The 57,671-nt window shown below is 45.8% G+C and carries 51 protein-coding genes (1 of these 51 running past the window's edge); 7 read left to right on the forward strand and 44 right to left on the reverse strand.

The annotated features are described in order from the left end of the window. Positions 1–546: 546 nt before the first annotated feature. The 8 genes from C0033_RS27235 to C0033_RS23705 all read right to left on the reverse strand — a co-directional run bounded on the left by C0033_RS27235 (position 547) and on the right by C0033_RS23705 (position 10,534). Positions 547–687 (reverse strand): hypothetical protein, encoded by a 141-nt coding sequence (locus C0033_RS27235; RefSeq protein ID WP_180994873.1) that lies wholly within the window; start codon positions 685–687, stop codon positions 547–549. Positions 688–692: 5 nt separating this feature from the next. Next, positions 693–1,862 carry a LysR family transcriptional regulator gene (locus tag C0033_RS23675; protein ID WP_180994874.1) on the reverse strand — a complete coding sequence of 390 codons (1,170 nt, stop codon included), beginning with the start codon at positions 1,860–1,862 and terminating at the stop codon, positions 693–695. Between the two features lie 26 nt (positions 1,863–1,888). Continuing rightward, the gene (uidA, locus tag C0033_RS23680; protein WP_103230316.1) at positions 1,889–3,679 is read right to left on the reverse strand and encodes a beta-glucuronidase; all 1,791 of its coding nucleotides are present in this window, start codon (positions 3,677–3,679) and stop codon (positions 1,889–1,891) included. A gap of 21 nt (positions 3,680–3,700) precedes the next feature. Further along, on the reverse strand, positions 3,701–5,737 hold the full coding sequence (locus C0033_RS23685) for a heparinase II/III family protein (protein ID WP_103230317.1): 2,037 nt from the start codon (positions 5,735–5,737) through the stop codon (positions 3,701–3,703). Positions 5,738–5,754: 17 nt separating this feature from the next. Next, complete coding sequence (locus C0033_RS23690) at positions 5,755–6,936, reverse strand: glycoside hydrolase family 88 protein (protein WP_103230318.1); 1,182 nt, start codon at positions 6,934–6,936, stop codon at positions 5,755–5,757. Between the two features lie 188 nt (positions 6,937–7,124). Beyond that, on the reverse strand, positions 7,125–7,961 hold the full coding sequence (locus C0033_RS23695; protein WP_103230319.1) for a carbohydrate ABC transporter permease: 837 nt from the start codon (positions 7,959–7,961) through the stop codon (positions 7,125–7,127). A 14-nt stretch (positions 7,962–7,975) separates the two neighbouring features. Beyond that, on the reverse strand, positions 7,976–9,049 hold the full coding sequence (locus C0033_RS23700) for a sugar ABC transporter permease (RefSeq protein WP_207656890.1): 1,074 nt from the start codon (positions 9,047–9,049) through the stop codon (positions 7,976–7,978). A gap of 117 nt (positions 9,050–9,166) precedes the next feature. Continuing rightward, entirely contained in the window at positions 9,167–10,534 is a 1,368-nt protein-coding gene (locus C0033_RS23705; RefSeq protein ID WP_103230320.1) for a sugar ABC transporter substrate-binding protein, read from the reverse strand. Between the two features lie 288 nt (positions 10,535–10,822). Here C0033_RS23705 and C0033_RS23710 point away from each other — a divergent pair, with 288 nt between their 5' ends. The 3 genes from C0033_RS23710 (at position 10,823) to C0033_RS23720 (ending at position 16,309) form a co-directional block, all read left to right on the forward strand. Next, positions 10,823–12,670 carry a histidine kinase gene (locus tag C0033_RS23710; RefSeq protein ID WP_180994875.1) on the forward strand — a complete coding sequence of 616 codons (1,848 nt, stop codon included), beginning with the start codon at positions 10,823–10,825 and terminating at the stop codon, positions 12,668–12,670. A 17-nt stretch (positions 12,671–12,687) separates the two neighbouring features. Then, positions 12,688–14,307: a response regulator gene (locus C0033_RS23715; RefSeq protein ID WP_103230321.1), complete on the forward strand. Its 1,620-nt coding sequence runs from the start codon at positions 12,688–12,690 to the stop codon at positions 14,305–14,307. Positions 14,308–14,440: 133 nt separating this feature from the next. Beyond that, positions 14,441–16,309 carry a heparinase II/III family protein gene (locus C0033_RS23720; RefSeq protein WP_103230322.1) on the forward strand — a complete coding sequence of 623 codons (1,869 nt, stop codon included), beginning with the start codon at positions 14,441–14,443 and terminating at the stop codon, positions 16,307–16,309. A 73-nt stretch (positions 16,310–16,382) separates the two neighbouring features. On the opposite strand, the gene C0033_RS23725 is transcribed toward C0033_RS23720, so the two are convergent. The 4 genes from C0033_RS23725 to C0033_RS23740 all read right to left on the reverse strand — a co-directional run bounded on the left by C0033_RS23725 (position 16,383) and on the right by C0033_RS23740 (position 20,685). Continuing rightward, a complete protein-coding gene (locus C0033_RS23725) occupies positions 16,383–17,477 on the reverse strand; it encodes a hypothetical protein (protein WP_146043809.1) in 1,095 nt (364 codons plus the stop codon). A 59-nt stretch (positions 17,478–17,536) separates the two neighbouring features. Beyond that, positions 17,537–19,033, reverse strand: a complete 1,497-nt coding sequence (locus C0033_RS23730; RefSeq protein ID WP_103230324.1) for a methyltransferase — start codon at positions 19,031–19,033, stop codon at positions 17,537–17,539. A gap of 167 nt (positions 19,034–19,200) precedes the next feature. Then, positions 19,201–20,352, reverse strand: a complete 1,152-nt coding sequence (locus C0033_RS23735; RefSeq protein WP_347501215.1) for a UxaA family hydrolase — start codon at positions 20,350–20,352, stop codon at positions 19,201–19,203. A 36-nt stretch (positions 20,353–20,388) separates the two neighbouring features. Then, on the reverse strand, positions 20,389–20,685 hold the full coding sequence (locus tag C0033_RS23740) for a UxaA family hydrolase (RefSeq protein WP_103230326.1): 297 nt from the start codon (positions 20,683–20,685) through the stop codon (positions 20,389–20,391). Between the two features lie 189 nt (positions 20,686–20,874). Here C0033_RS23740 and C0033_RS23745 point away from each other — a divergent pair, with 189 nt between their 5' ends. Further along, on the forward strand, positions 20,875–21,804 hold the full coding sequence (locus C0033_RS23745) for a LysR family transcriptional regulator (RefSeq protein ID WP_103230327.1): 930 nt from the start codon (positions 20,875–20,877) through the stop codon (positions 21,802–21,804). Between the two features lie 5 nt (positions 21,805–21,809). Here C0033_RS23745 and C0033_RS23750 read toward each other — a convergent pair whose 3' ends face one another. From C0033_RS23750 to C0033_RS23860, 24 genes are all read right to left on the reverse strand, one after another. After that, positions 21,810–23,168 (reverse strand): nucleobase:cation symporter-2 family protein, encoded by a 1,359-nt coding sequence (locus tag C0033_RS23750; RefSeq protein WP_347501216.1) that lies wholly within the window; start codon positions 23,166–23,168, stop codon positions 21,810–21,812. 4 nt (positions 23,169–23,172) lie between these two features. Next, positions 23,173–24,537 (reverse strand): 8-oxoguanine deaminase, encoded by a 1,365-nt coding sequence (locus tag C0033_RS23755; protein ID WP_103230329.1) that lies wholly within the window; start codon positions 24,535–24,537, stop codon positions 23,173–23,175. 369 nt (positions 24,538–24,906) lie between these two features. Further along, positions 24,907–26,466, reverse strand: a complete 1,560-nt coding sequence (locus C0033_RS23760; protein WP_103230330.1) for a serine hydrolase — start codon at positions 26,464–26,466, stop codon at positions 24,907–24,909. 20 nt (positions 26,467–26,486) lie between these two features. Next, a complete protein-coding gene (gene gtfA / locus C0033_RS23765) occupies positions 26,487–27,932 on the reverse strand; it encodes a sucrose phosphorylase (protein WP_103230331.1) in 1,446 nt (481 codons plus the stop codon). Beyond that, complete coding sequence (locus C0033_RS23770; RefSeq protein WP_103230332.1) at positions 27,932–28,906, reverse strand: LacI family DNA-binding transcriptional regulator; 975 nt, start codon at positions 28,904–28,906, stop codon at positions 27,932–27,934. Before C0033_RS23770 ends, gtfA begins: the two co-directional genes overlap by 1 nt. Before the next feature lie 96 nt (positions 28,907–29,002). After that, entirely contained in the window at positions 29,003–29,875 is an 873-nt protein-coding gene (locus C0033_RS23775; protein ID WP_103230333.1) for a carbohydrate ABC transporter permease, read from the reverse strand. Further along, positions 29,875–30,759, reverse strand: a complete 885-nt coding sequence (locus tag C0033_RS23780) for a sugar ABC transporter permease (protein ID WP_103230334.1) — start codon at positions 30,757–30,759, stop codon at positions 29,875–29,877. The genes C0033_RS23775 and C0033_RS23780 overlap by 1 nt, the downstream gene beginning before the upstream one ends. 201 nt (positions 30,760–30,960) lie before the next feature. Then, positions 30,961–32,322, reverse strand: a complete 1,362-nt coding sequence (locus tag C0033_RS23785; RefSeq protein ID WP_103230335.1) for an ABC transporter substrate-binding protein — start codon at positions 32,320–32,322, stop codon at positions 30,961–30,963. A gap of 434 nt (positions 32,323–32,756) precedes the next feature. Next, positions 32,757–34,040, reverse strand: a complete 1,284-nt coding sequence (gene purD / locus C0033_RS23790; protein ID WP_103230336.1) for a phosphoribosylamine--glycine ligase — start codon at positions 34,038–34,040, stop codon at positions 32,757–32,759. A 113-nt stretch (positions 34,041–34,153) separates the two neighbouring features. Next, positions 34,154–34,741, reverse strand: coding sequence for a phosphoribosylglycinamide formyltransferase (gene purN, locus C0033_RS23795; protein WP_103230337.1), 588 nt, complete (start codon positions 34,739–34,741; stop codon positions 34,154–34,156). Continuing rightward, positions 34,735–35,766 (reverse strand): phosphoribosylformylglycinamidine cyclo-ligase, encoded by a 1,032-nt coding sequence (gene purM, locus C0033_RS23800; protein ID WP_103230370.1) that lies wholly within the window; start codon positions 35,764–35,766, stop codon positions 34,735–34,737. Before purM ends, purN begins: the two co-directional genes overlap by 7 nt. 46 nt (positions 35,767–35,812) lie before the next feature. Beyond that, the gene (gene purE / locus C0033_RS23805) at positions 35,813–36,325 is read right to left on the reverse strand and encodes a 5-(carboxyamino)imidazole ribonucleotide mutase (protein WP_103230338.1); all 513 of its coding nucleotides are present in this window, start codon (positions 36,323–36,325) and stop codon (positions 35,813–35,815) included. Between the two features lie 180 nt (positions 36,326–36,505). Then, a complete protein-coding gene (locus tag C0033_RS23810; RefSeq protein ID WP_103230339.1) occupies positions 36,506–38,572 on the reverse strand; it encodes an aminopeptidase in 2,067 nt (688 codons plus the stop codon). 4 nt (positions 38,573–38,576) lie between these two features. Continuing rightward, entirely contained in the window at positions 38,577–38,900 is a 324-nt protein-coding gene (locus tag C0033_RS23815) for a DUF6142 family protein (protein WP_103230340.1), read from the reverse strand. Beyond that, positions 38,881–39,360 (reverse strand): VanZ family protein, encoded by a 480-nt coding sequence (locus C0033_RS23820; protein ID WP_103230341.1) that lies wholly within the window; start codon positions 39,358–39,360, stop codon positions 38,881–38,883. The genes C0033_RS23815 and C0033_RS23820 overlap by 20 nt, the downstream gene beginning before the upstream one ends. A 62-nt stretch (positions 39,361–39,422) precedes the next feature. Next, the gene (locus tag C0033_RS27240) at positions 39,423–39,572 is read right to left on the reverse strand and encodes a hypothetical protein (protein WP_180994876.1); all 150 of its coding nucleotides are present in this window, start codon (positions 39,570–39,572) and stop codon (positions 39,423–39,425) included. Positions 39,573–39,584: 12 nt separating this feature from the next. Beyond that, a complete protein-coding gene (gene pyrE, locus C0033_RS23825; RefSeq protein ID WP_103230342.1) occupies positions 39,585–40,259 on the reverse strand; it encodes an orotate phosphoribosyltransferase in 675 nt (224 codons plus the stop codon). A gap of 54 nt (positions 40,260–40,313) precedes the next feature. Continuing rightward, positions 40,314–41,216: a dihydroorotate dehydrogenase gene (locus C0033_RS23830; RefSeq protein WP_103230343.1), complete on the reverse strand. Its 903-nt coding sequence runs from the start codon at positions 41,214–41,216 to the stop codon at positions 40,314–40,316. Beyond that, complete coding sequence (locus C0033_RS23835; protein ID WP_103230344.1) at positions 41,216–41,989, reverse strand: dihydroorotate dehydrogenase electron transfer subunit; 774 nt, start codon at positions 41,987–41,989, stop codon at positions 41,216–41,218. Before C0033_RS23835 ends, C0033_RS23830 begins: the two co-directional genes overlap by 1 nt. 10 nt (positions 41,990–41,999) lie before the next feature. Next, a complete protein-coding gene (pyrF, locus tag C0033_RS23840) occupies positions 42,000–42,917 on the reverse strand; it encodes an orotidine-5'-phosphate decarboxylase (protein WP_103230345.1) in 918 nt (305 codons plus the stop codon). Between the two features lie 64 nt (positions 42,918–42,981). After that, positions 42,982–43,743: a nitroreductase family protein gene (locus C0033_RS23845; RefSeq protein ID WP_103230346.1), complete on the reverse strand. Its 762-nt coding sequence runs from the start codon at positions 43,741–43,743 to the stop codon at positions 42,982–42,984. Further along, complete coding sequence (gene pepF / locus C0033_RS23850; protein WP_103230347.1) at positions 43,730–45,529, reverse strand: oligoendopeptidase F; 1,800 nt, start codon at positions 45,527–45,529, stop codon at positions 43,730–43,732. The genes C0033_RS23845 and pepF overlap by 14 nt, the downstream gene beginning before the upstream one ends. A gap of 30 nt (positions 45,530–45,559) precedes the next feature. After that, on the reverse strand, positions 45,560–46,252 hold the full coding sequence (locus C0033_RS23855) for an LrgB family protein (RefSeq protein ID WP_103230348.1): 693 nt from the start codon (positions 46,250–46,252) through the stop codon (positions 45,560–45,562). Further along, positions 46,249–46,608 (reverse strand): CidA/LrgA family protein, encoded by a 360-nt coding sequence (locus tag C0033_RS23860; protein WP_103230349.1) that lies wholly within the window; start codon positions 46,606–46,608, stop codon positions 46,249–46,251. Before C0033_RS23860 ends, C0033_RS23855 begins: the two co-directional genes overlap by 4 nt. A 161-nt stretch (positions 46,609–46,769) precedes the next feature. Here C0033_RS23860 and C0033_RS23865 point away from each other — a divergent pair, with 161 nt between their 5' ends. Beyond that, complete coding sequence (locus tag C0033_RS23865; protein ID WP_103230350.1) at positions 46,770–47,510, forward strand: GNAT family N-acetyltransferase; 741 nt, start codon at positions 46,770–46,772, stop codon at positions 47,508–47,510. Positions 47,511–47,514: 4 nt separating this feature from the next. Here C0033_RS23865 and C0033_RS23870 read toward each other — a convergent pair whose 3' ends face one another. Next, a complete protein-coding gene (locus C0033_RS23870; protein ID WP_103230351.1) occupies positions 47,515–48,222 on the reverse strand; it encodes a GTP pyrophosphokinase family protein in 708 nt (235 codons plus the stop codon). Between the two features lie 305 nt (positions 48,223–48,527). On the opposite strand from C0033_RS23870, the gene C0033_RS23875 reads away from it, so the two are divergent. After that, positions 48,528–49,379: a D-amino acid aminotransferase gene (locus C0033_RS23875; RefSeq protein ID WP_103230352.1), complete on the forward strand. Its 852-nt coding sequence runs from the start codon at positions 48,528–48,530 to the stop codon at positions 49,377–49,379. A gap of 396 nt (positions 49,380–49,775) precedes the next feature. On the opposite strand, the gene C0033_RS23880 is transcribed toward C0033_RS23875, so the two are convergent. The 6 genes from C0033_RS23880 to C0033_RS23905 form a co-directional block, all read right to left on the reverse strand. Continuing rightward, positions 49,776–50,552: a PhzF family phenazine biosynthesis protein gene (locus C0033_RS23880; protein WP_103230353.1), complete on the reverse strand. Its 777-nt coding sequence runs from the start codon at positions 50,550–50,552 to the stop codon at positions 49,776–49,778. Positions 50,553–50,588: 36 nt separating this feature from the next. Continuing rightward, on the reverse strand, positions 50,589–51,065 hold the full coding sequence (locus C0033_RS23885) for a hypothetical protein (protein ID WP_103230354.1): 477 nt from the start codon (positions 51,063–51,065) through the stop codon (positions 50,589–50,591). 51 nt (positions 51,066–51,116) lie between these two features. Next, positions 51,117–51,986 carry an effector binding domain-containing protein gene (locus C0033_RS23890; protein ID WP_103230355.1) on the reverse strand — a complete coding sequence of 290 codons (870 nt, stop codon included), beginning with the start codon at positions 51,984–51,986 and terminating at the stop codon, positions 51,117–51,119. 105 nt (positions 51,987–52,091) lie between these two features. Next, positions 52,092–53,459 carry an MATE family efflux transporter gene (locus tag C0033_RS23895; RefSeq protein ID WP_103230356.1) on the reverse strand — a complete coding sequence of 456 codons (1,368 nt, stop codon included), beginning with the start codon at positions 53,457–53,459 and terminating at the stop codon, positions 52,092–52,094. A gap of 474 nt (positions 53,460–53,933) precedes the next feature. Then, the gene (locus tag C0033_RS23900) at positions 53,934–55,061 is read right to left on the reverse strand and encodes a PDDEXK nuclease domain-containing protein (protein WP_347501217.1); all 1,128 of its coding nucleotides are present in this window, start codon (positions 55,059–55,061) and stop codon (positions 53,934–53,936) included. A 518-nt stretch (positions 55,062–55,579) separates the two neighbouring features. Beyond that, positions 55,580–56,416 (reverse strand): Mrp/NBP35 family ATP-binding protein, encoded by an 837-nt coding sequence (locus tag C0033_RS23905; RefSeq protein ID WP_103230357.1) that lies wholly within the window; start codon positions 56,414–56,416, stop codon positions 55,580–55,582. Positions 56,417–56,483: 67 nt separating this feature from the next. Here C0033_RS23905 and C0033_RS23910 point away from each other — a divergent pair, with 67 nt between their 5' ends. Continuing rightward, on the forward strand, positions 56,484–57,260 hold the full coding sequence (locus C0033_RS23910) for an HD domain-containing protein (RefSeq protein WP_103230358.1): 777 nt from the start codon (positions 56,484–56,486) through the stop codon (positions 57,258–57,260). Here C0033_RS23910 and C0033_RS23915 read toward each other — a convergent pair. Further along, a protein-coding gene (locus C0033_RS23915; protein WP_103230359.1) for a sensor histidine kinase crosses the window boundary here: on the reverse strand, positions 57,220–57,671 show its 3' end. It continues 859 nt past the right edge of the window; only the last 452 of its 1,311 coding nucleotides appear in the window; its start codon lies off the right edge, out of view; it ends in the stop codon at positions 57,220–57,222. The genes C0033_RS23910 and C0033_RS23915 overlap by 41 nt on opposite strands.

Here is a 57,671-nt window from a genome sequence, read left to right on the forward strand (position 1 = left end):
TTTTATCCTTGCGGATCTAAGTACTTCTAAGGGGTTCCATACGATCCCATTTCGCCGATTACTTCCGCCGCCCGCCTGGGTTTCCCCTTCTTTCCGGCTGTTGCTTGGCTAGCTGAGGGAAAAAAAGATTTGGTGAATGGGAAAGTATGTTTTTACATCAACCGTGAGGTCTTTTTCAGAAATACCTTCACGATTTAATGTAAAGGGTGAGGTCTTTTTGTGAAATGCCTTCACGATCTATGTAAATTTAGCTTTACGTAAATACCGATGTACACTATTGTTTTTAACCAAGCCAGCGAAAACCAGCCCGGAATCGGGATTCGGAGCCGGGAGACGAAGGTCGGAGGGGCCATCCGGGCCGGGGAAGGAAGATGCAGACAGATCGGATCGTATGGAACCCCTTTAGAACACCTTAGGCCCGTAAGGGCAGAACGAGGCAGGTAGAAACTGATTTCCGTGTCAGTTTCTAAGGCGCCCTTGAGCAGCGAAGTCATAAAGAGTTCACTGCGAATGGCGCCGGCCTGCCTTGTTCTGTCCTTACGGGCCTTAGTTGTTCTTAGGGGCGAATCCCGAATCCGATCTGGCTGCATCTTCCTTCCCCGGCCCGGACGGCCCCTCCGACCTTCGTCTTCCGGCTCCGAATCCCGATTCCGGGCGTACCTTTCCGCCAAATCCGTTAAATAACAATTTACCTACTCGATTAAAAGCCCCTTCAAAATCCGCAGAAACTCTCTCACGCTTTTAGACAGCTTCCCCTTCTTAGGATAAGCCACAACCAGTTTCCAGGATGCCATCAGCCCCTCTTCCAGGCAATAATAGGCAATTCCCTCCATATCAGAGAACAGGTCCAGATAGGACCCCGGCAAAAACGTGATTCCCATTCCGGCTGCCACAAGGCGCTTTGCCGTTTCCATGCTTTTTGTTGTATATCTGATTTCCGGCACGATTTGGGACTGTTCTAGAATCTGATCCGCCACCTGGCGCAGCTTCTGTCTGCCCGCTACCATAATGAACGGCAAATCCTTGATCTGCTGCAGCTTCTGAACGCTCAGAGGTTCCTTTTCATCAATCTCTAACTGCGCCTTCATCCCATCCGGAATCACCAGATAAAACGGATCTTCAAAAAAGTCTTCATACTGCATGGCCTCATTGGATTCCTGAAAATGCATGATTCCAAAATCCACCTTTCCGGCCAGAATCATCCGGTCCAGTTCAATGGAATTATATTCTTTAAATGATACCTGAATTCCGGGATACTGTTTTGAAAAGGCGGGCAGGATTCTGGGAAGCAGATACGTGCCCAGATTCGGAGGTATTCCGAATGTAAGCCTTCCTTTTTTCAAATCCTGAAACTCTTCTAAGTCGGCCAAAAGTGTCCTGTGTATCTGCCTGATTTCTGACAGAATGTCAAGAAACCAACTGCCGAATTCACTTTCCTTCAGTCCTTCTCTGTTTCGGTAAAAGACCGGCTGACCGAAGTCCTGTTCTGCCTGAAGGAGAACCTGGCTGAGGGACGGCTGCGCGATAAACAGCTCTTTTGCCGCCTTTGAAATGGTTCCGCATTCTCTTATGGCCAGCATATAGCGGATTTCATTGCCCGTCAGGTTATGAGCGGTTCCTTTTTCCTTTAACCGGTCACAGCAGTCCAGAATCCGTTTCACGGCGTCGAGAACCACACATCCCTCAGCTGTGGCCTGGATGCCGGAAGGCGTTCTCTTAAAGATGGAAACTCCCAGCTCTTCTTCCAGATGTTTTAAATTTCTTGTCAGGGTGGAGGAATCCTTATTCAGCAGCCGCGAAGCCGTCTGCACGCTTCCTGCCTGTGAAATGGCAAATACATATCTCAGCTGTTTTTCATTCATAGGCATTCCTCCTCCGCATTCAAATCTTATTTATAAAAAAAGTTCGGAATCTTTCTCCACCGGCTGCGGAGAGAATGAGCCGCCAGCTTTGGCGTCCGTTCCCTTGTAAAGATCCCTTTTCTGTTCCCAACCACTCTCATAGGGCCTTGAATAGTGGCGAAATCTGCAAAATTCCAAATCTGCTCTCCAATAAAGAACGGCCGTTTATCACATTCGGCGTTGATCCGATCATAATATTCCGCCTGGAATTCCTCGCTGAACATGCCGGGCACAACCTGGTGCATTCCCGCCACCGTATCGGCTCCGTATTCAGTAAACATCACCGGTTTGTCCTGCTCCTGCCAAAAATCCAGTTCCATATTCCAGCCATTGCAGGCCGCATCCAAATCTCCGCTTAAATTATACCATCCGTAATATCGGTTTAAGCATACCACATCCATTGTACGGCTTGTAATGTCTTTTGTATAGTCATTTTGGCAGCAAACCAGGGTGACCGGGCGGTTCTGGGGATCTTTTTCATGGGCCAGTCCGTATAACTCATGCCAGTAATCGTATGCGTCCTGTGGAAAATGCTCTAAATCGGGCTCATTTCCCAAACTCCACATCACCACGCATGGATGATTTTTATCCCTTGCAATCAAGTCTTCTATCACCTGGCGGTGGTGTCCCAAGGTTCCGAATTGATAAACATTCTCATGTTCACCCATATTGACTCCTACCGCCGGGGTCTCGTCAATGATTACGATTCCCTCCCTGTCGCACAGATCATACATCTCTTCCGCATAAGGATAGTGGCTCGTGCGGAATGAATTGGCGCCCAGCCAGTGAATCAGGTTCACATCTTTTACATTCAGACAATTATCAAGCCCCCGTCCATGGAAATAAGAATCCTCGTGTTTTCCAAATCCTTTAAAATAAAACGGTTGATGATTGATTAAAAACTGGGTTCCCTTTACCTCCACAGTTCTGATTCCGAATGTCTGGTCATAGCTGTCCCCGCCGTAGGTGATGCGGGCCGTATAGAGATATGGAACTCCCGGGTAAGGCCACCAAAGCTTAGGATTTTCCACCGTAATGGTTCCAGTGAGCCCATGGCTTACAGCCACTTCCTTTTCATCCGAATCCAATATAGCGATCTGCGCCTCTCCTTCACCATCCACTTCAATCTTATATTCGATTTTTCCATCCGTATCCGTAACAATGGTCACATCTTTTATGCGAGGTATGGGCGTCGTATAGAGCCATACCGGCCTATAAATGCCCGCATAGTTAAAGAAATCAAAATTAGGCCGGTTCTGGGGTGCCTGTTGCCTTTTGGCTGTTTCCACACTGGGAATTCCAGGATTGTCCGAACCGAAAAAGGCGGTCTGAGTGGGATCATTTCCCATAGGAAGCGTCTTATGGTTCACCTTGTTGTCAACAGCCACGGTCAGAAGCGCTTCATTTCCCGGCTCCACAAACTCTGTAATCTCAGCTTCAAAAGGAAGAAATCCGCCCTGATGCGTGCAGACCCGTCTGTCTCCCAGCCACACAACGGCCTGATGGGCCACAGCTCCGAAGCGGAGAAAAATCCTTTGGCCGGCCGCTGCAAACGGCACCGCAAATTTCCGCTGGTAAAAAACCCAGCCGTAATGATCCCTGTATTCTTTGCAGTCTTTTTGGTCATTGTAGCTGGCCGGAACAGCCACAGGGTCCCCGTTTTTTAGGATTCCCGGCATTTCTCCCTGTTCCGAAAAGCTGCCATCATCCAATTGGAAATTCCATATTCCATTCAGTTCCATGGCCATTCTGCTTCTGTTTTGTTTTACTCTTAACATCATCGTCTCCTTCCCGACCGTCTAATAATTCATGACGGTACCAGCAATCCTGCCTTTTTCTTTATCAAATACGATCACATTGCCAAAGCCCATGTATCCTTCCGATTCCACCAGATCAGTGGGGGAATTCACCTCCTGGTGGCAGATGATAACCACATATTCCCTGCCGTCCAGACTGATCTTTACGGCTTCTGCCATAGAATCCGGATAGGTGATTCCTTTTAATGCGGAATGTACCGGTATTTTCTGCGCCCTGACCTCACGTTTTTCCCCGGCTTTGGAACCGCAGATGACCGTAATGAAGGATGCAGATCCCTGCTCCTTTAAGGTCACCTGGATGCGGGTGCGTTCCACTGCTTTGTTATAATCCCTGGATATGCGCCCGGTTAAAGCTTCTGCATTTGCTTTGGGATTTAAAAAGAGAAATTCCGCATCTCCGCGCGTTCCCCGGTATATGGCTTTCCACCCTTCCGAACCGGAAGAACCGGGACCAATAAGTTCCGTTTTTCCCGTCTCCCCAAAGTTCCAGTACTGGGTGTATTCATGGTTTCCCGATCCGTACATCTCGTCCATAATGAGGTACAGATCCGGCTTAATATGAAGGATTCTGCGGTTTATATAGATTCCTTCTTCCATATATCCCAGATGGCCGCCCTGTATGTATTCATAGCAGTCGTCGAATTTATATCCCTGCTTTACTGGCTGGCACAGCTTGGAACACTCCCACGCATCTTTACATACGGTAAAATATTTTTGGTCCACGGTTATGGTATTATGAGCCGGAGGATCCTTAAACTCAAACCTGCCGTCTCCGGCCACATAGGTATATCTTCCGCTGTCGGTCAGCACATCTTCACCGTGAATCACAAGGTCCACATGAAGCTTATCCGAATGCCCATGGCCTGCTCCCAAAGTGCCGCAGTGAAAATGGAGAAGGTTTCCGTCCTCATCCCAGCCGTCTCTCAGATAATAATTGCCGCTGTCCGCCATCGCAATGGATGTAAAATCCGGTTCTCTTGTCTCCATGTCCTCATAGATCCCGGCGCTTTCGATTCCCAAATCCCAAACGCTTTCAAAATCCAGTTTGGGATATCCTCCGTATTTCAGTTCACAGTCCTTAAAAAGAAATGCCGCCACGGATATATAATCCCGGATATCCACATGATCGCTGTCTCCCATCATAAACTGGCAGTGATCCGGCTTTTTCCAGGCCAAATCCGCGTAGGCCATCCGGTACACTTTATCCAAAATGGCTACCGGCACCTCGATATCATTTCTGGCTGCCAGAATCAGAACATCTTCATAGCAGTGAAGCACCTCGTTGTGATATCCCGGGGACTGCTCCCAATGCACCCCATCCTCCATAATCTGCATTCTGGCTTCCATTTCCAGGTGTTCAAGAGCAATTTCCGTATACCGCTTTCTCAGGTTTTCATCCGGCATGGCGATGCCGATCTCAAACAGGCCGTGGTTTTCAATAACGCCCCAGTTGCTGATATAACGGTAAGGAGAATGCATCTTTATAATAAATTCCGCATGTTCTACCAAACAGTGATAAAAAGCGTCGATCACCTGGTCAGTCAGCGCAGGGCTGTCTTTAAAATACCGGATCGCCTTCACCCAGAACTCTCCGCGAAAACCGGCTTCCAAAATCCTCCAGGCCGTCTTTTCCGTGGCGTCCGTCCGTTTTACCCTGGTGATCCAATCCATCAGAAGGCGTACAAAATTTTCTGCATAAACCTCATCCCCGGTCAGCTGGTATGCCTGCCCCAGACAGATGAAATACCGGTGGCGGTTGAATTGGTAGATGAATTCAGGATCGTCTCCCGGCTGATATTCCCAGTCGATCTCCCCATCCGGGAACTGGACCGGTTCCCAGGTGCGCTCCAGATCCCATTTTAAATCGAACAAAAAGTAATTGCGGCACACCTCGTCTGCAACCCGTATGATGTGCTCACACTCCTTGGGCCACTCACGTTTGCAGTACTGTGCAACCGCCTTCCAGTCATCCGTAAAAAAATGTTCGTCGCTTCTTGAAAAGAACTCGTTCTTCGTCATGTCCCTGCCTCCTGTCTTTACCAGTAACTGTTCCAGCTTTTATGTAGCCTTGTGAGCGCTTCCATATAAAAATAATCTCCCCAGAGATTGCATTCATCCACCCCATAATGATTACAGGTATTGTACGGGGAGTGGTTGGAATAAGTGCTGTGAAGCACCTGTCCGTTGGATTTCTGATAATCTTTTACCGCATAATGATCCGTCAGTGATTTCATAAATTTTTTCGCAGCAGAGCGGTAATAGGCGGCATCTTCCGCCTCCATATACTCCGCCATTTCCAGCATGCCGCAGGCTGCTATGGAAGCGGAAGACGAGTCTCTGGGCTGCTCATCCTCATCGCTGAACTCCAGATCCCAGTAGGGAATCAGGTCCTTTGGAAGATGATTGAGATAATAGCCGGCAACTCCTTTAAACAGATCGATATATTCTTTGCGCCCTGTATACCGGTAGCCCACCGCAGTTCCGTAGATGCCCCACGCCTGGCCTCTGGCCCAGGCAGATCCATCTCTGTAGCCCTGGCAGGTGGCTCCATGATCCGCCTCTCCAGTCTCCCTGTTAAAGAAAAAGGTGTGCCAGGTGGAAAAATCCTCACGGACCACATTGGCCAGCGCCGTGTGTATATGTTTTTCTGCAATATCCCGGTATTTATGGTCTCCCGTTTCCTCTGTGGCCCAGTAAAGCAGGGGAAGGTTCAAAAGGCAGTCTATAATCAGTCTATAGTTGTCAGGAGCGTCTAACGGCCCCCATGCCTGGATGAATTCCCCTTTTGGATGAAATCGGGTGATCAGCTCATCGGCTGCTTTAACGGCGGCGTCTCTTCCGGCCCTGCTGCCCGTCAGCTTATAACCGGCCACGCAGGATGGGGAATACATAAATCCCAAATCATGAGTTTCCACATCGATTTTCTGTTCAATTCTATTGGCAAAGCTCTGAATCTGGATGTCCGCCGCCTCTTTTAACCGATCATCCCCTGTGTATTCATAAGCCAGCCAGATTTCCCCAGTCCAAAACCCGGGCGTCCAGTCCACGTTATCCGTGGGGGCATAAAAGCCGTTTTCACTGTATGCTTTTTGAAACTTATAGGTAAATTCCGGAAGAACCCTGAGAACCTGGTTCGAGGCGTCAGACAGGGCCCGCTCTGTCTCTTCCGGCGTTATTTCCTTCCTATTTTCTAAATCACTTCTGGTAATCCAGCTCATAATATTCTCTCCTTTTTGCACAGGCAGGACGATCCGCCTGCATCGCTATTTATGAAAACCGTATTTAGAAAAGGGGCCATCTTGAAATCATATTTTCGGTTCTTTCATGGCTTTGGGTGTGGGGCTCAACCCTACACCCAAAGCCATGAAAGAACCGTATTTTCAGGACAGCCCCTCTTTATTAATTATTATCCTTTCACGCCGGTGGCCGCAACTCCTTCTACAAAGTATTTCTGAAGGGACAGGAATACCAAAAGCACGGGAATCAGGCTCAATACGGATGCCGCCATAATCAGGCCGTATTCCGAACCAAACTGGCTGATGAACATGCGCAGTCCTAACTGCAGGGTTTTCTTGGATTCTGTTGTCAGATAGATGAGTGGTCCAAGGAAATCGTTCCACGTGTTGACAAAGGTGAAAATTGTCAGTGTGGACAGGGCCGGTTTGGAAAGCGGAAGCATGATTTTATACCATATTTTATATTCGTTCATTCCGTCGATTCTGGCCGCTTCGCAGAGTTCCGTCGGGATTCCCTGATAGAACTGCTTCATCATGAACACGCCGAATGCGGAAAACGCCTGAAGGAATATAATTGCCAAATGAGTGTCGGCAAGACCCATGGAACGCATCATCATAAACTGGGGAACCATATATACCTGCCACGGAACCGCAATGGTGGCTATGTAAGCTAAAAATAAAATATTTTTTCCTTTAAACTCCAGTTTTCCAAATGCGTATGCCGCAAAACTGCTGGTTAACAGCTGTAAAAAGGTTACGATTAACGTAAGTTTTACCGTGTTGAGCACAAATTTAGCCAGCGGGATCTTATTCCAGATATCCACATAATTCTTCCATCTGGGATTGGTTGGAATCCACTGGATTGGGAATATGAACACGTCCTTATCCAGCTTTAATGATGCGGAAAGCATCCATACAAACGGCACCATCATGACGGCCGCCAGCACAATCAGCACAACATAGAGAATGCCCTTAAATATCTTTGTTTTTCTGTTATTAATCTTCATCTCAGGCCTCCTCCTTAATTTGCGTATTTCTTCTCACCGCGGAACTGAACCAGTGTGATGGCCAGAACGATGAGGAATAATATCATGGCAACTGCGCTGGCATAGCCTAAGTTCCAGTTACGGAAGGCTTCTTCGTAAATATGGTAAACCAGCACGATGGCCGATTCATTCAGCACACCCGTGTTGCCTCCTGCCAGCATATAGACGATATCATATACTTTAAAGCAGTTGATGGTAAGAATGATGGTGACGAAGAATGTGGTCGGCTGAAGCTGAGGCCATGTGATATAGCGGAATTTCTGCCATACGTTCGCCCCGTCCAGACTTCCCGCCTCATATAATTCAGCGTTGATTCCCTGAAGCCCGGCTAAGTAGATCACCATGTAATACCCCATATTCTTCCATACGGAGAACAGAATGACTGTAAACATTACCCAGTCTTTGTCCGCAGACCATTTGGGAAGGCTCTTGGCCGCCACACCCAGGTTGTATAAGATCATATTGACCGGGCCGCTTTTAGCCGGTGAAAAAAGCATGTTCCAAACCGCCGCAACCGCAACCAGTGAGGCCACATAAGGGAAAAAGCTCACGGTACGGAAGAAATTTTTTCCTTTAATTTTCTGATTCAGAATGACAGCCAGTCCTAAGGCAGCCGCCAAAGTCAAAGGTACAGTCGCAACACAATATACAATTGTATTTCTCAGCGAAGCCATAAAACGCTTATTTCCAATCATCATCATAAAATTATCCAGCCCCGCAAACTGCATCGGGTTATTGCCGTCCCACTTTAAAAACGCGAGGACAAAAGCAAATATCACCGGTCCAAGTGTAAATACCGCAAATCCGATAAAATTAGGGGCGATAAAGGAATATGCCACCAGATCACGTTTCGTTTGTCTGCTGAACCGTTCCCCTGTTTTCGCCTGTCTGATCTTATCCTCTATTCTCTCAACTTTTTTCGCCAGCTTTTCGCGGCGTTTCGGATCGCTTTCTTTTTGTATCCGCTGTTTTAATTCCTCAAGCTGGGGATTCAGGACAGCCAGCTTTTTTTCGACCGCTGCCGGGTCTATCTTTCTCACCTTTGCCATTGCTCTCTTAACCGGTTGCCCGGCTATCCTCCTTTTATAGTTTCTTTAAATGAGGCAGACGTTTTTAACTCCGTCTGCCTCTGTTTCCTAAAAACTGTCTTATGTGATTGTCCGATATTACTGTCCTAAAACTGCCTTAATCTTTTCGTTCATGCTGGCAATGCCTTCGTCAATGGTCATATTGCCTGTCATAATGTTGTCATGAGCCTCATTCAGAATCGTTTCCATCTCTGAACTCTTCGCATTAACAGGCATTTCCAGATAGAGGTTTGCAGTCTGAAGGGCTTCTTTGTTTCCATCCTCTGTTGGGAATCCCTCAATGGAAGAAATCATGGTGGCGATATCATCTGTCATCAGAGCCGGAATGGTTCCTGTCTTAGCAAGAATCTCCGCGCCTTCCTCACTGCATACGAATTTGATGAAATTCCATGCTTCCTCTTTATGAGGTGCGTTGGCAGGAATTGATAAAGCTGTAATTGTAGCCAGTGTAGATCCCGGTTCCACGCCTTCTGCATGAGGATATTTGGCGATTCCCCAGTTTGCGCAGTCTGTATATTCGCCATTGTTGATCTTTTCAATCAGGGTGGAGATAAACCAGGTTCCCATGTTCATCATACCGATATTGCCCTGTGAAAATGCTCCTGAATAATGAAGGTTTGAAGTCTTTAATGTTGCATAATCCTGGCAAACGCCGTCTTCCTGCTCTTGTAAAATCATCTCATAATAAGGTTTCAGGAAATCATATTCTCCATCCACGATGGTATGTTTTCCGTCCAAAATTCCGAAAAGCTGTACGGCGCTTCTCCATGTATGGTAATGAGCTCCGAATACTTCTGATCCCGGCTGGTCATTTGTGATCTTTCTTGCCAGCTCGTCATACTGCTCAAATGTCATATCATTGGTTGGGTAAGGTACGCCCGCATTATCAAACACATCTTTATTGTAGTAAAGAACCCAGAAATCGCTTCTGAACGGCAGCTCATACAGGCTGTCATTGACTTTAATCTGATCCGTCAGGCCCTTAAACGCGTCCAGATCCACTCCGTCCTTTTCAATATAGGAATCCAAAGGCTCTAATGTTCCTTTATTCACTAATGTGGTATATCCCGGAACATCTTTCACTGTAACTACGTCAAAATCAGAACCGTTTCCTGTAAGCTGGGTTCCAAGAACCGTCTGGTAGTCGGAGCTTCCAAGATCCACCATCTCAATCTTAATATCCGGGTTTGCCGCTTCATATGCATCGATCAGCGGAACATAATAAGGGGTCAGGTCTTTATCCCAAATAGACCATTTTAATACGGTTTGTCCTTCTTTGGCCTCTGTCTTGCTCTCCGCTTTTGCCGCCTGGGTATCCGCTGTGCCGCTTGTAGACACAGCCGTTGTATCATTCGATGCAGGAGCCTTTGTGCCGCCTCCGCATCCGGCTAAACTGCCTACCATTGATGCAGCCAGCATTAAACTCAATATAGATTTCTTTTTCATCCCTGTTTCCTCTCATTCTGCCGTTCTTTCCGGCTTTTCGTTGTTGCTTTGTTTATGTCATCATTATACATTTTTTCCATTGGGCGTTGAATGGAATTTCTAGCGGAAAAGATTCATTTTTTAACTAAAATACTTTTTTTATTCCGTAAAACCGTGTAAAAAACATACACTTTTTTATCATAACCAGCACTATTTTACAATCAGATTCAGCTTTTTGCACATATTTTTAAAACCGTTTGACAAATATTAAGCAATTTACTATAGTATTGATGAAAGCGGGGGATTCCTATGATAAAACGCATAATGCCAAAGACAATCCGTGGAAAGATCATCACCTGTACAGGTGCTTTTACTATTATAATCGCGGTGATAACCGTTACAATCTGCTACTGCGTCTTTCAGACGTTTCTGATCCGGAACCAAATCCAATCAGCCGAATACAATCTTCAGGTGGTTTCCCACAATGTTTCTGCAAATATGGATAATATTATAAATTTTAATGAATGGTGTACGTCCAATCCTGAGATCAGCAGGTATCTGGATGCATTTAAAAACCAGACCAAGATGCCCTCGATCTCTTCCGATCACGCTTACCTCAGAATGATGGCTCTCAACGCCTATGACCGCCTGAAAGAGGAATACCGCAACACCTATTCCCATAATTACATAGCAAGAGTGATCATCAGCCCTCTCAACTGCTGGAATTATCTTCAAATTTCCGATACCGCCTCTTCTCTGACGCCAAGAGCGGCGGACATCATCCATAATGCCGGTTTCTTTGAAGAGCTCTACGGAGCAAACGATTATCTGTGGCCCGGTCTTGAAGAAGATCCTTTCGCCACTCTGGAATCAGGCATGATTCTTCCAATCATCCGTCCTGTTTACAACCAATATAATTCTGAAATTGTGGGCTGGACCTATTTTGCCATATCCGACCAGCTGATCAGTTCTTATTTAAGCTCTTTTCCGCTGGATGACGGCAGCCATCTCTATATCACCATCGGCAGCCGTTCCTATCTGTATGAGGACGGAATTTTTAAAGAAACTCCGCTGACCTGCCAAATACTTGAGGATATCAGCAGCAATACGGTCAACAGCCAGGCCAGCCTTGTTAAACTTCCCGACGGCAGCAAACGCCGCATTGTCACCTGCCCGTTAAGCAGCAGGGGATGGACCATATCTCTTATGTTATCTGAAAAGAATTATAACACGCAGACCCAAGTGTATCTTCTTTTGGTGGGAATCATTGGCGTGACCATTTTTGTTATGGCATTTCTTCTCGTCTATATGTTGAACCGAACCATCAGCCAGCCGGTGAAGAAGCTGAAAGGCACCATCGACCGGATTTCCCACGGGGATTTCACAAGGGATTCTTCTATCGAATGGGAGGACGAGCTGGGCGTAATCGGCCGGGGCATCAATCAGATGTCGGAAGATGTGGTTTCTCTGATGGAAAAGCGTGTGACCGATGAAAAACAGAAAAAGGATCTGGAATACCAGATACTCCAAAGCCAGATCAACCCGCATTTTCTATACAATACGCTGAATTCGATCAAATGGATGGCTACCATACAGAATGCGCCGGGCATCGCGGAGATGACCACATCCCTCGCCCGTCTGATGAAAAATGTCTCCAAAGGTACCGCCTCCCTCATACCTCTCAAAGAGGAACTGGACCTGGTTAAAGACTATTTTCTGATCCAGCAGTACCGTTACGGAGGAAGCATTTCCATCGAGTATCAGATCGAATCCGAGGATCTGTACCAATGCCGCCTTCACCGGTTCAGCCTTCAGCCAATGGTGGAAAATGCTTTGTTCCATGGAATCGAGCCAAAAGGCTGCGTCGGAAAGGTGATCATAAAAGCGGAAAAAACGGAAGACCCTAATTCCTCTCCATCCCTTAAAATCTCGGTGACAGACAATGGAATCGGAATGACGGAGGATACCATCTCAAAGATACTGACTGGAGAGGCCAGCCCCAGCGCCGACTTTTTCAAGCAGGTGGGAATTAACAATGTCAACAAACGGATTCAATACGATTTTGGGCCCGATTATGGAATTCATATAGAAAGTCAGCCCGGAGAATATACGACTGTAATTATCATACTCCCCTACTCCACACCGGCGGAGGATTAGGGGAAAAGGAGGATTTTATGATTAAACTTTTAATTGTGGACGACGAGCCCCTGGTTCAGATTGGCATCAAATCGATGATCAGCTGGGCGGATTACGGCATCGAAGTCTGTGGAACAGCGATGAACGGGGAAGCGGCTTTAAAACTCATCGAGGAATACTCGCCGGAACTGGTGATCACCGATATTAAGATGCCGATTATGAACGGTCTGGATCTGGCTAAAACGTGCCGGGACACTTATGGTCCCATCCCTCTGTTCATCTTCCTCACCAGCTATGAAGAATTTCAGCTGATCAAACAGGCCATGTCCTATCAGGCCGTGGATTATCTGATCAAGCTGGAATTGGACGCCAAATCCCTGACCGATTCGGTAAAACGCGCGCTGGAACGGCTGGAAAATTTAAGAGCCAGCGAGGCGTACAAAAAGGAAGGCGGCCGCCCCCTTTTGCAGAGCTACAACGATAAGTTCCTCATGCGCCTTCTCTACAACCTGTTTGACAGCAGGGAACAATTCGAAATCCAGGCAAAGGACCTGAAACTGGATTTTACGGATCTCTCATATGTAGCGGCTCACGGAGAGATCTACAGCGAAAAGGCGGATCAGATGGAACCGGCCCAGCAGGTAAATCTCTATTCCAGCAGCCTTCAGATGACCCGGGAAATCTTATCAAAATACCAGTCCTGTTACATAATTTCCCTGGACAAACGCCATTTTGCGGTTATTTTCTATTCCGCATCCGGCAAGGATCTCAGTCTGGACGCACTGCAAAACGCCCTTTCCAACACCGCCCATATGGTTTTTAACTATTTTTCCGTCCGGCTGACGGCGGGAATCGGAAGTATTCTGGAAGATCCTTTAAAGATCAGCGAATCCTATCAGGAAGCAAGGCGGGCATTTAACATGACCGGCCCGGATAACCCGATCAAGACATTTTCCGGCATTTCGGAAGGGGCCATCAAAAATTCCTTTAATCTGGCTCTTTTTAAGGATTCCTTTACAAAGGCATTTGAAGAATTTGATACTGATGTTTTAAACACTGCCATCACGGAGATCACCGGACTTTTCGCGTCCCATCCTCTCCGCTACCTTCAGGCGATGGACGGCGCCTGCAACATCCTTTATCTGGCAATTTCCCTACTTCCGGACGGGGAAGAAACCATGAATCAGATATTTTCCGGTCATGCCGACGGATACCGTTCCATCTATAAGCTGAAAAATGTGGATCAGGTCAACGAATGGCTGGAAACCTTCCGCGCCGGCCTCTGCCAGGTCCTCCAAAGCAGGCGTAAAACCTATAAAGACCACGTGATCACCAACGTGCAGAAATACATCAACAACCATGTTGAGGAACGGCTTTCCTTAAATGAAGTGGCCGCCGTATTCGGCCTGAGCCCCAATTATCTCAGTGCCCTTTTTAAGAAATCCTGCAATATCGGATTTTCCGAATACATCACCCAGAAAAAGGTGGCGAGGGCAAAAGCCCTGCTTCTGGAAGAAAACATGAAGATCTATGAAGTAGCGGACATGCTGGGTTTTGAAAGCGCCTTTTATTTCAGCAAGGTGTTCAAAAAAGTGGAAGGCATATCCCCTCGCGAATATGTCCAGGACCATATCACCAGCCCTACCGCCCTTAAATAAAATTAAGTGAAAAAGTACATTTTAATCTGTAAATATTTCATTGTAAATGCCGCCGGTCTGTTATTAAATAAAAGCAGTACAGATCAGCCTGCCAAACAGTCACATAATCTCATATAAAAGGAGCATCTTATCCATGTTTACAGAAACAGCGTCAAAACTCGCGCCCCCATTTCTATCCTTTTCTCCTTCCGCCCCGGTTCAGGACCGGAACTTCTGGGAGAATCTGGATGATTCTATAAAACAGCAGCTTATAAAGGACGGGGAAGCTTATCTGAATTATGATTATCCGATCCTGAAGGCCATGGACTATATGGAATTTTCCAGAAATGGCTGCCGGGTAAACTATGAAACAAAACTTTTCAGCCGCCGCACGGCTCTCAACACCCTGGTTCTGGCCGAATGCGTTGAAAATAAAGGGCGGTTTATGGACGATATCATAAACGGCATATTTATGATCTGCGAAGAAAGCGGCTGGCAGCTTCCCGCCCACAATTCCTATATCCGGGACACCCCCCAATTTCCGCTTCCTGACGTGACCCGTCCGGTCATCGATCTATTCAGCGCAGAAACCGGCGCAGTGCTGGCCGTTGCGGAATTTCTTTTAAGGGAACCGCTGGCCCGGATCAGTCCCGCCATCTCAAAGTTAATCGATCACAATCTGGAAACCAGAATCTTCACTCCCTATCTCTCGGAATATTTCTGGTGGATGGGCGACGGCAGGGAATCCCTTAACAACTGGACGGTCTGGTGCACCCAGAATATTCTTCTGGCCGCTTTTACCAGAACGATGACCGTGGACAGGCAGATGGCTGTAATCGAAAAAGCCTGTAGAAGTGTCGACTATTTTCTGGGCGAATACGGCGAAGACGGCTGCTGCGACGAAGGCGCCCAATACTACCGCCATGCCGGACTGTGCCTGTTTAACTGCATTGAAATCTTAAACGGAATTACCGGAAATGCCTTTTCTTCTCTCTATAAGGCAGATAAAATTAAGAACATCGCGGCCTATATCGTGAATGTCCATATCAGCGATATTTACTATGTCAATTTTTCCGACTGCTCTCCCGCAGCAGGAAGATGCAATGCCAGAGAATTTCTGTTCGGCCTGAGAACGGATAACCCCGATCTGATGAAGCTGGCCGCTTCCGACTACCAGAAAAGCGCTGATCCTCTTCTCACTGAGGAGCACAATCTGTTCTACCGTCTTCAAACGCTGGCCTGCCATAAGGACATGATGAATTATGAGAAAAATCCTTTAATCCACTATAAAGACCTTTATTACGGCAGCACCGGACTTTTTATCTCCAGAGACAGCCGCTACTGCCTGGCCGTAAAAGGCGGCTGCAACAATGACAGCCACAACCATAATGATACGGGAAGCTTTACAATCTACAAGGACGGACAGCCGTTATTTATTGATATCGGAGTTGAAAGTTATACCAGGAAGACATTTTCGCCCCAGCGCTATGAAATATGGACCATGCAGTCCCAATTTCACAACTTGCCCACATTTTTAGGATGCAGCCGTTCCGATCTGGAACAAATGCCCTATGCTTATGCATCAGACTTTATGGACGGAATTGGGGCAATGGAGATGAACGGGGAAGATTATAAAGCGAAAAATGTGGCCTATCTTTTAGATGGAGAATGCAGTTCCATCACCATGGATATCGCCGATGCGTATCCGGACCGACGGATTATTACTTACGTGCGCAAAGCGGCACTGTATAAGGGGAAGGAAATCGTGATTGAGGATTCCTATACCGGTACGCTAGCGCCTGTTGTTTTGTCGCTGATCAGTTATGAAAAGCCAAATTGGAATGAAGAACGGAGGGTTCTTTCGATAGGGGAACTGGGGGAATGCCGGATTACGGGATGTTCCAGTGTAAAGACAGAGGCTTTTGCAGTGGAGGATCAGAGGCTTCGATTGGCTTGGAAACATGAGCTTTACAGGAGTTTGGTGACTTTTGAAGGAAGTGAACTTGAGTTGAGGATTCGGTAAACGGAAATGTGACCAATATTTTGCATATTTACCAGAAAAGTGAAGACATTTTTAAAAATGCCTTCACTTTAGTCTAATGTTCAAACCCAAGAACAGCTCCGATATCTTCAGGACTATTCCATAAATCAGTCATATGTGTGTCTGTATCTACAGCAACAATATACTCTCCGTTTTCAACTTTTTCTTTATAATAATCTCTTTCTTTTATCATTTGAGGCACATCTGCCATTGGCTGCGGAATACCGCTGCTGAATCTCATAGGTGTCCATGTTATCGTACTGCCATCATTCATAGTCCATTTTACGTCAAAACTACCCTCAAACGAACTATTTGTAAACGTTCCATCTCTTTCCACTCTTACAGCGGTCCTACGTCCATTACCAGCTGCAGCTTTGTTTGTATCCCTGGTCTCTAAGATTCGGCCTGCGCCATTTGGACTATCCTCTGTCCACTCGCCTGAATATAAATAAATATCCCTGGTATCGTTATCGCCGAAGACTGCTTTTACCCATATTCCATAACCGCTTCTCATTCCATTTTCCCACTGTCCAAAATAGTAGAAATTGTCTGGATAGACAGCAAGCCCGTTCACTCCGTCCTCATCATAATAAATAAAAGCATCGTCAATTGCGGCACTCATTTCCATATAACGGTCCTGACGCATTAATCTTTGCAGATTCTCTAAATCAGTTTCAAGGAAATATGGATAAATCTCCTTCAGTAAATCGAGACTTTTTTTATTGTTTCCGTTTTCACCGATCAGTAATTTCAATTTTTCAATCTCTGTTTCAGCTTTTTTATTGCCAAGTTCTTTCGCTTTTTCTAAATCGGCCAGCGCTTTTTCGTAAAATATTTCTTTTTGCTCAGCGCTTAGTTCAGCACTGCCTATATAGGCCTTAGCCCGTTCCATATAAGCTTCTGTCTTTTTGGGATCAATCTCGATCGCTAAAGAAAATACAATTATAGCTTCTTCATAGTTTCCCTCCAATAAATATTTAGCACCCAGTTCAAATTGGCTCTGCCATTCAGAAACTGTTTCTTTTTCAGCATCTGAAATGTCCCCATCCTTCATGTTACATCCTGCCAGTAAAAAGGACAACATGAAAATACTAAAAACTATTGTTTTACTGTATATAAATTTCCTTAATCCAATACTTTTTCTTTTCATATTGCCCCCATAACATATATTTTTAACACGGATAAAATCCGGCTTATTAAAGCAAACTCTTACTGCCTGGGTTTTAACACAAATACATAGGTCCCTTCTTTTAAAGAAATCTCATACGTTTCAGCGATCACAAACCCATTCGCCGCCGCCATCTTTTTCACATACTCCCCATTATGGGAATACAGAATGACCACTCCGTCCTTTTCCAGAAAATGCCCCGCCGTGCTGAAAAACTTTTTATACAGGTCATAAATCTCCTCTTCCGTCTTTCTTCCAATCCGAAACGGCATATCCGTGATAATCTCATCGAACAGATAGTCATGTTTAAATTCAAAGAAATCCCGGTTAACGTAATGTACTATCTGCTTTGCCGCTTCCGTATTCGTTCTGGCCTTTAAAATGGCATCTTCCTGAATGTCCACACCATACATGGTATTGGCTTTCACCGCTTTATGCCGCTCAATCAGCATGGTTCCAACTCCGCAGAACGGGTCTAATACCTGTGCGCCTTCTTTCTGGTATTTTTCTGTCAGTTTCACGGCCAGCGCCGCATTAACCGCTTTTATACTGGTTGGGATCACTTCTTTCCGGTAAGAAAAACGTTGGTCTTTTAAGGTAAATAATTTAAGCAGCACATTTAAACTGCCCTCTTTATTTTCAATCAAACGAATCTCGAACTCATAGTTTGAAGTGGTGTTAATGAATTTCCGTTCCGACAATTTTTCAATTTGGGAGGACAGTTTTTTAGTAAATGAGCTCCTTTTGTCCAGTTCCATCCTGCTTTTGAACTCCACGCGGAAATAATAGGGAGGCTTGCCGCTGTGACTTTTCGCCATAAATTTTAACAGGTCTGATTTTACAATGATCCCGGCCGCCTGTTCGGCATCCATGGGGCAGGTCTGCATCCCTTTTACCACAAACAGAAGATCCTGATAGGTCCGAATCTTGTCCATCCAGTTTAAATTCCCCACCCGGGCCATGATTCCCGCATTAAAAATCTTTGTTTTAGCGCCGGGTTCCAACATCCGCAGTTCTTCCATGGTGACTTCCGGGAAATTCCGGTTTGTCAGAAGAATGATATCATATGTCTCCTCCATCCCTGTGAACGGGTGCATCCTGACACCGTCCATGGTGACAATCATGGAAGACAGCTGGCGGATCTCCTCAGTGATATGCTTCACATTTTCCGGAGCCGGTTCCTCTTTGGACAGCTGATCCAGACGTTCTTTAAAAAACGGCATGTAATCTCTATAATCAAAGTTTTTGATAGCAATCAAATAGGAGCTTTTTACAAACATCTGCTGTTCCGACTGATATGCCTGATAGAGAGGCTCCAGAAATTCCTTTTTTCCCAGCTCGCCCATTAAAAGAGCCGCATTTTTACGGGTTTTGGCATCCTCATCTTTTAGTAAACGAATCAGCTGTTCTTCTGCTCCGGCCATGCAGGAAAGAGCTGCTTCTCTTCCTCTGGCTCCTTTTAATTCCTGGCGCAATTTGCTTAAATTCTGTCTTGTATCCTCATTTTTTAATATCTGTTCCCAAATTTCTTTTATCATAGTTCTCCTTTTGTAAGCGTTGGCTTTCCAGTAAGTATACTATAGATCGGGACAGATTTCTACCACGGCATTTTAAAGACCCAAAGATGCAGCAGTTTTGCCTGCCGAAGCCAATACAGACATCGGAAGGCAAAACTGCTGCCAAATGCTAAACTTTAATATGAGAATTATACAAACCGGCAGATATGGTCAATGCAGACATCCGAAAATCCATATGTTTCTGCTTTCGTCATTTTCCCGCTACACACTCTGATCAATTCCTCCATCAAGCTGCCGCACACCTCCTGCGCCCTCTGTTCGCCTTCCGTAACCGCGCTCACATCCACGTCCATGTTGTCGGTCATATTCTGGTAAGTCAGACGGTTTCCGGTAACTTTTATCACAGGGACAAGGGCATTGCCTGTGGGCGTGCCGCGCCCTGTTGTGAATACCACAACATTACATCCTCCGGCCACCATAGAGGTTACGGATGCAATATCATATCCCGGCGTATCCATGATAATGGCCCCGTTCTTTGTAGGCCGCTCTGCCTCTTCTAAAACTTCCACCACCGGTCTTGTCCCGCCCTTACGGATGCAGCCAAGGCTCTTTTCTTCAAGGGTTGAAAGGCCTCCGTCTTTATTGCCCGGGGTGGGCTGCCCGTCACGGCAGTTCTGTCCTGCGGCCGACAAATGTTCTTCAAATTTCTGGCATATGCGGATGATTTGATTGTGAATTTCCTTTGTTGCCCCTCTTTTGGCCAATACATGTTCCCCTCCGATAAACTCAATGGTCTCGCTCATCATCGTGGAAGCGCCCCAATCGATCAGGTGGTCGCTTAGTTCCCCCACCACCGGATTGGCGGAAATCCCGGATGTGGCATCGGAACCGCCGCATTCAATTCCCATGAGAATATTCGAGATATCACAGGGAACTCTCTGTTCCATGCCGGCCTTCTCCACAAGTTCTCTCGCGGCCCTGACCGCTTTTTCGATGGTCTTTATGGTGCCGCCCTCTTCCTGGATTCCAAAAGACACCACCGGTTTTGTGGTCTGCGCCTGAATCTTTTCACGCAGCATTTTATGGGGAACCGTCTCGCATCCCAGACCTACAATCACCACTCCATAGACATTGGGATTTAAGGCGAATCCCATCAGCACTCTCTGGGTCATCTCCGTATTGGCCGCCACGTCGGAGCATCCTGTATTGATAATCACGTTGACCGTTCCTTTTACCTGACCTGCAATGATTCTGCAGCTCTCACTGGCACATGCGCACCCGGGCAGGATCAGCACGTGGTTGCGGATTCCTGCGCGCCCGTCCGCTCTTTTATATCCCATGAATTCCATATTTTTTCCTTTCTATGCAGATTATTCTTACAGTAATTCGCTCTCATAATCTCTTGGAACACTGCTGATATTGCGGTGGGAAACCCAATGGCCGGCCGGTATATCCTGCTGCGCTTCGCCGATGATTTCTCCATATTTCATAACCGCACCGCCTTTTTTAATATCGGCCAGCGATATCTTATGGCAGTAAGGAATCTCTTCCATCGCTAAAATGGTGAATAATTCCTCCCCTAAACGGTAGTGTACCGCCTCCCCTGTCTCAATCTTTCGGATACAGGTCGCAACATTGTCATTTTCATCCATCAGTAATGCATTTACCTTCATCTTCCTCTCCTTTCACTCTGGAACAATTTTTACGCGCGAATCCCCTTCATAGGTTGATTTTACCAACCGGATACTATAAAATCAAATTGTATGTTTTAATATTTCTATAAATTAATTTTATAGCTTAACCGGTGAGAATTTGCCGGTTCTGTAAAATGGAAGAAAGGCGGCGGACGATGCAGCAGGAATATGAGATACATCTATGAAGTTTATAAAGAGGGAAGTTTTTCGAAAGCAGCCCAAAAGCTGTATTTAACCCAGCCAACGCTCAGTATCGCCATCCGGAAAATTGAAGAGCAGTATGGAATGCCTCTCTTTGACCGGAGCGCAAAACCTCTGAATTTAACGGATGCGGGCGCGCTATATATTCAAAAGATAAAGGAGATTATGGCCTTAGAAGAAGAGCTGGCCTGTCAGATTAACGATTTATCATCGCTGAAAAGCGGACATATCCGCATCGGCGGAACCCAGTATTTTAATTCCTATGTGCTTCCTTCTGTATTGGAACAATTTGCCCTGCAGTATCCGGGCGTCAGAATAGAATTAAGAGAAGATACCTCCGCCGGAATCGGACAGCTGCTGTCAGACGGTTCGGTTGACCTGATGTTCAGCGTAAATGATATGGATGAATCACTTTTTGACTTAAAACCCGTATTTAAAGATGAACTGCTGCTCGCCGTGCCAGGGCAGTTTCCGGTCAATGGACCGCTTGTTCCCTATGCCCTGACACGCGGGCAGATCATACAGAATCGTCATCTTGTTAAGGACTGCCCCTGTGTGCCGCTGAACGCCTTTTGCGACACGCCCTTTTTAATTCTGACAGAGGGCAATAACCTGCATAAGCGCGCCCTGCTTATCTGTAAAGAGGCAGGTTTTGTACCAAAAATTCATATGGAAATCGAACAGTTGGTGACTTCTTATCACCTGGCCGGCGCAGGGCTGGGAGCTGCATTTGCCACTTCTCTATTGATAAAAGGAAGCATTGATTACGGCTTATCCTATTACAAAATCAAATCGGACCATGCCTCACGCAGTTTCAATGCGGTCGTGAAAAAAAGCAGCTACACCTCCCGCGCAGTCCAGGCATTTATCGGTATCGTGGAACGGACCTATGGTTGACCGGGCTATACCACGTCCGCTTCCATTTCATTCACATGATTACTATCCTCCTGGCCCTCTTCTTCCGGCAGGATGATGTTGAGAAAGATTGCAGTTATGCTGGAAATCACCACCGCAGATTCCCCGAATATGGTGCGCGCCCAATCCGGAAACAAAGCCAGAGCGCCCGGCGCCTGAATCATGCCGATTCCCAGCGCTACGGAAAGTCCTACAATGGTGATGGTTCTGGAGGTAAGCCGTTCCTTGGTAATCAGCTTAATTCCCGTCATGGCGATCATTGCGAACACGGATACGGTGGCTCCGCCCAGCACGCAGGAAGGTATGGTGGTCAGCAGAGAGGCAAATTTCGGCACAAATCCTGCCAGCAGAATCAAAACGCCGGCCAGACCAAGCACAAACCGGTTTACTACCCCGGTCATGATCACAATTCCAACATTCTGGCTGAATGTAGCTGTGGGAAGCCCTCCGAAAATGCTGCCCAGCATGCAGACCACACCATTTCCCACAATGCCGCCGCACATCTCCTTTTCCGTAGCCTCCCGGTTCAAACCTCCGCCCGCCGTGGACGTAAAATCACCGATCGCTTCCAGAGAACCGACCACGCACATAACCGCCATGGTGATGATGGAAGTCAGCTCAAATTTCATTCCAAAACGCAGAGGCATGGTCAGCTGAAACCATCCCGAAGAGGATACGGCTTCAAAAGAAACCTTGCCAAAAAACAGGGAAAGGATATATCCGCCGGTCATACCGATCAGAATGGAAGCCATCTTATAGATTCCTTTGGTAAAATGATTGCAGAACAGCACCAATCCCAGTGTGGCAACTGCAATCAGCCAGTTTAACGGGCTTCCAAAATCTTCGGCTCCGACGCCGCCTGCCATATAATTGACAGCGGTCGGATAAAGAGACAATCCAATGGTAAATACCACCGTTCCCGTAACAATCGGCGGAAATAACGTCTGAATCTTCTTATAAAAAATTCCCACCAGTATGGCCACAAATCCGCCCACCAGCTGAGCCCCGAAAATCGTTGCCAGATCAAAACGGGCTCCTAAGGACAATAACATGGGAATGTAGGCAAAGCTGGCCCCCATAATGACCGGAAGTCCGGAACCGCAGAATCCGCCGATTGGGCAGATCTGTATCAGCGTCGCTATACCGGAAATCACCAAAGCCGCCTGAATCAGAAGAATCTGTTCCTGACTGCCTGCATTGGTGACGCCGGCCACAATGATCGCGGGTGTAACACACCCCACAATCATCGCCACCACATGCTGAAGAGCCAAAGGGATGGCCTGAGTCAATTTAGGAACTCCATTTAATTGAAATACAGATGCATAAGTTTTATCATTCATCGCCATATCCTCAACTTTCCCGGTTTAAAAGCCGTTCAACCGAACTATTTGCCTGCGCTGCAACTGCGCTCTCATCTACAGATACCAGCCGTCCCTGTTCCACCACTACGCGCCCTCCGACAACGGTATAGTCCACCGCTCCTTTGACGCCGATACAGCCTAACAGGGATTTTGGATCATACTGTCCGCCCACCAGTTCCAGGCGGTCCAGGGATACTGCGAAGAAATCGCCTGCCATGCCCACAGCCAGCTGTCCCAGCTCCTTCCATCCCAATACGGATGCGCTTCCTCTGGTTGCCATCTTCAATATCTCATAACCCGACGGCGCCCTGCTGCTGGAATTTAGCCGGTGAAGCAGATAGGCCACCCGTATCTCTTCCAACAGGTTGGAACCGTCATTGCTGGCGCTTCCGTCCACCGCCAGGCCGACAGGCACTCCCAGTTCCAGCATCTCCGGTATTCTGGCAATTCCCGATGAAAGCTTCATATTCGACACAGGGCAATGGGCGATCCCGGTTTTCGTCTCTGCAAGACGTTTTAATTCGTCTGTATTAAAATGGATTCCATGAGCGTACCAAACGTCATCTCCCATCCATCCCAAGCTTTCCATGTAGTCTAACGGCCGCATGCCAAACCGTTCTAACGTAAAGTTTTCCTCATCTTTCGTCTCCGCCAGATGGGTATGCAGACGGACTCCCATGCTTCTGGCAAGCTTTGCAGACTCTTCTAACAGCTCTCCTGTGACGCTGAACGGAGAACACGGGGCTAACGCTACCCGCCTCATGGAATAGGGACTTGGATCGTGGTATTTTTCCACCACCTTTTGACAGTCTTTTAAGATCTCATCCACGCTCTGAACCACACTGTCAGGGGGCAGACCGCCGTCCTTAACGCTTAAATCCATGCTTCCTCTGGTGGCATACATACGGATTCCAAGCTCTTTAGCCGCCGCAAACTGGGCGTCCAAAAGCGTATCCCCACTGTGCTTGGGGAATACATAGTGATGGTCCAAACATGTGGTGCATCCGGTTTTCAACAGTTCCCCCATCCCTGTCAGGGAACTGTAATAAACGCTGTCCGCATCCAGCCCTTTCCATATTTCATATAAAGTTTTCAGCCATGGAAACAATTCCATGTTTTGTACCTGGGGTAAATTTCTTGTAAATGTCTGATATAAATGATGGTGAGAATTAATAAGTCCCGGATAGATAACCATCCGGGACGCATCAATTATATGATCAGCTGTTTTCTTTTCTGTGCCAATGTAGGTGATCACACCACCTTCCACCAACAGGTTGACATCCGTCAACATACCGTCCTGGTCGTCACATGTTACAAGATACTTTACGTTTTCTAACAGTAGAGAGTCTTTCATCATTACCTCCAAATGTTTATTCGTAAAAATATGCATTGTTACATACAACTATACTTCTGGTATACTGCTGGCGGATCGGGCGTTCACGACGCGCCCTCCCGTCTGGTTCCCATTGGGAGACCAGAACTGCCGCGTGAACCCAGCTATGTTTTAAACAGCCATATAGAAATGTATTTTTCAAAGTGCAATTCTTACTGTGTCTAATTATATGTTACATGATATAAAATAGTCAATATGTTTAATTTAACAAATAATCTTTGTAAATTTCGTCTATTGTGCCCAATAATTTCTGTAAATTGAATTTTGGAATTATGTATGATAGAATTTTTGTATATTTCGTCGAAAAGTATATTTTTATGAAACTGTCAGTTACCTGATAACCGAAGACCGGGGATGCAGTTTGCACCTGTATTCCGCGTTCTCCGGCTTTCCTTTCCGTCTGTCCCAAGGGCCGCTGTAAATACCCACAACGGCCTGGCCGTCCTTTGGACAAATCGTAAACACTTGATAATACTCACCGTTTACCATACGTATCTGCATTTCCAGGCAGCCGTCTTTTCTCCATCTGGCTCCCGTCCACACTTTATAGTCCCCCCATAAACTGCGCAGTAAGCCCCTGGCCGGACTTTCGTCCATCCCCAGCGGAAGGCTTCCGTGATTGCAGTTGTCTTCATAATCCAGAATATATCCCTCATCTTCCTTTCGGATTCTAAGGTTTTGGATTCCGGTACGGTGCTGCTCTGTCCATAATGCCGTAAAGCAATTATTTCTCCGGGATGCCGGAAGCACACTTTCCCTGTTTTCGCCAAAAATTATATATTTTCCAATGAGCTCTGCCTCCGCGGCCTCTCTCTGTTCGCCAGACAATTCCTGTTCCAGCGGCCACAGAATATGAAGTTTTTCCTTTTGGTCTTCCAGCCACTGCTCTGTCTCTTTCTGAGCGGAATTTTGAATCTCCTCCGGTCTTTTTACCGCCGGGACCAGATATTTCCACATCAGCCTTAAAACCGCCTCTGTATAGCATTCTCCGCAGGTTGTGATAATCGAAGCATCCAAATCTTTCAACACCACTCCGAACTGGCCGTGCAGACCGTCAAAACGGAATGTATTGGGAATCTGGCACATCCATACCTGATATCCATAACCGCATCTCCAATCCTCCCAATCAGGATTGAACTTATCTTTACAGCCTGCAAACCTGGTAACCGTCATCCGGTCGATCCAGTCCTTCGGAATCAGCTGCTGTCCGTTCCAAACGCCTCCGTTCAGATACAGTATTGTAAGCTTAGCCATGTCTTCGGTCTTCAGGCGGCCTCCGCCTCCTCCCTGATCCTTTCCGGTAGCGCAGGAGTCACAGCTGACGCCTGAAATTCCCATTGCATCAAATACTCTCAGCTGCAAAAACTGGAACAGGTTGTATCCGGTCACTCTCTTGACAATAGAAGCCAGGACATGAGATCCTAAAGAATCATATTCGAACACAGTCCCGGGTTCATGGATTACCGGTTCCTGGAAGAAGGCCCGGATTTCATCATCACACCCATGACGGTCCGGTACCGCTGCATGCCCGTTAGTCATAGTCAGCAGATGTTCCAGCGTAATCCCAGCCTGTTTTTCCTCGGTATCTGCCGTCCGGTATTCCGGAAAGTATGTAATAGCCGGATCATCCAGAGATATTCTGCCTTCTCCTTCCAGAATCCCGACAGCCGAAGCCACCAGCCCTTTGGTAAAGGAATGCATCAGATGTTCCTCTTCCAGGCGGTAGGGAGCCCAGCAGCATTCATAAGCTACCTTCCCGTGCCGGGTAATCATAAAACTATGAAGATGGTATCCTTCGGCCTCAATCTCTTTCAGAAATTTTTTCACCCCTGAGGCATCTATTCCAACCTCCTGTAAACTGCACCGTGGTAATGATGTTTCTGCTGTCACCGCAGTCCCCCTCCTTTCTGTTATTCAAATCTTTGTATCATACCTTGATCCGTATAGGTGATCTCACAGCTTCCCTTCTTCAAATCTGCCTGAAGTTTCGCCCATTCTCCGCCGTTTACCCAGCGCAGCAGAAGGGTATGAGGATCACTGTCCAGAATCTCCAGCTCTCCCTGAAATGCCGGATGGCTGTTTCTCAGCCGCATCATCCGCAGCTGTTTCTGAACCGCCGGACGCCCCATGGCTTCGCCAACCTGATCAAGCGTATAGTAATGGCGGTTAATATCTCTTCCGCTCCCGCTTTTCTCCGCCAGTTCATAATCATTTTCTCCAATCAGCATTCCCTGATAATAGACCATCGGGATTCCGGGAGTGAAGAACTGGATGGCGCGGGCTGTCAGATATTTCTCATCATCTTCTGAAAGAGCCGAGTAATAGGAACAATTCACCTGATATGCATCAAAATACGTGTGAGATGATTTCGTACTGATTTCTTTGGATACAGGGCTGATCTTATACAATTCGTTCAGAGTCCTGCGAATCTCTTCATCCGGCAAAAGATGGTAAGCATCCATCACTCCGATACCGTCATGGGTATCCAGAGTGGTGAACTGGTTTCTCGGACAAATCTTCATCCAATTTTTCAGATAAATGGCATCTCCGAAATACAGTGCCTGAAGCACCAGCAGAGGAAGGGCAAAATCATAGACCTCATACCCCCTTTCGCTCAGCTTCAGCTGTGTGAAATATGTTTCATGAATCTCTGCCAGGGAACGGATTCCATGAGCCGTCAGAATATCCTGAATCTCTTCAAGCAGGCTCCAAATCTCCGGTTCCAGGAAGAAACAGCTGGTTCCCGGCTTCTTCGTTGCATATCCGAAGGCATCCAGCCGGATCAGCGCGGCTCCATGCTGTGACAGGAATTCCAGATTTTTGCGGATAAACTGCTTCACTTCAGGCTGATTCACATCCACATCAATCTGCTCTGAACTAAATGTACTCCAGATCAGTTCCCGGCTGCCGTCAGCAAATTCCGCCATTACAGAGGGGCCGCCGTCTTTTCTTTTATATATTTTTTCCAGTTCCTCCTGGGTAGGCTCCCCATCCTTCCAGAAATCCCGATACCGGATGAAAAAATTCCGATAGGCGGAATTATCTTTCTTCTCAAGATAATCCAGATATTCCGGACTGTGGGCCGACACATGGTTAATCATATAATCATACATCAGATAATACTTCGAAGCCAAACGTTCGACATCCTCCCAGCTTCCAAAGCTTTGATCTACCTCCCGGTATGTCACAGGAGCAAAGCCGCGGTCTGCCGAAGACGGAAAAAACGGGAGGACGTGAATCCCTCCGATCGCATCCTTCACATAAGTATCCAGAACATATTCCAGTTCTTTAAGATTATGTCCCATACTGTCCGCATAAGTGATCAGCATAATCTGATTTTTGACTTTCTGAAACATCAGGTTGTTCTCCTCTCTATAAATGTCACCGGAATCGTCTGAATATCCGGAACATCTTTTTCTTCTATTAAGTCCACCACCGTATCCATAGCGGTTTTCACCAAATCCTTAATATTCTGCCGCACGGTGGTCAGCGGCGGATAAGTCATTCTGCTTAAACAGATATCGTCATAGCCAACGATCTTCACTTCTTCCGGAATCCTGTACCCGAAAGACCATGCGGCCTGAATACACTGTGCCGCTATAATATCCGAGCTTGCAAAAATACCATCCATATCCGGATTCTCATTGAAAACCCGGCTGATCAGGTTGGAGTAATCCATCTCATTTAACATCTTTTCGTCGGCAGAATAGATCCGATATGCCACCTTTTTTCTCTCACAGGCAGCGATAAAGGCTTTTGTTCTCTCATCAGCAGACAGACGCAGATCCTGCTGTCCGCTGATGTGGACGATTTTTTTACATCCTCTCGCAATCAGATGGCGGGTAGCCAGATTGCCGCCCTGGGCATTGTCGGAAAGAATCGCCGGCAGACCGGAAAATACATTTTCCAACGTCACCGCAGGTATATGGATGTCTTCCAGGAAATCTGTTCCCATGGAATGAGAAGCATAGATAATGCAGTCAACCATGTTCCTTCTCAGCAGACTGACGCACTGCTTCTCTTTTTCATAGTCGTAATTCGACGCAAATACCATCAGTTTGTATCCGCGCAAATATGTTTCATATTCAAATTCATGCACCATCTCTCCGAAAAACGGATGTTTGATCGTAGGCACAATCAAACCAATGATATTCAGACTGTTTTTCCCCAAAGCCCGGGCCACATCATTGGGCAGATACCCCAGTTCCTTCATAGCGTCATATACTGCTTTTTTTGTTGCCTCACTCAGTGGACCTCTATTATTCATCACTCTGGATACTGTCGTTATCGAAACTCCCGCCCTGCTTGCCACATCTTTAATTGTTACCACACCGCTCTCCTGCCTTCCTGTGCCGTCAATGACTGCATCTGTACTTTTTATCTGTATTTCATTTTAACAGCTTTCGTGTAAAAAGTAACCTTTTTATTAAGATTTCACAGCTCCGGCAACCACTCCGCCAATAATATATTTCTGCAGGAAAATATACACTAAAATGATCGGAGCAACAATCATCACCAAAGCGGCCATAATCTTACCCAAGTCATTGGAAAAGGTTCCGTAAAAGGTGCGGATTGCCAATGGAAGCGTATACAAAGCCTTCTTGCCCAATACCAGATTCGGAAGCAGATAATCATTCCAAAGTCCCAGCACATTCAGTATGGTGATGGTGGAGATAATCGGCTTCATTAACGGAAATACAATCTTAAAGAATATCTGGAATCTGCTGCATCCGTCAATCTTCGCCGCTTCTTCCAACGCCAGGGGGACGTTGGTCTTAATGAAGCCGTGGCACATGAAAATTGCCATACCCGTACCAAAGCCAAGGTTCATAAATATTAGGGTTGCCCTTGAATTCAGGATTCCAAAAATATTGCCATAAATAGACACTAACGGAATCATGATCACCTGAAAAGGGACCACCATATAGGCCACCATCAGCGCAAAAAACACTTTGCAGATCATCCAGTCTGTCCTGACAAACAGATATGCCGTCATGGACGAGCAGAGAATAATCAAAACAACGCTCACTCCGGTAACCAAAATGGAGTTAAAAAACGCAGTTCCAAAATCCATTTCCGTGAACGCCTTAACATAATTAATAAACTGAAGCCCCTTATCATCAATAAGCATCAAAGGATTTTTAACAATGTTGATCTTCCTCTTAAAAGAGTTTAGAATCACCATAACAAAAGGAAACATATAAAACAAAAACATCGCTGCTACAAAAATGGTCTTTCCCACATTCACCGCAGTTTTTCTGCTTCCGCCTACCTGAAGATTTTTTCTTCCTTTTGCCATTATGCTTCCACCTCCTTTGATTTACCTGCACGAATTTGGATAAATGCAATGATACCCATTACCAGGAACAGTACCAGCGCCTCCGCCTGGCCTAAGCCGTATTTTTGATTCTCAAATGCCTGCGTATAGATGTGCATAGCCGCCATCTTGGTACTGTCATAAGGGCCGCCTCCGGTCAGCGCAAGATTCAGGTCGTATACCTTAAAGCAGCGGGTTAAAGACAGAAAAAGACAGGTTACGAAAGCCGGAACCATCATGGGAATCGTAATATAACGCGTCACCTGGCCGGAATTCCCACCATCGATCCTGGCCGCCTCCAAAAGATCCGGCGAAACGCTTACAAAACCGGAAATATAGATCAGCAGCATATAGCCGGAATACTGCCAGGTAGTAACAATAACCATAGCCGCAAATGCTCCGCCCGGCGAAGAGAGCCATGACTTCGCAAAAATCGGCAGGTTCAGATATTCATTTAAATTAACAGTCACTCTGGAAAAAATAAACTGCCAGATATACCCCAGCACGATGCCGCCAATCAAGTTGGGAGTAAAGAATCCCGCCCTCAGGAAATTTTGTCCCCTTATTCCGCTAGTCAGCAGATAAGCCAGGAGGAAGGCAATTACATTAATAAAAATCACAGACAGGAATACATATTTGACGGTGATCCAAAGGGAAGTCCAAAACACTTTATCCTGAAAAACCGCAATATAATTGTCTAAACCCGTAAAGGGTTTTGCGTTGCTGATGCCGTCCCAACTGGTGAAGGTCAGATATACCCCATATATCATTGGGATCATGACAACCAGGATAAAAGAGATAACCGCCGGGCCGGCAAACACCAGAAATGCTATACATTTACTTACAAAGCTTTCTTTACTTTTCATATTTTCCCTTTCTTTAATTTCATAGGGTGAACTTTCCTACGAGGATTCGGGTGTCAAAAGGTCTTGCCCCTGCAAATTGTCTGAATTGTTTGCATGCGCAGGAATTTAGGAATCCTTAGACTGCCGAACCCTTTGATACAAAAAGGGCGCTGCCCGGAGGACTTTTCCTCAGAGTCAGCGCCCTGCTTTCAGCATGTTGGATTAATGAGATTTAAAGAAATCGTCCATGTGCTGTGCCATCTCGGTTCTGTCAAGTTCTCCGGCAAGATACTTCTGCATGTAAGCTGCAAGAGTACTTCTGTGGTCTGATGGAATCGGCACATAATCATTAACCAGACTCTTATCAACATAAGTCTTTACACCGGTATTGAAATCGTTGGTCATATCTGCTGCGATATTCTTAAATGCGGGAACAACCGCACATTTATTCACCAGAACATCCTGTCCGGCCTGGTCATATACCAGCCAGTTCAAAAATTCCTTAGCTGCCTCCTGCTGTTCAGGAGTTGCTTTCACATTGTCAATAGCAATAAACTTGGTCGCATTGGCATTCAGACGTCCCACGGAACTGTAATTTCCATTTACAGGCAACGGCATGATGCCGTAAGTCATGGAGCCGTCCACATACTCTTCCGTATCCGGCCAAGCCCAGCTTCCATTCAGCCAGAATGCAGCTTCGCCCTCTGCCAGATAGCTGGCATTCAGGTCATAATCAGCAGCCAGCGGATCACTTCCGTTTATATTATATTGAATCAATACATCCAGAGTATCATAAATACTGTTAAATACATCGTTGGATGCAAAGGATGCGCTTCCGTTCTTTATGTCTTCAAATAACTTCTGAGCGTCTTCCTTCTTTCCGGTCTGCATCCGGTATACATACTGAATAAAATGCTGTCCGATCGACCAGTCCTCTGAATTTAAGATCACCGGATTTTCCATGCCGCCTGCTCTCATTTCTTCCAGCAGAACCTTAAACTGATCCAAAGTCTGATACTCATCCGGTATGAATTCTTTTCCGGTTACCGTTTCAATCGCATTCTTATTGTAAAGAATGCCTGTGCCTTCCACGCAGAATGGGAATCCATAGGTTTTGCCGTCCAATTTCACGCCCAGAACCTCGCCGCCGTCCGCCATCCACTTCTCACCGCTTAAATCCAAAAGCTTCTCAGCCGCTATATCGGTAACATTGGAATAATCACATAACATCAAAGTAGCCGGATCTCCTGCTGCGTATTTCTGAGCAATTGACTCGCCGGGTTTATCCGTAGTATAGAGTTCAATTTCTACGCCGGTTGCCGCCTGGTATTCCTTGGCAGCTTCTTCTAATGCATCTTCTAACTCCGGCTTACTGTTCATCATGGTAATCTTAACCCCTTCGCCGGATGCTGCCGGTTCCTTAGTTTCTTCGGAAGACGTTTCTTTAGCCGGCTCTGCCGTGGCGGCTTCTGCCGCTGTGGTTGCCGCCGACGTGTCCTCTTTCGGTTTGCCGGATGAACAGCCTGTTATACTCACAGCCATAACTGCAGCCATAGAAAGTGCGGTCAATTTTCTTAATCTCATAGTCCTCTCCTCCTGATATGTATGAAACTTTTATTTCTCCCCGGTGTTTTTGAATATTCCTGCTTTTCCGGACAAGCAGATTTTGTTTCACCGGTTTGAACTTTTCTTGTGATTATAGTATATGACTCATTTTCATATATGTCAACCGTTTTCATAATATTTATTTGTCGTTTTTACATTTTTAACAGACTAATTTTCGTTATTTTTTGTATATTTTGTTTTATTTTATATTATATTATCCTTTTTTATTTACAATTATGTTATTAAAATAAAATATCTTATCACAAGTGTATTATATTTTATTTTTATAATGTCAATCGTTTTCATATCCTTTTCCATTGAACCAATCATATCCTTTCGGCATTTAATAGAAAAGGCGCCCATTTCACTGAGCGCCTTTTCTATCTCTTATATTCTATTCTTCTGTATCGCCATCACTGGCCGTCGGCTTCATCAATCGCCTTCCCAATATCATTCCTCATATACTTATTCCCAAACTCAATCCATTTCGCCGCCTCATAAGCATTGGCCCTGGCCTGTTTCAGATCCGCCCCGGTAGCCGTCACGCCAAGCACACGTCCTCCGTTGGTGACCACGTCGCCGTCTTCGTCAAACTTACTGCCCGCATGGAACACATAATAACCGTCCTTCCCTGCAAACGCATCCAGCCCTCTGATCTTAAATCCCTTCTCATAATGCTCCGGATATCCGTCCGATGCCAGCACCACGCAGACTGCCGCATTGTCTTCAAAATCCAGTTCCACCTGGTCTAAAGTTCCGTCAATACAAGCCTCGAATACATCCACGATATCATTTTTCATTCTTGGAAGCACCACCTGAGTCTCAGGATCGCCGAATCTCGCATTGTATTCCAGCACCTTAGGCCCATTCTGCGTCAGCATGAGCCCGAAGAATATAATTCCTTTAAACTCTCTTCCCTCCGCTTTCATAGCGTCCACAGTCGCCTGATAGATGTATTTTCTGCAAAACTCATCCACCTCATCCGTATAGAAAGGGCTTGGGGAAAATGTTCCCATACCTCCGGTATTCAATCCCTGATCCCCGTCTTTCGCCCGCTTATGGTCCTGGGCGGAAGTCATGATCTTAATGGTCTTGCCGTCCACAAAGGAGAGCACGGAAACCTCTCTTCCCGTCATGAACTCCTCCACCACAATTTTATTTCCGGCGGAACCAAACTGCTTGTCCAGCATCAAAGTCTTAACGCCGTTTTTCGCCTCTTCAAGCGTATTGCAGATCAGCACCCCTTTGCCGAGAGCCAGACCGTCCGCCTTTAAAACGATGGGCATGGAAGCCGTTTCCAGATATTCAAGAGCCGCCTGTGCAGAATCGAAATTCTCATACGCAGCCGTAGGAATCTTATATTTTTTCATCAAATCCTTGGAAAATGCCTTCGATCCTTCCAGAATCGCCGCATTCTTACGCGGCCCGAACACCCTTAACCCCGCCGCTTCAAATGCGTCAACTGCGCCTGCCGCCAAAGGATCGTCCGGTCCGATAATGGATAAATCAATCTCCTGTTCCTTTGCAAACTCCACCAGCTTATCGAAATCCATAACGCCGATATTCACGCACTCAGCCACTTCGGCAATTCCCGCATTACCCGGTGCGCAGTAAATCTTTTCCACTCTAGGGCTCTGTGCCGCTTTCCATGCGATCGCGTGTTCGCGTCCGCCTCCGCCAACGATCAGTATCTTCATCTTAACCTCCGTTTTGCCGTTTCAAACGGCTTCTATTCCTGGTTTTATTATCTGTTCTTTAATCCAAAATACCCCATCCGGGACGCAGGCTCACCTGCATCCCAATGGGGAAATTATTTGTTTGCTATCATCTGGATGGCCTGGGGAAGAATCACCCACTCCGCCTGTTCCATCACACGCCGCTGCAGAATCTCCGGTGTATCTCCCTCCATCACTTCCACCGATTTCTGAAGAATGATAGGGCCGGAATCAACGCCTTCGTCCACATAGTGAACCGTGGCTCCGGTTATCTTCACCCCTCTGGCTAAAGCCGCCTCATGGACTTTAAGCCCATAATATCCCACACCGCAGAAAGACGGAATCAGGGATGGGTGGATATTGATAATTTTATTGGGGTATTTCCGGATCATGGCTGCCGGTATAGTTACCAGAAAACCTGCCAGCACAATTAAATCCAGCCGGTATTCATCCACTTTCGCCAAAAATGCCTCGTTAAACGCATCTCTCGTCTCAAACTCTTTGGGCGACATGGCAACCGCAGGGATATTGTGGTTTCTAGCCCGTTCCAGCGCGTATGCGTTTTTATTGTTGCTGATTACAACCTCTATTTTCGCATTGGTGATCTTTTTGCAGTCAATTGCATCCAAAATGGCCTGAAGGTTTGTCCCCCCGCCGGATACCATTACGCCGACTCTCAGCATAAAGCCACTCCTTTTTCTCCTGCTTCCACAGAACCGATCACATAAGGCGTCTCTCCTGCTTCCTTCATAGCCGCAACCGTTTTCTCCACGTCGGCAGGATCAACCGCCACGATCATTCCGATTCCCATGTTATAGGTATTGTACATCATCTCTTCCGCGATCTCGCCCTTTGCCGCTAACAATTTAAAGATTGCAGGCACCTCATAGCTGTCCTTTTTAATCACGGCTTTTGTGCCTTCCTTTAACATACGCGGAATGTTCTCGTAGAAACCGCCGCCCGTAATGTGGCTGCATGCCTTTACCTTCACTCCGGCTTCCTTTACCGACCGGAGCGCTTTTACATAAATCTTAGTCGGAGCGATCAAAGCCTCGCCCAATGTGGTGCCAAGCTCTTCATAATAGGTATTCAGTCCCTCTTTGTTCATCTCATTCTCAAATACCTTGCGGACTAAAGAAAATCCGTTGCTATGTACGCCGGAAGAAGCCATACCGATCAGCACGTCTCCTGCCGCCAAATCCTTACCGTCGATTAAATCCTTCTGATCCACCACGCCCACGGCGAATCCGGCCAGATCGTATTCATCTTCCGGATAGAATCCAGGCATCTCAGCCGTTTCTCCGCCTACTAAGGCAGCATTTGACTGTTTGCAGCCATCCGCCACGCCGCTTACGATTTCCGCAATCTTTTCAGGCACATTTTTTCCGCATGCGATATAGTCCAGGAAAAATAATGGCTCGCCGCCTGCGCACGCCACGTCGTTCACACACATTGCCACGCAGTCGATTCCCACCGTATTGTGTTTATCCAAAAGAAATGCCAGCTTTAACTTGGTACCCACTCCGTCCGTACCGGATAACAGCACAGGATGTTCCATTCCCTTAATCGCCTCTAAAGAAAATGCTCCTGAAAATCCGCCGATTCCTCCTAAAACTTCCGGTCTCATAGTTTCCATCACGTGTTTTTTCATCAGCTCCACTGACTTATAACCAGCTTCAATATCAACTCCAGCCTTCTTGTAATCCATCTCTTCCTCCATTTCGCTGCCCTGGTCGGCATCTAATCCTATTGTTTTATTTCTGTGCAAGATACTCTTTATATCCGATCTGATCTAATTTCTCAGCTTTTTTCACCACATCATTTTTCAGGGTTTCTGAGTAATCTTTCAGTCTCTTTAAAAGTTCCGGATCAGATGTAGCCAGAATCTTAGCCGCCAGAATTCCCGCATTGGTTCCTCCGTTGATGGCCACCGTAGCAACCGGTATGCCGGACGGCATCTGTACGATCGAGTAAAGGGAATCCACACCGCCAAGATCGGAAGTCTTCATCGGAATACCGATAACAGGCATCGGGAAAATAGCCGCGCACATGCCCGGAAGATGAGCCGCTTTTCCGGCTCCGGCGATAATCACCTTATAGCCTCTTGCTTCCGCTGATTTTGCATATTCAAAAAATACATCAGGCTCTCTGTGAGCGGAGATAATGGTCATCTCGCATTCCACACCCAATTTTTCTAAAATATCCGCAGCCTGTGCCATAACCGGCATATCTGAGTCGCTTCCCATAACAATACCAACTTTTGCCATAGTAAATTCTCCTTTTCTCTTTTATAATCCTTTCATCCCGGAGCGGGCCTGAACATCCATTCATCACATCAGCTCCCGGAATTAATAAGCTCATCTTATAAGTAATGTTAATTAATGCGTGCTTACTTATTAATTATAATACTAGGTTTTACTCTTCCCGTCAATGATTTTTTTCACCCTTTAAAAAGCGCGGTTCAGCTCCTCCAATCCGGCAAGCGCAAACCGGCCATTTTCAATGATTCTCACAGCCCTTCCTTCCGAATCCACCGCCTCAATATAGGAAAGCTCATCATAAGGAATCGTGATATCCGTATGGCAGTTGAAATAAGCCTTCGACACATCTTCTCTTCTCAGCAGCGACACTTCATTGTCCCTGGCAATGATCTCTTTTCCATCCGGATTATAGACCGGAGAATCCTCAGACCAGCTGTAACAGGTGTCTCCCACCGCAAAATGAGGCCCCATCTTTTCCACAATCAGAATCGGAAGCTTATGAATAATTCCGAATTTCTTCGCCATTGCATATGCCGTAGTGTTGGTTCCTATGGCAAATTCGCCCATGGGGACAGAATCGTGATTCTTTAAAATCACCTGTTTCACCAGCTGTTTTCCTTCTTCCTTCTTATCAAAATTATCGCAGCCGTAATCCGTCACCATTCCGTCTTTAAAGACCAGTTTAAGATTCTTAAACTGAATGTCGCCGATATAAACCGTCCCCACATGAAGAACCCCGTCCGTACCGGCCAAAACAGGAGATGTGAAAACCTCTCCCAAAGGAATATTCACATCTGCCACGCAGTTTTCAAAGTTGGTCTGTTTTTCCGGACATTCCAGCTTATGAAGGGCTACGGATATCTCCGTTTCATTCCTGCCGCTTCCCTTCACCTTCACGCAGGCCGCCGTATCGAGGACATCGATAATCACCTGCTGAATCTTTTTATACACCTCATAATCCAGCGTATTAATCCTTATGGTTTCCTTGAAAATCTCTTCAAAATCCTTTCCGATAGCCGGAACCGGGAATGCGATAATCGTGAAGCTGGTCTCGTCTCCCGGCACATATTCATTGGTAATCTGCATGGATTCATTGGCATAGGCGATGGTCAGCTGTTCCTGTTTTTTAGACAGCCGGAACGCTTCCGGCTTGTTCACAGGTTCAAAGCCCTCTTCCCCAAATGTCTCGATCACAGCCGGGCCTGCATACAAGGAAGCTTCTTTCTTTAACGCTTCATAGGAAGACCTTAAAATGTCCTTTTTCTTATTTTTAAATGTTCCGGTCAGATAAATGGCCGCGTCATAGCGATGGTCATATTCATACTGCTTGTTGCCTGAATTGCTGTAATATCCCACTTTCCGGTTGGGATTTCTGTTAACCGACCAAACAGCTGCCCGGCAGATGACCGGATTAAGGCCCATCTCCCTGAAATTGATGACCGCCTGCTTCACCATCCGTTCGAACCCCAATTCATAGCGGATTACCACAGTTTTCTTCTTAGAAAGGTCTCTTCCCATCACCTCAAATCCCTTGCGGTATCCTTCCGTATACGTAGCCGCCATCAGATCGATGGTTTCCTGAGGCAGGGAGTTCAAAAACTCCGCCATCTTTAATTCCGATTTTGTGACCGGCTCTCCAAATTTATAGAGGTATCTCAGATCATTCAAATCCTCGTTCATAATGATATCCACCGCAAAAGAGAGCTCAGGGTCCAATGTTTCCCGGATGCGGTAAGAGATCATCTGATCCGCATAATCATTGACAAACCAGTAAAGGGCATCCTTAATGCTTTTTGCGGAAGGAATTCCCTCTTCAAACATGTTATAGATCTCAATGAACAGCTCATTTAAAATGGTAATGTTCTCAAGGCGGCTTTCATAAGCGAACACGATCTCCCCTCTGATTTCCGCATAAAGAAATGAGAGGAGCTGGCCCACACCGTCTCCCAGCAGTTTCACCGCATAGGCAGGGTTTGCATAGCTCTTCTCATATGCGTCTTCGTGTATATCCTGGTACAGTCTTCGGTTCCATGACTTTAATTCCTCCAAAGACGCCTCATCCATCACACCATTTCCAAGCTCCTCCACCAGTTTCCCGATGGTCAGGATAAAATCCCCGGTACGTACAAAATAATCCCGGTACGGCCGAGGAACCGTCTCCTCCCCCGCCATCTCCCCAATCCGTTCCATGGAGAGCTCATATCGTTCCATAACCGCTTCATTCTCTTCCTTAAATAATATACGGTAATCCATATTGTCATCCTCCTATGCCCACGATCATTATCAAAATCCAGGCAAAAATCTCCAATCCGCCCACTACAATTCCCACTTTAGCCAGAATATAGTTTTTCTCTTTCTCCAAAAATGAGATCGCGCCGTACCATACTCCAACCAAATTAAGAATCAAACTGCAAAATACCATAGCCGCCACATTTAACGGAGCCTGCCCCTGGTTCTTTATACTGATATACATGCCGGTCAGAAACAGGCACAGCCCGGCCGCCACCAGAATCGCCGACATAAAACTGCGCTTTGCCAGCGGCTTCTTCACATATGAAACTCTAGTATGTCTTCTTTCCACGAAGTTTCCTCCTAATCCGGGTTTTCTGGACAATCTTATAACAGATAAATCCCATAATTCCTCCGATGGTATTGAGCAAAAGATCATCCACATCGAAACTGCCCACTTTAAAAATCAGCTGCGTCGTTTCAATGCAGAGGCTCAGACTGAATGTCAAAAGAAACGCATTATACCAGTAACGCCCTCTTCTGCTGACTACCGGAAGGAAAAAGCCAAATGGAATAAATGCGATCACATTGCCGAATACATTCAGAAAAAAGGCTTTAAATCCCAACTGCTCCCTGTATATATAAAACCGTTTAATCTCCTTAAACAACTCCAGATTATACGCGTACTTTGTCTGTTCCTGTGCAGTCCTTCCAAAGGATTCTGCGAAAAACATAAAATATGTCAAAGAAATCAGATAGAGAACAAAGAAGATCCATCCGAATTTCTGTAATTTCGTACTCCCTTTAATCATATTACTCTCCAATGGTTGTAAAAAGGCAGCACTCACCCTTGGCGAATACTGCCTCTTTTGATTTAAAATGTTATTTTTGATTTACGTTTCAGCAACATGGCACCGCTGATAATGGACATTGTTCCGGCAGCAACACCAGCCACCAAAATGATAACGCCTACAACGATATTACAAACACCGGCATTTCTCATTGTTTTATAAACTTTTTCCATTCGGTTCACTCCTTATTTTACACCATACTGCTCATAATAAGCATCGATGGCTGCTTTAATCTTGTCATCAATAATAATCTTTCCCTGATATTCCTTATTATATAAATGTTCCACCACTTCATTCATGGACACGATGGCATTTGCATCAAAACCATAGGTTTCCTTGATCTCTTCCAATGCACTCTTTTCGCCTTTTCCCCGTTCCATACGGTTTAAAGAAACCATCAGTCCGATGATCTCAACTTTGCCCTGAGCCTGAATGATCGGGAATGTCTCTTCGATAGATTTACCTGATGTGGTAACGTCTTCGATGATCACAACTTTATCGCCGTCTTTAATCGGGCTTCCTAACAGAATGCCGACATCGCCGTGATCCTTCACCTCTTTACGGTTTGAACAATATTTGATATCCTTGCCGTATAATTCGCTGAAAGCGATTGTGGTAGCCACGCTCAGCGGAATTCCCTTATAAGCCGGTCCAAACAATACGTCAAAATCGGTTCCATAGTTGTCATGAATCGCTTTTGCATAGTATTCGCCCAGCTTGCGAAGCTGTGTTCCTGTCACATAAGCTCCCGCATTCATGAAAAATGGGGATTTTCTTCCGCTCTTTAATGTAAACTCTCCGAATTTCAATACCTGGCTGTCCACCATAAATTCGATAAATTCCTGCTTATACTGCTCCATCTTCCTCTTCCTCCGTAACCGGCGGGCCGACCGCTGTGTTAATCATAACGCAGATCAGTCCACACACCCAATTAATTCATTAATATCTTCTACTTTATATTTACTCATGTATGCTTCAATGCCTGCCACAATCTCTTCCGTCGCATATGGATTGTGGAAATTAGCCGTGCCCACGGAAACCGCCGTAGCTCCGGCCATCATAAATTCGATGGCGTCCTCCGCATTCATAATGCCGCCCATACCGATTACAGGAACCGATACCGCGTGGGATACCTGGTAAACCATGCGGACCGCCACCGGCTTGATCGCAGGACCGGAAAGCCCGCCTGTCTTATTGGCCACCGCAAAGCATCTCTTGTTTATATCAATCTTCATGCCGGTCAGCGTATTGATTAAAGACAGCACATCCGCGCCGCCCGCCTCCGCCGCCTTTGCCATCACCGTGATATCGGTAACGTTGGGGCTCAGCTTCATGATAACCGGCTGTTTTGCATATTTTTTCACTTCCCGGGTGATGGCTTCCACCGCCTTCGGGTCCTGTCCGAATGCAATTCCGCCTTCCTTAACGTTGGGACAGGAAATGTTGATCTCCAGCATATCTACCGGCTGGTCAGCTAAACGCTCCACCACTTCCACATAGTCCTCTGTCGTCTTTCCGCATACGTTTACGATGATCTTCGTATCATATTTTTTCAAAAACGGGATGTCCCGTTCCACAAACACATCGATTCCAGGGTTCTGAAGCCCGATGGCATTGATCATCCCGCCATAGGTTTCCGCTATTCTGGGAGTCGGATTGCCGGGCCACGGCACGTTGGCAACTCCTTTGGTCACCACAGCGCCCAGCTTATTTAAGTCCACCATCTCGCCGTACTCGGCGCCGGAACCAAATGTACCGGAGGCAGTCATAACCGGATTGTTAAGTGTAATTCCTGCAAGGGTTACTTTTGTATTCATCACAGTTCCACCTCCTCGGCACGGAACACAGGGCCGTCTTTGCAGATCCGCTTATTGTGCACGTGTGAATGGTGATCCACATCTTTGGACTGGCAGACGCAAGCCAGACATGCGCCGATACCGCAGGCCATCTTTTCTTCCAGTGATAGCCAGCATTCGATTCCATGCTCCGCCGCATATGCTTTAATCGCCCGAAGCATAGGAGTCGGGCCGCAGGCATAGATCACTTCCGCATTAAGCCCCTGCTCCCGGATTGCATCCAGCACGTTTCCTTTGGTGCCTGCGCTTCCATCTTCCGTAGCGATGGTCACTTTTCCATACGCTTCAAACTCCTGGTCTAAAAACAGGACGTCGCGGTATCCTAACACCATCTGTTTTTCTCCATCCAGATGTTTTGCCAGCTCCAGCATAGGCGGGATACCGATTCCCCCTCCGATCAGAAAGGACTTTCTGCCCTTGTTCTCCGCCACCGGGAAACCATTGCCCAAGGGACCCATGATCGTGATTTCATCATCCGCCTGATATGAAGAGAACTCTTCCGTTCCCGCTCCCACAACCCGGTAAACAATCCTTAATTTACCGGCGTCTTTATCCACTTCGCAGATGCTGATCGGTCTTGGAAGAAGCTTGGAACCATCTTTTGAATACACGGAGATAAACTGTCCGGGAACCGCCTGTTCCGCAATCTCCCCACAGCAAATCCACATGCTGTACACATCAGGAACCAGCCTCTTCTGGCTGTCCACAACTGCTGTTAATTTCACCTGACCCATGGGCTTCCTCCTATAATACGCTGTTGATATCAGCGACCATATCGATAACTGCCTGTCTGGAAGCTTCTGCGAAATGCTCTGCGCCGAATTTTGCGTATTTTTCCTGCTTGTATGCAGCGATGATTCCTCTTGAAGAATTCACGATTGCACCCAGGCCGTCTTCGTTAAAGCAGTATTTCAGGTCTTCTGCAGTTCCGCCCTGAGCGCCGTAGCCAGGCACCAGGAAATAAGTATTGGGCATTAATTTACGAAGGATTCTGCTCATCTCAGGGTAGGTTGCTCCAACTACGGCTCCTACGTTGCTGTAAGCTCCGTCCATGGAGTCTTTTCCCCACTCCACAACCTTATCAGCCACCAGTTCATACAGAGGTCTGCCGTCAATCAGCTTATCCTGGAACTCTCCGCTGGACGGATTGGATGTCTTAACCAGAATAAATAATCCTTTATCTTCCTTATTACATACATCCACAAACGGTTTCACACCATCGGTGCCGAAGTATGGGTTTACTGTCAAAAAGTCGGTATGGAATCCGGAAACCGCAGTGGAACCAACCATAATCGTTCCAATATGTGCGGTTGCGTATGCGGCTGAAGTAGAACCGATATCGCCGCGCTTTGCATCGCCGATTACAGTCAGCCCTTTCTCCTGGCAGTAGCTGACAGTCTTTTCATATATCTTTAAGCCCTCGATTCCGAACTGCTCATACATAGCGATCTGTGGTTTTACAGATGGAATCAGGTCATAGGTATGATCAACGATTTCCTTATTAAACTGCCAGATCGCATCGGCGGCTCCCTCTAAAGTCTCTCCGAAATCCTGAAATGACTTTTTCGTGATGTGCTCCGGAATGTAACCCAGCATCGGATCTAATCCTACGCAGATCGGCGCTTTCGTTTTCTGTATTTTTTCGATCAATTGACTAATCATCAACCATATCCTCCTCGGTTTTCTCTTAATTGTTATTCTTTCCCATTTTAGCATAAGTCCATGCTTATTGCAATGTTATCGTCCCCACATAATCTCCATTTTTATATACCTTTCTGCTGAGGGCATCCTCCACTTCAAAGCCCATTCTAAGCCACAATTCTTCTGCGGCCAGCATGATATGGGCCAGCACGATTCCGATGTTAAACTCCCTCATGGACGACAGCATGGGCACCGGGATTCTGTCCCGGCAGGAGAACAGGCAAAACCGGTCCTTATATACGATAAATCTCCACGGCTGCGTATTCATGGAAGACGGCGCCAGGCGGGCCGCCTTTAAGATGGTTTTCACATTCTCGCTGGGTTCCTCTTTAAAGATACAGAGCTCTTTCAGGGATAATCTCTTTGCCCTTGACACTTCCCTTAAAAGCACTCCTTGGGCATATCCAAACGCGATGACAATGATCTCCTTCCACCCCTTCGGCAGAAGCATATCGGCCCTTGAACCGCCCAGATAACAGCTTCCCAAACCTTTAGCCGTCAGATACAAAACCACCTGCTCCGCCAGGTATCCGCCGTTTCGTTCACATCCCTTTTTATCCTGTGAGGAGAGCACCAGATAGTACGGCGCATCCACCTTCCACAGTCCTTTTAATTTCACTTTCTTTTCTGTATTATCAAGTATTTCCGCTTTGGTTTCAATCTCGTAGTCCAAAAGAGCCGCTTTTCTGCAGAATGCCAGAATCTGATCCAGCATTTTCTGCGGAAGCGAGGCCTCTGTAAACTTACGGACCGACTTCCTTCCGCTTATGGCCTCATATAGGTTCATATTCATTCTCCTGTTCAAATTCATCTAATAGACTGTCAAATACGTTCAAAGCTTCTTCAATCGGCTTGGGAACAGACATATCCACCCCACAAAGCCGCAGTAAATCGATTGGAGACATGGAGTTTCCTCCACTTAGGAACTCAAAATAGCCGTCTATCGCATCCTGATCCCCACTTAATATCTTCGTGCTGATCGCAACCGCCGCTGAAAATCCGGTCGCGTACTGATACACGTAAAACGGCGTATAAAAATGAGGAATCCGGGACCATTCATAATCAATTTCCGGATCCACAACCATATCCGGGCCAAAATAATCCACATTCAGCTGATGGTACAATTCACAGAGTGTCTGGGCCGTCAGGCTCTTTCCCTCTTCCGCCATCTTATGCGTCACCGCTTCAAACTCGGCAAACATGGCCTGTCGGAATAAGGTGGTACGGAAGCTTTCCAGGAAATGATTGATCAGATAGATTTTCTCTTTCCTGTCTTTACAGTTGTTCATCAAATGGCGGATCAGAAGCGCTTCGTTACAGGTAGAAGCCACCTCTGCCACAAATATCTTATAACCTGCATAAGTGTAAGGCTGGTTTTTATCCGAATGCCAGGAATGAAGGGCATGCCCCATCTCATGAGCCAGGGTAAATACATAATCCAATGTATCATTATAATTAAGAAGCACATAGGGATGGCTGCCGTAAGCGCCCCAGGAATATGCCCCGCTCCGCTTGCCTTCATTTTCATATACATCGATCCAACGGTTGTCAAATCCCTCCTGAAGGAGTTCCTGATACCGCTCTCCTAAAGGAGCCAGACCGGCTTTCACCATCTCTTTTGCTTCTTCGTAGGGTACGGACTTTTTAACGTCGGAAACCATGGGCGCATAGATATCATACATATGAATCTCATCCAGCCCCATCACCTTTTTCCTGATCTTCACATAGCGGTGAAGGGATGGCAGATATTGATGAACCGCTTTAATCAGATTATCATAAACCTCTTCCGGAATCTCATTTTCCATAAGCGCATAAGCCCGGCTGGATGAATAATTTCTGGCTTTTGCATAAAATACGGCCTGCTTTACATTGGCGCTGTAGGTGGCTGCCAGCGTATTGCGAAACTGTTTATAACATCCGTAAAGGGCCGTAAACGCATCTTTTCTCACACGCCTGTCGCCGCTTTCCATCAGAGAAATATAGTTTCCATGGGTGATCTGAACGTCCTCACCCGCCTCATCCTTTATCACGGGAAACCGCAGATCCGCATTGTTGAACATTCCAAAAATCTGTGACGGGCTCTGCGTCGCCTCATAAGATCCGGCCAGCAAAGCCTCCATCTCCGGTGACAGCGTATGCTTCTTCTTAGGAATCAACAGCTCCACCGCCCGTTTAAAATGCTCTATGCCGTTTTTAGATTCCATATACTCCTTTAAAAGCGCCTCATCCATGGACAAAATTTCCGGCACAATATAAGAAGACAGTTCAGACGCCTTATAGGAAAGGCTCTGCGCTCTGGCCGTAAAATCCTGATACAGCGGATTGGCAGTATCCTGATCCGATTTCTGCTTCGCATAGACAAAAATGCGTTCCAGCTTCAGCGACAGTTCATCATCCAGCTTCAGACAGTCATACAGCATCCCGGCTGACTCTGAAAGTCTCCCTTTATACGCTTCATATTCCTTCAGCTGTTCTTCCGCTTCTTTATATAAAGCTTCCCACGCACTGTCATCGGAAAGCATATCTTCCATATTCCAAGTAAATTCCTTTGGTACCTCTTCTCTTCTTTTCATGTTTTCCTCCATGTTCCAATATTTTATTCATCAAATCAAACCGCTCACCACAGGCACCACAAGAACGGTCATCAATCCCGCCACCGCAATGGCCAGACTGCTCATCGCTCCTTCGATCTCTCCTAACTCCAATGCTTTCGCCGTTCCGATGGCATGGGCCGATGTTCCAAGTGCCAGGCCTTTTGCAATCGGATGGGTGATCTTTGCAATCTTAAATACAGTTTCTGCTATTATGTTCCCTAAAAGTCCTGTTATTATAATGCTGACCACAGTCAGAGTTACAATGCCTCCCGCTTCTTCGCTGACTCCCATGCCGATGGCCGTGGTAATGGACTTTGGAAGCAGAGTAACATAGTGTACATGTTCCAGTTTAAATAACATGCTTAATGCGAATATGCTGACCGCGCTGGCAGCCACTCCTGAAGCGATCCCTCCGATCACGGCGGCGATATGTTTTTTCAGTAACTTCAGCTGCTTATAAAGCGGAATTGCCAGACACACGGTGGCCGGAGTCAAAAAATACGATATATAACTTGCCCCTTTATTATATTCTGCATAATCGATCTTAAATACTACCAAAAATAAAATAATAAGAACCACTGATACCAGCAGCGGGTTAAATAAAGCCAGTTTTGTCTTATTCTTAACCCATATTCCAAATAAATACGTAACAACGCTGATCACAAGCCCAAAATACAGCGCCGACGACAGAACTTCACTCATGATTTTCTCCTCTCATTTCTGCGTATGATCCACTCAGCCATCTTTCCGGTAACCGTCATAACTACGATGGTAGAGACTACCGAAATCACAATAAGCGGTACCATAACCGCCTTCAGCTCTTCAAAGCTGTTGAGAAGGCCTACGGAAACGGGCACAAACATAAGAGGCATCAAATCCAGAAGAAGATTCCCGGTCTGTTCCACATGTTCCAATTTTATAATGCCTGAACACAGGCCGAATAACAGTAAAAACAATCCATAAACCCCTGAGGGAACCGGAAACGGCAGAATCTGATTTAACAATTCTCCTATCATGGTAATCCCAAAAATAATGCTGATCTGCTTTAAGTATTTCATAAATTTCTCCCAATACCCGGCTTGTTCCGGTTATTCTGTTTATCACTCATATTCTACCATTATGGTTTTGTTCAAACAATGTAAAATATAGAAAATATTTGGTTGAAACAGGCCGCTTTCTTGTACTATACTATAGAAAAAACCGGAAGCAGGAAAACCACATGAAAACCAAACAAACCTGGACACTCAATGAAGAAGAAAAAAATCAGATCCATTCCGTTGAAACACTCTGTAACGGCCACGATTCCACAAGGCTTTCTTATCCCATGGAGGACGGAACCTGCCACTTTTTGCTTTTCGATGATGACGGTTCTGTCATAAGCGCCCTATCCCTTTTCTTTTCCTGGGAGGACTGCTGTGAATGCACTGCCTTTACCCTTCCGATGAAACGGGGCCAGGGCTGTTTTACCCGTCTGTTTGATATGGCTCTCTCCTTTCTCGAAGAAAAGGAAGAAAAAGAACAGGCTGGATATGATCTGCTTTTTGTAGTTTCTCCCGGATGTCAGGATACTATGAATGTGCTGGATAAACTGGGTGCGGAATATGATTATTCAGAATATATCATGGAACTCACATTAGAAGAATCGGCACCGGACAGCCTCATTCAGCTAAAACTTCAAAAAAACGGGCTCTGCATCGGTCTTTTAAATCAACAGGCGATAGGCAGCTGCCGCTTGGATTACGGCTCGAAATCCGCCTGTCTTTATGAAATGGAAATCAAAGAAGCGTTCAGGAATCAGGGGTTCGGCACGCGTTTTCTCCATACCCTCTTTTCCTGTCTGATAGAAAAAGGAATCCATACTCTGCGTCTTCAGGTGACAAGCACCAATGAAGCCGCCATGGCCTTATATAAAAAGACAGGCTTTCACATCTGCGAAACCCTGTCCTACTACCTCTATTAACCGGTTACTTTTTGACGGTGATTCCCTGGGCCTCAATTCTCTTTCTGATCTCCAGCATCTTGACATCAGTCTGGGCAATCACCTCTGCACAGGCCTTCAATTCCTGGCCGATCTCTTCTGAATCTCCAAATTCTTTTTTATACTTCAGCTGGTGATCCAGGCTGGCCCAGAAGTCCATCGCTATCGTCCGGATCTGCACCTCAACTCTCATCGGTTTCTTCCGGTCGGAGAAAAACACCGGAATCTCAATGATCATATGATAACTTCGGTAGCCGTTTGGCTTGGGATTCTTAATATAATCCTTAATTGTAATGACCTTTATATCATCCTGTCTGATCAGCATATCGGCAACTTCATAGATATCGTCCACAAAGGAACAGATCACACGGATGCCTGCCACATCATCCAGATTGTTCAGCACGGAATCAAGGGAAATTTCCAGCCCTCTCCGCTGCAGCTTCTCAATAATACTTTTGGGCTTTTTAACTCTGGACTTTATCATCTCAATCGGATTTCTCTGGTTCTTCACCGATAATTCGTCATTCAGCACCTCTAATTTTGTCTTCACCTCACGGATCGCGCAGGTAAACATCATCATCACCTGCTGAAACTGATAAGCTTCATCCGCCCAATTATCCGGCACTCTCACCAGATCCGGCACGCTGACGATGGATTGTTCTAACTCACTGTTTGGATTCATGTTAATATTCATTCGTACACCTCGGGTTCCTATTGTCCTATCGTAATTGTTCAGTACCCTCACAATTACGAACAGTTATGTCCTACCAATATTATATACGGAAATTCCATTATGATCAATGGTAGAATGATTAATATTTTCTGAACTCTCCGGGAATCATTCTTTACAAAAACCAGGGCTCATGTTATGATTCAATCATATTTTAAATCATAAAAAGCGGCATTTGATTTCTTTGCCCAACCATTTACAGAGGCTGTGTCTGAGCGGCAACCTCAGTCTCCATCCCATACAAAAAGCCGCGAAGAAATGAGGATATTATGGAAAAACTTGGATATTATAACGGTAATTACGGCCCATTAGATGAGATGACCGTCCCCATGAATGACCGCGTCTGCTGGTTTGGAGACGGAGTTTATGAAGCTACCACTGCAAGAGACCATGTGCCTTTTGCCATGGACGATCACATCGACCGTTTTTACAACAGCGCCGGACTGCTTAAAATCAAACTGCCTTATACAAAAGCCGAGATGAAAGCCCTCGTCATAGACATGGTTCAAAAAGTGGATTCCCCCAACCAGTTCGTGTACTGGCAGGCCACCAGAGGAACCGCAGAGAGGACCCATGAATTTCCAAAAGGGGATGTTCCTGTCAACATCTGGATCATGATCAAACCGGGCGGGGAATTTGACCTTTCCAAAAAGCTGAAACTGGTCACCATTGAAGATACCCGTTTTCTTCACTGCAACATCAAAACCCTGAATCTTCTTCCCAACGTTATGGCTGCTCAGAAAGCGGCTGAGATGGGCTGCAACGAGGCCGTCTTCCATCGCGGTGATATCGTAACGGAATGCGCCCACAGCAATGTTTCAATCATAAAGGACGGAGTATTCAAAACCCATCCAACCGACCACTACATACTGCCGGGCATTACCCGGGCTCATCTGATCCGGATCTGTAAAGACAACAATATTCCGGTAGATGAAACACCGTTTACGTTGAGTGAGTTAATGAATGCCGATGAAGTGATCGTTTCAAGCGCCAGCAAGCTTTGTAAAACAGCTTATGAAATCGACGGAGTTCCCGTAGGCGGAAAATCACCGGAGATCATCAAGGTTTTGCAGGATGCTTATTGGAAAAAATATCTGGCGGATACCGAAAAGAAAAACTAAACTTGTCACTAATCCGTCCCTTCATAAATTACAGGCAAAAATCCATGTTAATTTAATAAGGAAGCGGAACACTCAAAAATAGAAAAGGGAAGGATATGCAGCCACTCTTATGGCTGTATCTCCTTCCCTTTTCCTGTTTCAGGCTCCTTTTCTATGGCCGAAGTTAAATAAAAACGCCTGTTTTCTTTGTTTTGAAGGTTCTTTCTTGGCTTTGGGTGCGGGGCTGTGCCGGAGGGGTAATATCCAAGTGTACCGCCATCTGGATACGAGCCGTAAAAATGAACGTGACTGGCGAACACATGTATTTTGTGTCCGACAGTCACGTTCATTTTTATGGCGAGTAGGAAGCCCGGCGGACACGGGATATTACCCCTCCGGCACAGCCCCGCACCCAAATTATATAAATACTTCTGATATGGAATATAAAACTGCTTTACCGCTTATTTTTACCCGGTCTCCGGCCAAACGGCAATAAAGTGTTCCTCCACGGGCGGATAACTGCCGCGCGGTCATTTCATTTTTGTTGAGCCGTTCTGCCCAGTAGGGAATGAGGTTGCAGTGGGCAGAACCGGTTACCGGGTCTTCGTTTACACCGCTTTTTGGATAGAAACAGCGTGAGACAAAATCGTAGTTTTTACCTTGTGACGTAACAATCACTCCATCGCCTAATTCGATGGATTTAAGCTGATGAAAATCAGGGTTTAAGTTTTTTATTGTATCTTCGTCTTTCACAACTGCAACAATATCTCTGGACAGATAGAACTCATCAACCGCAGCTCCCAGCGCATTTTCCAGTTCGTGCAAAGGAGGAATCTCTTTAGGCGGACGTGCGGGAAAATCCAGCGTATACTGATCATTTTCACAGTGAACGGTGAGTTTTCCGCTCTGCGAATAAAAAACGATGGTTTTTTTGTCTTTATCCAGAAAATTATGTATCATATACGCACTGGCAAGGGTGGCATGACCGCACAAATCTATCTCATATTTTGGCGTAAACCATCGGATTCTGTAATAATCTTTCTCTTTCACTACGAAAGCGGTCTCCGGAAGGTTATTTTCTGCGGCAATATTCTGCATCAATTCATCCGGCAGCCATTCCCCGCAGTCGCACACCGCAGCCGGATTTCCGGTAAATACGTTCTCTGCAAATGCGTCAATTAAATACATTTTCATCCTTCTACCTCACTGTATCTGTTGTTATGTCCCTAATTATATCATAAAATATTTCGCCTCATTCAACAAAATATTTTTTATAAACGGCTTGCTTTCTTCGTTAATAAAAAACATAAACGCATTGTTGCGGCATCTTTGCAGGCGTTCTCCTTTCAGGATAAATTCATAGCCCATAGAACATCTCTGATTGCAGCTGTCCGGGTCAACCAAACGTTTGCATATGGACGCTTTCTGAATGGCTTGCACCATTTCATCAGGCAGATTGTCTAAAACATTCATGTACTGAGCAATATGACCGGCATAAATCCGTATCATCAGCCCCTTTTTACGAAATACGTAGTTGGCTATCGTTTTTTTATTCAGAATATAAGAGACCACATAGCCGCTCTTTGCCTGCTTCACCTCTATAAGAAAGCCCAGCTCCGTCAAGGCATCATGCAGTTCGCTCACATACTTTTGGTTTTCATTATCAACGGCACCTAAAAAATCATGAAACGTATATTTCTCACTCATAATATTAATTCTCCCTGTATTTTCAATTTATTTTGCTGCATTTAATCAGGACTAGCGACGAGCATCGTCGACGATTGGAATCCATATCTGGCTCAGATAATCCTTGGCATAAGCGCTGCCGCCGCTGTACCACTCCAGTTCCGGGCATTCTGCATGCTGAAACGGATATGTCACCAGCCACTCCTCCTGCAGATACTTCCACCCCTTTTGAACCGCCTGCGGCACAGGCCCTATGCAGTCAAACACTGCCCATTCAGCTTCGGGTATGATCATTTCGCCGCACCCTTCCGGCAGATCACGGTCTGATTTCACCATAATGGAATATTCCAATTCATTTGAATTATTTTCATCATAACGAAACAGGCCAAACAGACCTTTCGGGTCCCCATCGTCTATTGAAACCAACATGGAAAAAATACCGTTTTTCTGACAATCGCTCCAAAATTCCAATATTTTTTCAGGATGATCCCCATTGATACAGGATAAACGGATACTTTTTCCTACAAGACGGAACGAAGTTTTTTGTACCAGCCTCCAGGAATACTGTTGTTTTACTGATATTTGCATTTTAGGCACTACCCGCAGTTTTATATCCTTATTACGCGCCTCTTTCGGTGTGACACCATGAAACTGCTGAAAGGCTTTTGTAAAGGAAGTCGGCGAATCGTACCCATATTGATAACTCACGTCAACCACCTTTTTATCCGTGCTCTTTAAGTCATATCCGGCTAACGTCAATTTTCTGCTGCGCACATATTCCGAAAAGCTGATGCCGTTCATATAGGAAAACACTTTTTGAAAAAAGCCCGGAGAACACTCCGCGATCCTGGATATTTCCTGTAAATCGATCGGTTCCTGCTTTCTCTGCAAATGATTTTCCACATAATCAAGAATTATCTGTAATTTTTCGTTCCATTCCATATTGCATTCCTTTCTGCTCCTATTCCTGATTCCTATATTATAACTTGTAAAAGGAAATATATCCTCTCATTATTGGTACTGAAAGGATAAGTTTCGCATGGCTGTCTACGGAATCACCCGCCCGCTATCATTTCTTGACCTCCAGGATTTGCTTTTAAAGTAAACCGCACCTACGATTGCAGGCAAAACAGGTGAGAGCGCCTGTCCTATATAAATCCCCGAAAACCCCAATTGAAAAACAAATGCCAAAATCCAGCTGACAGGCAGCCGTACAACCAAAGCGTCTAAAAGCGCATTGAACATAGCCACATTGGCCGAACCGATTCCAATGGCAAATGAATCAAACGTGTACATAACTGCATAAATTAAGCTGTTTATGCCGCAGCAGATTCTAAGATACATCACTCCCTCTTTTACGACTTCCGGACTGCCAGGATCAAACATCATAATGATTGATTCTGAAAAAATCTGTATTATAATGACAACAAGAAATGTAATCAGTACATTTAGCCGTAAACCGCATTTTACTGTCTTTTTTACCCGTTCTAAATTCTGCGCTCCCATGTTTTGCCCTGCCATAGCGGTCACCGCCTGACCGATTGCCCAACAAGGCATACCCGCAAACGTATTCACTTTCAGTCCGATTCCCGAAGCCGCCGCCACGGAAACGCCAAAATTATTGAGCATGCCCGTAATAAGCAGATAAGAAATATTAACAATTACCATCTGAACCGCAGCCGGAAGCCCAATCTTCAATATGCTGATTAATTTATCCTTTTTAACTGCAAAACTCTCCCTTTTAAAATCAAACACAAAATGCTCTCGTTTTAAGTAAATAATAGAAACCAGCAGAGATATCCCCTGAGAAAATATCGTCGCATAAGCAGCCCCCTCCGTCCCCATCTCCATAGGCCCCACAAATAACAAGTCCAAAACAATATTAACAACTGCAGCCACCGCCATAAAATAGAGGGAACTTTTGGAATCTCCAAATCCTTTCATAAGAGAACACACCGCATTGTAACCAAACACAAATACGGTTCCCAAACAAATTATCCGCATATAGCCGCATGCTTCTTCCATCGCCTCCGAAGGGACATTAAGAAGCGAAAAAAGAGGAGCATAAACCAGTAAACCAATAAAAGTAACAATAATTGAAGCAATAAAAGATAACGAAAACAATGTTCCGGCAGTTTCCTTCTGCCCCTGTTCATCATCAGCCCCCTTATATTGAGCAATCAAAACCGTCCCGCCCATCGTAACCCCTATACAGATAGAATTGATAATAAAGCTTATCATCGATGCATTACTGATCGCCGCAAGCCCCGTTTTTCCTACAATACGCCCGACTACCAGCATATCGACAATGCTGTAAAACGACTGAAGCAAATTTGCACCAAATAACGGAAGTGCAAAACGAACCAATTTTCCATTAACATTTCCTATGGTTAAATCCTGTTCTTGATTTTTCATTTTTATTAAATCCTTTCTCTAAGCAATAGATAATCCAACAATACAAAAAAGGCCGCAGACAAAACATCGTCTGCGGCCGGATTTCATCATTTCAGTTTATGTAAAGGCAACACAATTAAGGCTCTACAATCAATATCTTCTGATCATATAAGCCGCCTTTCAAAAACTATTCCTATAATTGGGCTCCACACAATGTCTCGTTTTATATAATTGTGCAGAGCTAAAATCAATACAGAATTTACCAAACAACCTCATTGTGCTCACCCCTTTCGCTCTTCCTTATGCATTATTATAAAGAAGCCCCACCCAGTCTGTCAAGCCTGATACCGGAGGCAGATATTTCCCATATTTCATCATACAATTTCTGTCTATCAATTTTTATCGTACTCCTCTTCACTATCTACCTCCCCTTCTTTTGTACTATAGGCAAAAAGCGAAAACGCATATTCAAACTCGCACTGTCAATACTACTATTTATTTATGTTCATTTAGCTCAGCTTCAATTTCCTCAATCGTTGGCAGTGTTCCCTTAAAGTCATCCGGCACCAAATTTGAAAGTTCGTATTCTGATATTCCCAATGGCTGACTGCTGGATTCTATTGCATACTTCGCCTGAATATTATCTTTCGATTTGCATACCAACAGTCCCAAGGTCGGAGCATCCATCTCCGATTTTAGAATATGGTTGACTGCAACCACATATGTTCCAAGTTGGCCTGTAAAAGATGGTTCAAACGCTGTAACCTTTACCTCAACTACCACATAGCAATGTAATTTGATATGATAAAACAGCATGTCAATAAAATTTTCTGTATTGCCAATTTCAATCCGATATTCACGCCCAACAAAAGCAAATCCATTTCCAAGTTCTAACAAAAATGCTGTAATATTATCCATCAGTGCATCTTTTAATTCTTTTTCATTATAGTTCTTGGTCAGTGTAATAAAATCAAAATTGTAGGGATCTTTCGTGAGTTCCTGTGCTAAATCACTTCGTGCCGGTGGAAGTGTATATTCAAAATTTGTAACTGCTTTGCCCTGTCTATCAAAAAGCTTCGTATCAAGAAAATTTAACAGCACAGCTCTGGACCAATTATTTACCAGTGTATTTTGTACAAAAAACAATGCTCTCTGTTGGTCCTCCTTACATTTATCCATGATAACTTTATGATGCCCCCATGGAATCATAAAAATAATATTCTTATCAATTTGCGCACCAGTTTGGGGCGTAATTATATTTTTAATTTGCGCGTCAAGTTGGGGCGTAATCTCTACATCCGAATACAACCTGTAAAACTGATTCATATATTGCAGATTTCTTGGTGAAAATGACTTGATCTCCGGCAGTTCTTTTACTAAGTCTTTGCTTATCTTTTGATAAACATTGCTGCCCCATGTTACATTCTTCTTCACTGTCTCAATATCTCGTCCAAGATGCCAATAAAAACGAAGCATCTCATCATTTACTTTTATAGATGCCTTAATTTGACTGGTTTTAAAACGATTGCTTACTTCATATATCCATTTTTTATAATCACCTTCAAATTCTGCCCCTGTCAGTATATCTGCCATCTGCCTTACACCCACTCTTCCATCAATCATTTATCAGATATTGCCTTTTTAACTTTCTTGTATAGCTTTTATTATTATATCATTGTTCATACAAAAAAACATCAAAAACCAAACTTCATATACTTTCCGTATTCGGTGTTGCCACCGATAGTTCTGCTATTCTTTCTAATATTGTTTCCATCAATACCGCCAAATCTTTTTAACCTCAGCCAGCCAAGCAACAGCCGGAAAGAAGGGGAAACCTGGGCGGGCGGCGGAACTAGAGAAAGACAGGGGATCGTGTGCAGACCCTTAGCGATACTTGGTCGGCAAGAGTGGAAAAAGGCAGACAAATACTGAATTCCGGATCAGTATTTGAGGCGCCCTTGAACGATGAAGTCATAAAGAGTTCATCGTGAATGGCGCCGCGCTGCCTTTTTCCGCTCTTGCCGGCCTAGTATCACTTAGGGTCGTAACCCGAATCCCCTGTCTTTCTCTAGTTCCGCCGCCCGCCCAGGTTTCCCCTTCTTTCCGGCGTACCTTAGTCGATTAAACAAAGATTTTCGTAATTATATTTTCTCTACGATTCCGGCCGCCTCGTCAAGCCATGGCGCATCCAGATATTCGATGGTTCCTGCGTCCACAGCCTGAGCTGTCTCAGGGCGGATCGGGATCTTTGCAATTACCGGAACTCCGTATTCCTTTGCCACTTCATCGATATGGCTGTCGCCGAATACAGAAATCTTCTTTCCGCAGTCCGGACATTCCAAATAGCTCATATTTTCAACTAAACCGATAATCGGAATATTCATCTTCTTTGCCATGTTCACCGCTTTTCCAACGATCATGGATACCAGCTCCTGAGGAGACGTTACGATGATGATGCCTGCTACAGGAAGTGACTGGAATACAGTGAGAGGAACATCGCCGGTTCCCGGAGGCATATCCACAAACATGTAATCCACGTTCTCCCACAGAGTTTCCTGCCAGAACTGTTTTACCGCGCCTGCGATAACCGGCCCTCTCCAGATAACCGGGTCTGTGTCATGATCCAGCAAAAGGTTTGCCGACATGATCTCGATGCCGGTTGAACTGGTGGCCGGAACCATCAGATTGTCTCCTGCCATGCCCACGCTATCACTGGTAATGCCAAATGCTTTTGGAATTGACGGGCCAGTAATATCGGCATCTAGGATGGCTGTCTTGTGGCCTTTTGCATTCATCTTCACGGCCATCATTGCGGTGACTAAAGATTTGCCCACTCCGCCTTTTCCGCTGACAACGCCGATCACTTTCTTAACGGAACTTGCCGGGTTTAACGGCTCTAAAAAGCTTGTCTGCTCCTGGGTCCGGCTGGAACAGCTTTCTCCACAGGTACTGCAGTTATGTGTACAATTTTCGCTCATTGCTTTACCTCCAAATTATGTTATAATCACATAGATAGTATTATATTATCATTTAAGGAGATTGTCCATGAATTTTGAACATGCAAAAGACATTTTTGAAAAATATCTCGGTCAATATGACAGGAACGATGACAAAATCAAGCTGAAAATCATCCATACATACGGGGTTATTTCGGCTATGGATTACCTTACTAAAGACTTGAAACTGTCCGCAGAAGATGCAGAAATTGCCAGACACGTTGCCCTGCTTCACGATATCGGCAGATTTGAACAGCTGCGCTTATATAATAGCTTTGACGATTCCATCATGCCCCATGCCCAGTGCAGTCTTGACATACTGTTCGGCAGCAGCATGATCGAATCCTTTATTCCCGAACGCACCTATGATTCCATCATTTACACAGCCATCAAAAACCATGGGCTGTACCGCATGGAGGAAGGCTTAAAAGGACAGGTTCTCCTTCACAGCCGGCTGATCCGGGATGCCGATAAACTGGATAACTTCAGGGTAAAGGATGTATCCGGCATGGTGACCATGGTGGATGTGACGGAAGAAGAACTTGGCCGGGAGGCCATTACCGATTCCATATATCAAAACTTCTTAAACCACATTCCCATCCTGAACAGCGAACGCCGCACCCATATGGACATGTGGGTTTCTTATCTGGGTTATATTTATGATTTCAATTTTCCTTCCGGCTTAAAATATCTGATGGAGCACAATTATATCGCCCGGCTTGTAAACCGGGTCCCTTACTCCAATCCGGAAACTGCCGGGCGGATGGAGCGGATTTTGGCGGCCGCTATGGATTACATGGAGGCTGCAGTCCTTCCAGAAAAGTGACTGTCACAGTAAATACTCCGTCACCGTATTCATATTCCAATGCACCGCCGTATTTCTTTGCAGACCGGGCTGCGCTTCGGATTCCCAATCCGTGCATTCCGGTCTCTTTTTTAGAAGAACCCAGTGTATCTCCCTGTTTTACAGGTCTTCCGGACATGGAATTCGATATGACTATAAATATCATTTCGTTGATTTTTCGCAGTTTGATCTGAATCCATCGTTTCTGCTGCGGCATCTTCTGCGCCGCTTCCAGCGCATTATCCAAAAGATTGGCAAAAAGACAGCAGAGATCCTGGTCCTCCATTCCGGACAAATCCACGGCGTCGGCCTGGATCGTAAACGGAATCTCCATCTGTTCTCCCTGGTTTTTAAAATGGCTTAAAAGAATGTCAAGGGTCGCATTTCCGGTCC

It is taken from the genome of Clostridium sp. chh4-2 (assembly GCF_002899675.1).
Lineage (GTDB): Bacteria > Bacillota > Clostridia > Lachnospirales > Lachnospiraceae > CHH4-2.

Excerpts from the sequence above, each read along its gene's own strand:
- C0033_RS23675 (WP_180994874.1), bottom strand. The coding sequence starts at position 1,862 with ATGAATGAAAAACAGCTGAGATATGTATTTGCCATTTCACAGGCAGGA.
- uidA (WP_103230316.1), bottom strand. The coding sequence starts at position 3,679 with ATGTTAAGAGTAAAACAAAACAGAAGCAGAATGGCCATGGAACTGAAT.
- C0033_RS23685 (WP_103230317.1), bottom strand. The coding sequence starts at position 5,737 with ATGACGAAGAACGAGTTCTTTTCAAGAAGCGACGAACATTTTTTTACG.
- C0033_RS23690 (WP_103230318.1), bottom strand. The coding sequence starts at position 6,936 with ATGAGCTGGATTACCAGAAGTGATTTAGAAAATAGGAAGGAAATAACG.
- C0033_RS23695 (WP_103230319.1), bottom strand. The coding sequence starts at position 7,961 with ATGAAGATTAATAACAGAAAAACAAAGATATTTAAGGGCATTCTCTAT.
- C0033_RS23700 (WP_207656890.1), bottom strand. The coding sequence starts at position 9,049 with ATGGCAAAGGTGAGAAAGATAGACCCGGCAGCGGTCGAAAAAAAGCTG.
- C0033_RS23705 (WP_103230320.1), bottom strand. The coding sequence starts at position 10,534 with ATGAAAAAGAAATCTATATTGAGTTTAATGCTGGCTGCATCAATGGTA.
- C0033_RS23710 (WP_180994875.1), top strand. The coding sequence starts at position 10,823 with ATGATAAAACGCATAATGCCAAAGACAATCCGTGGAAAGATCATCACC.
- C0033_RS23715 (WP_103230321.1), top strand. The coding sequence starts at position 12,688 with ATGATTAAACTTTTAATTGTGGACGACGAGCCCCTGGTTCAGATTGGC.
- C0033_RS23720 (WP_103230322.1), top strand. The coding sequence starts at position 14,441 with ATGTTTACAGAAACAGCGTCAAAACTCGCGCCCCCATTTCTATCCTTT.
- C0033_RS23725 (WP_146043809.1), bottom strand. The coding sequence starts at position 17,477 with ATGAAAAGAAAAAGTATTGGATTAAGGAAATTTATATACAGTAAAACA.
- C0033_RS23730 (WP_103230324.1), bottom strand. The coding sequence starts at position 19,033 with ATGATAAAAGAAATTTGGGAACAGATATTAAAAAATGAGGATACAAGA.
- C0033_RS23735 (WP_347501215.1), bottom strand. The coding sequence starts at position 20,352 with ATGGGATATAAAAGAGCGGACGGGCGCGCAGGAATCCGCAACCACGTG.
- C0033_RS23740 (WP_103230326.1), bottom strand. The coding sequence starts at position 20,685 with ATGAAGGTAAATGCATTACTGATGGATGAAAATGACAATGTTGCGACC.
- C0033_RS23745 (WP_103230327.1), top strand. The coding sequence starts at position 20,875 with ATGAGATACATCTATGAAGTTTATAAAGAGGGAAGTTTTTCGAAAGCA.
- C0033_RS23750 (WP_347501216.1), bottom strand. The coding sequence starts at position 23,168 with ATGGCGATGAATGATAAAACTTATGCATCTGTATTTCAATTAAATGGA.
- C0033_RS23755 (WP_103230329.1), bottom strand. The coding sequence starts at position 24,537 with ATGAAAGACTCTCTACTGTTAGAAAACGTAAAGTATCTTGTAACATGT.
- gtfA (WP_103230331.1), bottom strand. The coding sequence starts at position 27,932 with ATGTTTCAGAAAGTCAAAAATCAGATTATGCTGATCACTTATGCGGAC.
- C0033_RS23775 (WP_103230333.1), bottom strand. The coding sequence starts at position 29,875 with ATGGCAAAAGGAAGAAAAAATCTTCAGGTAGGCGGAAGCAGAAAAACT.
- C0033_RS23780 (WP_103230334.1), bottom strand. The coding sequence starts at position 30,759 with ATGAAAAGTAAAGAAAGCTTTGTAAGTAAATGTATAGCATTTCTGGTG.
- C0033_RS23785 (WP_103230335.1), bottom strand. The coding sequence starts at position 32,322 with ATGAGATTAAGAAAATTGACCGCACTTTCTATGGCTGCAGTTATGGCT.
- purD (WP_103230336.1), bottom strand. The coding sequence starts at position 34,040 with ATGAAGATACTGATCGTTGGCGGAGGCGGACGCGAACACGCGATCGCA.
- purN (WP_103230337.1), bottom strand. The coding sequence starts at position 34,741 with ATGCTGAGAGTCGGCGTAATGGTATCCGGCGGGGGGACAAACCTTCAG.
- purM (WP_103230370.1), bottom strand. The coding sequence starts at position 35,766 with ATGGATTACAAGAAGGCTGGAGTTGATATTGAAGCTGGTTATAAGTCA.
- purE (WP_103230338.1), bottom strand. The coding sequence starts at position 36,325 with ATGGCAAAAGTTGGTATTGTTATGGGAAGCGACTCAGATATGCCGGTT.
- C0033_RS23810 (WP_103230339.1), bottom strand. The coding sequence starts at position 38,572 with ATGGATTACCGTATATTATTTAAGGAAGAGAATGAAGCGGTTATGGAA.
- C0033_RS23820 (WP_103230341.1), bottom strand. The coding sequence starts at position 39,360 with ATGATTAAAGGGAGTACGAAATTACAGAAATTCGGATGGATCTTCTTT.
- C0033_RS27240 (WP_180994876.1), bottom strand. The coding sequence starts at position 39,572 with ATGGAAAAAGTTTATAAAACAATGAGAAATGCCGGTGTTTGTAATATC.
- pyrE (WP_103230342.1), bottom strand. The coding sequence starts at position 40,259 with ATGGAGCAGTATAAGCAGGAATTTATCGAATTTATGGTGGACAGCCAG.
- C0033_RS23830 (WP_103230343.1), bottom strand. The coding sequence starts at position 41,216 with ATGAATACAAAAGTAACCCTTGCAGGAATTACACTTAACAATCCGGTT.
- C0033_RS23835 (WP_103230344.1), bottom strand. The coding sequence starts at position 41,989 with ATGGGTCAGGTGAAATTAACAGCAGTTGTGGACAGCCAGAAGAGGCTG.
- pyrF (WP_103230345.1), bottom strand. The coding sequence starts at position 42,917 with ATGATTAGTCAATTGATCGAAAAAATACAGAAAACGAAAGCGCCGATC.
- C0033_RS23845 (WP_103230346.1), bottom strand. The coding sequence starts at position 43,743 with ATGAACCTATATGAGGCCATAAGCGGAAGGAAGTCGGTCCGTAAGTTT.
- pepF (WP_103230347.1), bottom strand. The coding sequence starts at position 45,529 with ATGAAAAGAAGAGAAGAGGTACCAAAGGAATTTACTTGGAATATGGAA.
- C0033_RS23855 (WP_103230348.1), bottom strand. The coding sequence starts at position 46,252 with ATGAGTGAAGTTCTGTCGTCGGCGCTGTATTTTGGGCTTGTGATCAGC.
- C0033_RS23860 (WP_103230349.1), bottom strand. The coding sequence starts at position 46,608 with ATGAAATACTTAAAGCAGATCAGCATTATTTTTGGGATTACCATGATA.
- C0033_RS23865 (WP_103230350.1), top strand. The coding sequence starts at position 46,770 with ATGAAAACCAAACAAACCTGGACACTCAATGAAGAAGAAAAAAATCAG.
- C0033_RS23870 (WP_103230351.1), bottom strand. The coding sequence starts at position 48,222 with ATGAATATTAACATGAATCCAAACAGTGAGTTAGAACAATCCATCGTC.
- C0033_RS23875 (WP_103230352.1), top strand. The coding sequence starts at position 48,528 with ATGGAAAAACTTGGATATTATAACGGTAATTACGGCCCATTAGATGAG.
- C0033_RS23880 (WP_103230353.1), bottom strand. The coding sequence starts at position 50,552 with ATGAAAATGTATTTAATTGACGCATTTGCAGAGAACGTATTTACCGGA.
- C0033_RS23885 (WP_103230354.1), bottom strand. The coding sequence starts at position 51,065 with ATGAGTGAGAAATATACGTTTCATGATTTTTTAGGTGCCGTTGATAAT.
- C0033_RS23890 (WP_103230355.1), bottom strand. The coding sequence starts at position 51,986 with ATGGAATGGAACGAAAAATTACAGATAATTCTTGATTATGTGGAAAAT.
- C0033_RS23895 (WP_103230356.1), bottom strand. The coding sequence starts at position 53,459 with ATGAAAAATCAAGAACAGGATTTAACCATAGGAAATGTTAATGGAAAA.
- C0033_RS23900 (WP_347501217.1), bottom strand. The coding sequence starts at position 55,061 with ATGATTGATGGAAGAGTGGGTGTAAGGCAGATGGCAGATATACTGACA.
- C0033_RS23905 (WP_103230357.1), bottom strand. The coding sequence starts at position 56,416 with ATGAGCGAAAATTGTACACATAACTGCAGTACCTGTGGAGAAAGCTGT.
- C0033_RS23910 (WP_103230358.1), top strand. The coding sequence starts at position 56,484 with ATGAATTTTGAACATGCAAAAGACATTTTTGAAAAATATCTCGGTCAA.